This is a genomic window from Flavobacterium hydrocarbonoxydans (genome assembly GCF_009789235.1).
GTDB classification, from domain to species: domain Bacteria; phylum Bacteroidota; class Bacteroidia; order Flavobacteriales; family Flavobacteriaceae; genus Flavobacterium; species Flavobacterium hydrocarbonoxydans.
In genome coordinates, this window is the sequence record NZ_WSTB01000018.1 from 1 (window position 1) to 49,440 (window position 49,440).

Below are 49,440 nucleotides of genomic sequence, written 5' to 3' on the forward strand. Positions count from 1 at the left end.
AGCTCTTCATTTAATTTTTATTTTTTGGAGGCTCTTTTTCAAGATTAGACTATTATATGTCAGATAATACATCTGGAAGTACTATGGGAATAGTTATAGAATTTTTTTTTTTACAGTATTTTATTATTTTATTATTTTGATACTGATATTAATTGAGAGATATAAACATGGTTCTTTTAAAATCTTAATTCTAATTTTATTGTTTTTACATTGTTTATTTCTTTCTTATTGGATATCTTTTTTTGAATACAAATTGTTTAATGATTCAAAATCATTCACTACCTCGTCAATAACAACCATACTACTATATTTTGTATTTGAATTAGGTTTGACTTTTTATGTGGTCAATAGATTGTATAAATCAGAAGACGATTAAATTCTAATGAAAAAAATAATATACATCGGGTTTTTAATGTTCATTATACATTCTTTTATTTTGATGGGCTTCTTTACTAGAAATACTAATATTCCAGAATATTATCAAGGACTAGATCGTGGATTATATTCAGCAATTGCATTTTCTATATCGATTATAATATATATTGTTTCGATAATACTGATTATTCTGGAGTATCAAATGAAAACATCTTATAAAAAAGTAATGTTGTTCTTAGTTTTTGGAAATTGCCTTTTAGAATTTTATATTAATTTGGTTTATCAATATCGTTTTTTTACAAAACCAGAATGGTTTAATACTTCATCAAAAATAATTATCTTATTGTATTTTATATTTGAATTGATTTTGACTTTTTATGTGGTCAATAGATTGTATAAATCAGATGATGATTAGACTAAAGTATTAATGAAAAAATCAGTATACATAGGTTTATTAATGTTCATCATTCATTCATTGGTTTTGTTTATTGTTGTAGCAAAATCAAACGTTTTAGAAACAGAAAAGAGTAGTACACCTGGAAATGGAATTATCTTCTTTGTGGCTTATTTTATAACATTTATAATTTACCTTTTGATTCTTATTTTAGTGTCTATTGAAAAACGAATAAAACTTGATTTTAAGTACATCATAATGTTTCTCGTTTTTGGTAATTGTTTACAGCAATTTTATTTAAATTCAATTATACAATATAATATGTTTAATAGACCTGACCGATTTGATATTTCTTCAATAATAATCATCTTATCCTATTTTATACTTGAATTATGTTTCTCTTTTTATGTGGTGAATAGACTATACAGGGAGGAAATCGAAAAAAAGTAATAAAATTTTCAATATTGATATTCCCCTTATTATTTATTCTATAAGTCCATTAAAAACAGGCAACAAAGCTTTGAATATTCAAACTGCGACAACAATCCAATTTAAAAATAAACTTAACTTTTAAAACATTAAACAATCCGAAAAACAAAAGCCTTCTTTTAATTTTTTTAAGTATTTTACTACTTTTATATATGTTTTTTCTTATATTTATAAATAATTAAAAACATACCATAACCAATGCCATTACCAGAATTAAATCTTTCTTTAGGACTTACCGACAATGATGGTTCCGTATTTTATTCAGGACACGGAGAAGGAAAAGTCATTGTTCGTACCGACTCGGCTTTACGTCATCATACGATAACCATCACTATTTCTGAGCAGGAAGTAGGAACGGTAAACCTCAATACCCACAATAAAAGTGATGAAGCACCATCAGTTATAAGTATTCCAACTTATCAAATGCTGGTGACAGATGACAAAACAAACGAAACCGAAGTGTATAAAGTAACGCGTGATACCTTTGTTTTTAAAGAACAGAAAACCAAAAAAGGCCTTTGGAGCTTTTTGGGATTAACGTTTCTTTCGCCTAAAAACTTCCTTTTCGAGAATATTCCGTTCGAACCTTTACATCAGGAATTAGAAACTTTTGATATTTCGAAATACCGAAAACTAAATGTAGAAGAACTGACTTATACCTTTCAGAAAGACAGACAAACGATTCAGCTTTTTGCGGGTGACATTAATACACTCGAAATTCAGAAAGATGTGAGCTATTTTGTAATTGTAGATGAAAAAAAAGGACAACGCTTTATTGGTGATATTTTGTATCGCGAAAAAATGCTGAAACTAACTCCAAAAGTGAAACTCCAAGTTGTGAAACGTAAAAAAGTTTCGAAAGCCATAGAGACAAACAAAGACGGAAAAATAGACAAATTAATTTACTTGTAAATTCAGAAACATGAAAGGTGCTTTTTATAAACTTCCTATAAATTTTAATGAAATTCTTCAAAAGAAAGAACTCGAAAAAACTTCTTTGGAGCATTCTATTGCGCAACAAATTATTTTGCTGGCGACCACCACTTTTGGCGAATGTAAGTTTGATGAGAACTTTGGTTCGAAAATCTGGGAAATAGATTTTGATTTATTGATGAACGAAAATACACTCAAAGAAATCATTTCGAAAACCATGAAACAATCGCTTTTGTTGCACGAAAACCGAATTAAGGTCAACGAAATAAAAGTAGAATTGTCTGAAATAAAATTTAGCATTCAGAATGTAAAAAGAGCCAAAAAAAGAGTTGATATTAGGATTGAAGCAACCGTAAAAAGCACCAACAGACCTTTTGATTTTAGCGGTTACTTTTTTGTAGGACCATTGTCTTACCGATAATAAAAATTGATTTTTAGGATGACATAATCCTTTAATCTAAATAAAAAAATTAACAAGAGAGAACGATTTATGAGACAAGAAAGAATAAAAGACAGAGTGCTAAAAAGAGCCGCCAGAGCATGGGGTTTTACAGATGTTGAAATGGAAACCTCTTTTGACCCAATAGTCGGAATGTTACTGAATGCGGTATCGTATGAGTTAGAAAAAGTAGCCCACGAACTCGAAGATTCTAAAACCCGTGTGGTAGAACGAGTGCTCGAAATCATGTTTCCTGAGGTAAACTCTGGGGCAAAACCTACAAGAGCGATTGTACATGCTATTCCGATAGAGAATAACGCACATGTTTCGCTCAAAAATCAATTAAGCGTAAGCCGTAGAATACATAATATCTACAATCCTTTGCAGCCTATTTTCAAAAACGTAATTTTATCGCCAACACTTGAAGTTAAATTATCTTCAAGCTCTATAAAATATGTAGCTTTCGAACGAAATTTATTCGAAATAAACAATGTTTTTTATAAAGATACCGTTCGAAATTACAATCAGACATTGCCTTCCGGCGAAGTTATTCTTTGTGTCGAATTATTGAACCAAAATGTAACCGAAGTTGAAGATTTACAAATCTACATTGATATTAAAAATACGCATCAAAAAGAAATTTTTCATTATTATTTAAAACAAATGAAATGTTTTCATGATGATGTAGAAATTCAGGTACAGGAAGGCTACAATGTTCCCGTAAATTCCTTGGATATCGAGAATATTATCAATCGAAATTATACGCACCTAAGCGAAATTTCTCAAGAAGTAAACGAATTTTATTTTAATAACTTTTATACTTTAAAAGGAACAATTCAGCATAAAAAAATTACCGATTATAGTGCGAAATACAGCGCTTTTGAAGAAATAACAAAAGACAATCAGAACAAAATTATCTGGCTTAAATTTATTTTTCCAGAATCGCTAGTCCCTGAAATACTTGATAATGTAAGTTTTACCACAAACTGCTTTCCCGTAATCAATAAAGCACTTCATACACTTTCTCGCACTTTTGGAAACTTCTTATCCTACGTTCCGTTAGAAACAGGTAATGATGTTTTTCTGGATCTCGATGCTGTTGTTGACCCTATCAATCGTCATTACGAAATAAAAGAATTCCAGGATGGTAGTGTTATCGAAGAAGGAAATGCTGCTTTAAGATCAGGCGGTGTGTCAAGATTCGACTCCAGAACGGCCTCCGAGTTGTTGCAAAATGTACTCGATTTATTAAAAGACGAAAGTTCTTCATTCGCTGGTTTAGGAAAAGATTTTATGAATAGCGCTCTGGTCGAAATCAATCAGCTTTTAGCATCGGTAGAACAGCAGGCTAAAGAAAGTAATTTTACCAAAAGTAGCGCACCCTACATCATGATTCGTCCAAGATTAGACGAGGCTTTTGGTAAAAATTTCACTATTACTTATTGGTCAACTTGTGCCGAACAGGGAAATGATATCAAAGCCGGAACTTATTTAGATGCTGGGGCTGATTTGGCTTTTGTCTCTACAAATGCAGTTTTGGTTACCAATACCGTTGGTGGTGTAAACAAACAAAGCAACAAAGACCGAATTCTTGCTTATCGAAATGCCTTGCTTACAAGGGGCAGAATTGTAACTTTTGCCGACATTAAAGCTTTTGGTTTTAATCATTTTAAAAGTAGTATTGCTGAAATTAAAATCGAAAAAGGAACCCGTAAAGAAATCTCTACCAAAGCAGGATTTAGCAGAACGGTTGATATCTTTTTAAAAACAAATCCCGAAGAAAGAAAACATTTATCGGATAGCGAATGGGAATATTTATGCGATAGTTTTATGAAAAACTTACAACAACGCTCCTCAAATGTTTTTCCGTATCGTTTGATTATGGAGTGAAGATTCAACGCAAAGTTTTTGTGATTCTTTAAACGCAAAGTTTGTCATTCCGTAGGAATCTCAAGCCGCTACTGAAATTTGCTTTGTAGCATTACTTTACTAGGATTTCTATGAAATGACAAACTTTTTAAATAAAAATTAAACTTTCTCAGATTCAACCTCAGCGTGTACCCATTTTACTTCTCCGTCTTCAATAAAAACAGTCATGGTGTCACCGTCTTTTACTTCGCCAGAAATAATTTTTTTAGCCAAAGGTCTCCTCAGGTGACTTCTGATAATACTTTTTATTGGTCTTGCTCCGTATTTGGCATTGTATCCGTTTTCGGCTAAGTATAACTTGGCTTCCATCGGAATTTCGACTTTTATATTGATGTTTTTCAGCAAGTCCATGAATTCTTTTTTCAGGTGAACTTCAAAAATTTTCAGGGCATTCTGCTTGCTAATTGGCGCAAACGGAATAATTTCGGTTAACCTTCCTAAAAATTCTGGTCTGAAGAAACGCGCCATAATTTCCATCAAAGAAGTTGACGTTGGTATCAATCCGCTGTTGAAGGTTTCTACAATATGGTCGGCTCCAATATTCGAAGTAAATAAAATAATTGCGTTAGAAAAATCACCTTCCTTCCCTAGCCTGTCATGCAATTTTCCTTCGTCCATAATTTGCAAAAAGACATCATAAACAGAGGTATGCGCTTTTTCGATTTCGTCAAACAAAACAATCGAATAGGGTTTTTGACGAATTTTATTTACCAACAAACCACCTTCTTCATAACCCACATATCCAGGAGGCGCTCCGTAAAGTAAAGCTGCCGAATGCTCTTCTTTAAACTCTGACATATCAAAACGAATAATTGCATTTTCGTCCTGAAAAAGAAATTCTGCCAGACTTTTGGCCAATTCTGTTTTTCCTGTTCCTGTTGGCCCAAGAAAAAAGAACGATGCAATTGGCTGACCCGCTTTGCTCAATCCAGAACGCGATTCTAAAATAGAACCCGCAATAGTGGCAATACAATGATCCTGACCAATAACCCTTCGGCTCAAAACATCTTCAATAGTATTCAATTTTTGTTTTTCTTCTTCTTTTAATTTTCCTGCAGGAATTCCTCGAAGGAACTCAAAACTTGAATCCTGACAGAAAAGCGAGAAGAAAAATCTTTTTAGGCGAAGCAAACAAAGCCAAAGAAAGAGAAATATTGATGAAAACGCTGGAATTATGGGTTTCTGTTTTAAACAACAACGAAGCGATTACCGATATGGTGGCGCAATGCGAAGATAAAAGCAAAGAATCTGAAGCATTATTGAAGAAAAACTTAGCAAAAGCGGTTGAAGAAACAAGAGAAATAGAAGCGGCTTACAGAACTATTGCTTTGTTCTTTAAAAATACTGAAACGGATAAAGTAAAAAATCTTACGATTGTAAATGCTGATTTAGAGCAGTTAAAAGATCTTGACAATACTCGTTTTATCGATGCTATTCATGCCGAATTGGTTGACAACTACGATCGTTTAGACCTAAAAAACAACTACGGAATTTTGGTTATTCCAGGTTATTTAGGTTCTAATAAAGTTGTTGAGAAATGGGCGAAAATTGCACACGAAAACAAAGTAATGTTGGTGACAGATTTCGAACATTTAGATGAACCGGATGATGTAATGGAAATGTTTGATGCAGCTTACTTAACTGGTGGAGAAGTTTATCGTTCTAACGTATTGATGACTTGTAACTGGTTGGTAGGTCGTGGAAGATTTGAGCAAATCGAAGAAACGGACGATTTATACGTTGCGCCTTCTGCGGCTCTTGCTGGAAAAATCTACAAAACATTGATGTCGCAAGTTACTGCGGGTAAAAAATTTGGTGGAATCAACGAAGTTGACGGAGTGAAATTTGACCTTAAGAAAAGTGAAATCGCCAATCTTGAAAACATGGGGCTTGTGCCAATGGTAAACGAGTACGGAAAAGTGATGGCGTTCTCGGCTAAAACACTTTTTAGCGGTGATAACCTAGGTTTACAAACGTATTCTGTAGTTCGTGTATTTGATTATGTGACTAAAGTTTTGATGGATTTCTTGAACCGTCGTGCTTTCGAAAACTTTACTGCTAAAACACGTAAAGAAATCATGGGTCAGATTGTAAGTTTCCTTGACGGAATTACTGGTCCGGACAAATTAATCGAGAATTTCGAAATTCGTCGTTTTGAGCAAGATCCTATCCAAAAGGATAGAATTTATGTTGATATTCACATGAAACCTTATTTCCCTGCAAAAAACTTCCTTATCAAAATGGACGGTCAAAAAGGGGATGACGGCACAGAATGGGATACTGATTACGAACAAAAATAAACTGTTCAAAAAAACAAAAAAGGAAACATCAGCTCCAAATCTGTTTCCTTTTTTTATAAAAATAATATTGATCTGTTGAATGGTCAAACCAAATAATTCAAACTCATGAGGCTATTTAAAATTTTACTTTTAATCCTTTTTATCACTTTTTCCAGTACTCTAAATGCACAAAAGAAAACGCCTTTAGATACTATAAATTGTAATCTTTTTCAAAATGATTTTCTTTTAAAAGGAAAACATTTTGCCAGTACGCGCCCTATTTTATTGCGTGTTTTTAATGAAGATTATGAATATGCCGCACTACAGCTCGGAAAAAGAAAACGTAAAATTTTCCTCTATTTTAAAATTTTCACCGATAATGTTTGTGTCAAACAAAAGCAGCCATTGGAACTCTATTTCGAAAATGGCGATCTATATGTTTTAAAAAATAAATTTAAAGTGAATTGTGATGGAACTGCCGCTTTGCAACTTTCTAAAAAAGACATTAAAAAAATAAACGCTAATAAAATCAATAAAATAAAACTTTTTACCCTCGAAAAGGATTATGATTTTAGCCCAACTGATACCGATAATATTACTTTGAAAAACTATTTGGCTTGTTTGAAATATTACAAGATTAAATAAAAAAACCCGATTAATTCATTACGAACTAATCGGGTTTTGTTTTATAGAAAAGAAGATTATTTGTCTAAAGCAAATCTTCTTGCAACTTCTGTCCAGTTGATTACACTGAAGAAAGCTTCGATATAATCAGGTCTTCTGTTTTGGTAGTTTAAGTAGTAAGCATGCTCCCAAACATCCATTCCTAAGATTGGAGTTCCACCGCAACCAACTTCTGGCATTAATGGGTTGTCTTGATTTGGAGTTCCGCAAACATCTAATTTTCCACCTTTGTGAACACATAACCAAGCCCATCCTGAACCAAATTGTGTTGCTCCGGCTTTAGCAAATTTTGCTTTAAACTCTTCGAAAGTTCCAAAAGAAGCTTCGATTGCAGCCAATAAATCTCCTGTTGGTAATCCGCCTCCGTTTGGAGTCATTACTGTCCAGAACAGATTGTGGTTGTAAAAACCTCCACCATTGTTACGAACTGCAGCATTTCCTTTATCTAAGTTGATTAAGATGTTCTCGATAGTTTTTCCTTCTAAATCTGTTCCTGCAATAGCTGCATTAAGATTTGTAGTGTAAGCATTATGATGTTTTGAATGGTGAATTTCCATTGTACGTGCATCAATATGTGGTTCTAATGCATCATATGCATAAGGTAATTGTGGTAATTCAAAAGCCATGATATTTATGATTTTATGATTTATAATAATTTATCCAAATTTATACATTTAACTTTGGAATAGAAAATACTATTTAGTTATAATTGAATTTAATTAATTGATAATTTGCTAATTTACGACTTAATTATCTGTAAATCTTTATTTTCCGTTAAAAGTAGTCATTGTATTTTCTAATCCGGCTGTTCCAAATGATTTGATAATTTCTGAAGCAACTTCTAAACGCTCCGGTAATTTTGCATTTTCTTCGGCATCCCAATCGCCTAAAACATAATCTACTTGCTGGCCTTTTTTGAACTGATCACTGATTCCAAATCTGAAACGGGTATACTGTTGGGTATTCAAAACCAAATTAATATTTTTCAGTCCGTTATGGCCACCGTCGCTTCCTTTTGGTTTGATTCTAATAGTTCCGAAAGACAGATTTAAGTCATCCGTAATAACTAAAATATTCTCTAACGGAATATTTTCTTTGTCCATCCAATATTTTACGGCTTTACCACTCAAGTTCATATAAGTGTTTGGCTTTAGCAAGAAAAAAGTTCTTCCTTTGAATTTATATTCGGCCACAGCTCCTAATTTTGCTGTTTCGAAAGTTATACCTTCTTTTCTGGCTAAAAAATCCAGCACCTTAAATCCGATGTTATGTCTTGTATTTACGTATTCGGCTCCGATGTTACCTAGTCCTACGATTAAATATTTTTTACTCACGCTTATTATATGGTTTTTTTGGTGTTCGTGAACCTCCGGTTTCATATTGTCTGTGTTCTCTTCTTTTTTTGTTGATGAAAACAGCTTTTCTATCCATTTTATCATGTTACAAAAATAAGGTTAATTCGATAATTGACCTATTGCCTGAAAAAAAATGTCTTTTACAATTAAAATTTAAATTCCAAATATTTAAAAATTCCAAATTTCAGGATTATACTTCTATTGGAATTTGGATTTTTATATTTTGGATTTTAATTTATGATTTAGCAATTTCACAGGTGGCATGATGCAAAACGGGGAAATTGCAGGAGTTAGCTATGAAGCACAATTGATTTGCATTTTTATGTAGATCTAAAGCTTGCTGAATTTTATCCGGATTTGAAATTACCACTCTCGGATTCAGCTGTACTTCTGTAAAACGACCGCTCCCGTCTGCAAAAACTTCCAGAGTTGCCACTGCCTCGTCTGAATATTCCAGAACTTCTATATTGTGCTGAGCACAGACATATAAATAAGACATCATGTGACACGAAACCACACTGCTCAACAGTAAATCTTCGGGATTGTATAATTCAGGATTTCCCTTAAAAGCTTTTGCTGCCGAAACATCCAAAACAGGTTTCCCTTCTATTTGAATTTGATGGCTTTTGCTGTAGAATCTTTCTGTTGAAGCAATTGGATTTTGGTTTGAAGTCCATTTTGCTTTTGCTTTAAAGAAATGTTTGAATGCCATTCTTAGCTTTAGTTTAGCGATTAATCATTTTTCTTAAAATTACAGAAGTCTAATAATTCTTTAATTATTTTATTGAAAGAGAGATTAAAACTAATACATTGAATTGACTCTAACACTCGCTTTAATCAACGCCAAACCCTTAATATTCTTTAAATGAAAATCTTTTGGCTGGTGATGTCTGTTTTCTGATACCAATTTAATATAATTTTCTCCTTTTTCAGATTTCTGAACCCATTTTACCATTACAAACTCGTCTCCATCATCATTCACTAAAGAAACAAGATACATTTCTCCCCAGAAAATATTATCAATACTGCTGCTTAATTTTTTATACATAATAATATCTCCCGACTTCAAAAGCGGATACATACTATCACCGCTAACATAAATAGCGCCATCACATTTTGGCAAATTCGGAATAGAGATATGATCAACCGGTTTCTCAGAATTTGAATCCCGAAACAAAGAAACAATTGATGCTGATGCCTGAATATCATAAAGAGGCACTGCCTGCTTCATCATTATCTGATCTGTTTTTAATTTGAAAACATTCATCGCTGGGTCAGCTACCCTGTTTTCTGTCGAACTGGAAGGGTGATATAGTAAATTCTCTTTTAACATTGATCCTCTTCCAGTGACTAACCACTCTGCTGAAATATTCGGGTATTTGGATAAAATTATATCTATAGCATCTGAACTTAAAGCTGAATTTTTCTGAATTCCTTTGAAATTCGCATAGGAAAGCTTCAATTCCTCAAAGAATTTTTCTTTCTTAACTTTATAATAATCAGACACTTGAAGTACTCTTTCTTTAATTTTAGTCATTTTTCTATCTTGAAATTTGGATATTAGATATAATTTTATCTATATTTGTTCTCGAATCAAGAACTACATAAGCAATGAACAAACCTACAAAAAAGAAAAATAATTACAACACAGAAATCCTGAAACGATTATTACAAAAATATGGAGTCTCTAAAAGATACATCACAATGAGCCTCTCTGGTGATCGTGAGAGTGAGACTTCTGCCAAAATTAAGACCGATTATAAACTAATGGAAAAAGAAATTTCAAAAACACTTAACGGTCTTTAATAGCAATTCCCAAAAGTCCAAATAATAAAAACCTTAAAATTTAAAAATCTTAAAAACCTAAACTAATTATGACAACAGAAAACATTATTACCCGACTTGAAGATCTGTGCAGTGTTTTAGCCTATTGCTCACACCGCAAAAGCAAAGATCAATTACCTGCTTTTAGCCTTTCAGAACGCATTTTAATCAATCAGGAACGTGGCTCATTGCTTTCGCAACTCAATTACGAAACGCCGCCTGCCTTGGTTCGTAACTACACTTGTCCGCCTGAACTCAATGCAAAAATCAGATTTAATATTCAGAAAATAGCAGATACCAACTGGAAACCGGAATTAAAAAGCTTCGAAGCATAAATTAAAACCTGAAACCTGAAATATCTAAAAAAAAAATTATGATCCAAACAATAAACGCAACCGTAAACCAACTTTCAACAATTGAACTGGAAAATCTTTTAAAATCAAGAAAAGCTGCTGAAATGAAGCAACTCGAAATCGAAAAACAAGCTTATGAAAATAGCCGAAACAAAAAAATAGCAACCATAATCGCAAAAGCGACGAAACTATCTGTAGAACTCGAAAACTTCAAGCAATTGTGTCACAATCAAATGGATGAACAGGCACTGAAATTGTCAGAATATGGGCGAATCCGAAGCAATTCGAAAGGAGGTTTCTCCATTTGTGATTCTGATGACAGTATGAAAATCAAACGTCGTCGTGATACAGAACCTGTCTGGGACGAACGCAGTGCCAAAGCTATCGCCTTAATTAAGGACTTCCTGACAGATACCATCAAAAAAAGAGATGTAAAACTCCATGAAATTTTATTGAGCTTTTTAGAAAGAAATGCCAAAGGAGACCTCGAATACAGCCGCGTAATGGACCTTTACAAACATGAAGACAAGTTTGATGATACGCAATGGAAAGAAGGATTACGGCTGATAAAAGAATCGTTTTCGAACCACCTGAAAGGCTATGGATATGAGTTCAAACAAAAAGATGAAAATGGCCGCTGGCAAAGTATCAGCTTAAACTTTTCAAGTCTATGAATCCTTACGCCAGCACCATTTTTCTCTTAACAGCATTATTAATTGCTACAAACCGAAAGCCCATAATAACCTATTGGGCGTGGATACAATTTAAAGTAAAAATCAACTATAAACAACGACAGAATGAACGTAGAAATAAAACCTGTAATCGATCACCAACAATACGAAGTTAACGGTCATATAATTCAAAAAGATGCCGCAAACAACTGGACCTGCCAGCACCCTTTATCGCCCAAAGAGATAAGAGCTTTTCGGAATTATGAAAAGCTCATTATCAACAATTTCAAATTCAGAAAACACACTAAAGCCACTTATAAGGATTAATTTAATTTCGAAAACATGAAAAATAATTCCCTTCAATCTGCAACCACAGCCTTTATCATTTTTCAACCTTAGTTTTATCTCTTTTAAAAATCACGCAAACAATCCATATAAGCTGGATATTGGTTTTACTACCCGTAGAACTTCCTTTGGTTGTATTTGTAATTCTGGTGGTTCTTTTTTTTATAAAAACAATCTGCAAAGATCTCTTCAAACCCTAACCTAAGTTCTCCCGATTAGTTCAATGGCAGAATGCAGCCTTGTTTGTTGCAGATACAGGTTCGAACCCTGTATCGGGAGCAAAAAATCAGATTCAGGAAATTGAAATCTGTAAATAATTAAAAATGTAACTCCAAATTCTCAAATCCAAAAACGTCTAAATGAAAATCACACTCAAGCTATCTCCCCAACAACTCAGTACTCTTGTATATTCGTTTCAGGTGCTTGCAAGCCTTTTCAGCAATGATTCAAGAGCCTTAAAAGTAAGCCAAAGCATCTTAGACAAAGTCAGGTTAAAATGCAACAAAAAACATCTGGAATTCCAGGAAAATTATAAAGTTTTTCCGGGGAGGAAAAAAATATCTTTTACGCTGGAGTTTCACGAAGCGCATTATTTAGAAGAATTTATTTCTATAGTTATCCAACAGCCACAATCTGATTATGACCGTAACATCTTACGGTACATTCAGACCAGACTTGATCAAAAATTAACCTAAAAAGACTCTCATTAAAATGCCAAAAACGGCTTTAAAAAAATCATTAAATACCCACAATAAATCATAACCTATGACACGTAAAGAAAGAATGCAGGAAAGAAATGCCTTAGTTCGTAAACAATTTTATGAACTGCTGGCAAAAAACCCGAAATGGCGTATTGATGCTATTGTTGATGAAGTGGCTAAAAAATCATTTTTATCCAGCAGGACAATCGATGCCATCATTAATTACGAAGGGATTTACAAAGACAATCCAGCCGACTCAAAACGAAACGCTGGTCAAAACAAAATTGTCTAGTTCAAAATAACAGAAAAACCTCCTGATTAGGAGGTTTTTTTTATGTCTATAGTTAAATCCAAATGTCTTTTGGTATAAACTGGATTAGGACTCAGTAATCTGCAAATTGTGGTATCAAACGTTAATCTGTACCCTTTATAGCCTTCGATTGCATTGTCTCTTTTTTGTGTAATAGCTTTTTCATCTATTAATAATAAAGAAGTAAATAAATCGCCTTTTAAACGTTGTATTTTTTCAGAAATCTTCTGAACCAAATCGTACTCAGCCAATTCATCTTCACTTTCTACGGTTACATTTAATTGTTCTGCCCAACCCTTTTTGCAATACAATATAACCTCAACTTTGCAATCGCCTTCCTGATTTCCTTCGGATAAATTTTGCCAGGCAATACTTTTTACATCAATTAAGGCAGCGGTCCAAAAAACCGGATCTCCTACTTCCGGATTCAAAAATTGCCTGCGTTGTAAATCTATCAGTTCTAATGATGGAATGGTAATCAGGGCCTGTTTTATTTTTACAAATAATTCGTTGTGTGGTGTCATTTCTTTTGTTTTTAAGAGTTTTGTGAATCCTGTAAAGCATCAGCCAAAACTTATTACTTTACAGGATTCGGATAATTAATCAGTTTCATTTTGAAGCTTTACATGTATTTCCCATCGACAAATAATTCGCCGTCTTCATCGAGCTCAATATTATTAATCCTCATACCATCGTATTCCAGATTTTTTTTGGCTTCAATTAAAACGCTCATGTAATTGTCGTCGTTTAACATTTGAAGAATTCCGACCCCCAATTCGGGAAATTCGCGATACTCTCCTTTGTTCGCTATCAAAATGTGTTCTTGATGCAGGTTTTCTGAAAACCCTATCAATAGATCTCCGTTTGAGAAACCTAGGTCGCCGTTTGTGTCTAATAGTATATCATTCATAAGGCAAATTTCGCCTTTAGATAGTTAGCATGAAATTTAGCTTTCAAGTGTTGTATTCCGTTTAACCAATGTTTGTATTTACCTCATACAAAGGCTGGAGGACTATTTTTTTAAGCTTTGAAAAGCCCGCACCTTTGCCAAACAAAACAATCAAAAACGGCTTTTGTATCGGAAAATTAAAAAGTAAAAAACAAGTAGTAGCGTAATCGCAAAAACAACAAAAACACATGAGAACAATAAAGTATTTAGTCGTGCATTGCACAGCAACCTCTCAAAAAACAGCAATAAGTAGCATACAGACCTACTGGAAAAAACAATTGGGTTGGAAAATGCCAGGCTATCACTTTATTGTAAAGCCAGACGGGGAAGTCGTTTCGTTATTACCTATAGAACAGGTTTCAAATGGTGTCAAAGGATTCAATCACGAAAGCATCAATATCTCTTACATTGGTGGCGTCGATCCAAAAAACATTCCGCAAGACAATCGAACACTTCCTCAAAAGGCTTCTTTGTTGCAATTGCTTACCGCACTCAAGCAAAAATTTCCAAAAGCCATTATTCAGGGCCACCGGGATTTTCCGAACGTCAAAAAAGCATGCCCGAGTTTTGATGCTAAAAAAGAATATCAAAATGTATAAAAAAACACTTTTGTTATTAGTGTTTATGTTTAGTTGTTTGTTGATTTCCTGCCGTACAACACGGCAGGAAACTCACAAAACAGATAATCAGACACAAATAACCTCTGAAAAAGTAGTGGTCTTTAAGGATACCACCCTGTACGCTCCAAGAGCAGAAACAGAAATCAAAATCCCTTTAGAGTCGATTAAAAATCAACCCGAAACCAACTCTACGCCTATTGTCTATGAACAAAAAAACGGTCAGGCAAAAGTGAAATTTAAAATTGTACACGATACAATTTCTATTACAGCTTCGTGCGACAGTCTCGCCATCGTCGCTAAAATAAAAAGAGAGTTTCGAAAAGAGAGTTCTAAGCAAACTCAAAACAGCAGTACTCAAAGCAAAGAAAAAACAGGATATTCTTTATTTCATATCGTGCTTGCTTTTTTACTCGGATTTGCCACTTGTTATGTAATTAAATTTTTTAAAATAGTATGAGTTTACCAAATATAAAGTTTAACATCTCTAGTAAAGGACTAGGATTGTTACAATCAGACATTCAAAAAGTACCCGGAGTGGTATTAACTGGAGCTACTGTTACAGGAACAAGTAAAGTTACTGTAGGTCAGTCGTATCAAATTTTTTCGCTTGATGAAGCGGTTAATTTAGGTATCGAAGAGACCGGAACCAATGCTTTTGCTTATCAGCACATCAAAGCATTTTATGATGAAGCCAAAAAAGGAGCTGAACTATGGTTCATGCTTGTTTTATCGACCGTGAAAATGGAAGAAATGGCAGATATTACAAAACCATTTGCAAAAAAGCTTTTAGCTGATGCGTCTGGAAAAATCAGAATTTTAGGAATTCTTAAAAAATCAGGAACAACTGAAACCATTACTGACGGATTAGACGCTGATGTAGCGCTTGCTGTTGCTAACTCACAAGCTTTGAGCGAAGATTATGCAAGCAGATACTTTCCTGTACGTGTTATTGTTTCAGGAAATAAATTCTCAGGAACTGTTGCCGACTTAAAAGACTATTCTACAGCTGCTTTCAATAAAGTATCTATTTTATTAGCCAACACCGATGGTTCAAAAGAAGCTGCTATTGGTCTTGCTTTAGGAAGAATTGCAAGCATTCCTACACAACGTAAAATTTCTCGTGTAAAAGATGGTCCTGTCGAAAACTTCAACGCCTATTTTACAAACGGATTAAAAGCAGAATCATTAGATACTGCCTGGGATGCTATTCATAACAAAGGCTACATCTTCTTACGCAGTTTTGCTAATCGTTCCGGTTATTTCTTTACAAGCGATGTTACTTTAACATCAGCTACTGATGACTTCAACACTTTAGCAAGAGGTTTGGTAATGGATGAGGCAGTGCTGATTGCGTATGATGTTTTAGTTGATGAATTATCAGATGAAATTCCGGTATCTGTACAAGGAACCATTCATCCTGCAACCATTAAATCATGGCAAAATGCTGTCGAACAACAAATTAACGGCTTAATGGTTCAACAAGGAAAACTTTCCGGAGCCAAAGCTTTTATCGACGAAAATCAAAATGTTTTATCAACCAATAATCTTGACATTACCCTACAATTATTACCAGTAGGATACAGCGATTATATAACAGTAAATATCGGATTTACAACAAATTTAGAATAATATGAGCACATTTAGCAGCAAACAATACTCTTGGTCAGACGTATCAATCTCAATTGGAGGAAGAATTATTGAAGGAGTAACAGCAGTAGAATATTCCGTTAAACAAGAAAAAGAAGCCTTAAGAGGACGTGGCAATAAACCGCACCAAATTACACGCGGAAACAAAACTTTTGACGGAAAAATTTCGATCTGGCAAAGCGAACTTGAAGCTATGGCTACAAGCGCTGATCTTCTGGATGTAACTTTTGACGTCATCATTTCTTACGTTCCTTCTGAAGGTGGAAATACCGTAACGGATGTTTTAACAGGTTGCGAATTTACCGAAGTTAAAAAAACAATAAAACAAGGAGATAAGAATATGGTGGTCGAAATGCCGCTTGCTTTCTTAGACATTAAATTCCAACAATAATAACCCCGCCAACCCAACTAATCTTAGTTAGTTGGGTTGGTTAAAAAAATAACAAACAATGAAACAACAACAAATTAACGAGTGGAAAGAAAAATACGGACAAATTTATGAACTTCCCGTAGAAGATAAGGTAGCGTATTTGCGAGAACCTAAAATGACCGCTTTCAGACATGCTTTTAATGCCATGCAAAAAGATGGTGAAATGGCTTTTGGCGAGGTGATGTTAAACGATTTATTTATTGGTGGTGACGAAGAAATCAAAACCAATGATGAATATTTTTTTGCAGCCCGAAAAGAGTTGGCCAACTTTTTCATTTTTGATGATGCCGAAATTGTTTCGGAAGGAAAGAATTCTGTAATCATTATTGGCGAAGAAAAATGTACGGTAAGATTAATTTCGCGCCAGGACATTAAAATCGCAGAGAAGAAAAACCCTTCATCAAAACCTTTTGTAACGCAGGAAAAATTATTTGAAATGATTTGCCTTGAAAAAACAGCAGCCTTTGCAGACAAAGAAAATGCTGCCATAAGATTCCCGCTGTATCAGGCCATCGAAAAACTGCAGAACAAAAAAGTGGCAACGCTAAAAAAGCTTTAAAAGAGGCGGTCATCGATACCGATGACGCCTCTTCCTTTACTCTCGCCGAACAATTCGATATTCGATTGTTTGATGCCTACCTTAAATTCTACATGCACATTCCAAAACCGCATAAGTTAAGTGATGCTGATTGGGCAGAAGAAGTTCAGAATCTCCATTTTATTAGAACCAAAGAAAAAGAAAACTCTCAATCAACATCATGAATCCTATAAACTATATATTAAACATGCAGGATAATGCCAGTGCACCTATACAAATGGTCGCTAAATCAATTGGCATTACAAACAATCAGGTTCAAGTTCTGAATAACACTTTTGTTCATACCGGAAATATCATCAATCAGGTTGCCGAAAAAGCACATGCAAAAATTGGTTTTTTATCTTCTGGTTTTTCCAAAATAAAAGAAAAAATTACGGACGCATTTTCCATTGATTCCATTTTAGAATTTGGAAAAAAAGTTTTGGAAGCCCGAACAACATACGAAGAGTCACGTGGAATAGAAGGAGGCTTAAAAGATCAATTTAAAGACTTAAATGACAACTGGGAAAAATTTTTAATTTCACTCGGCGGTAGTGGAATTCTGAACTCCGTTCTAAATATTTTGAGCCAAGGACTTGCGATTTTAATGGCAGTTCTTCCTAAAGTTATTGCTATTTTCAAAAATTTGTGGTCAAGTATTGAACCTGCCCTAAAATCCATAAAAGATTTTATAAACCTTGCGTTTAGTTTTCTTGATGTAAAGGTTGTTATGGAAGGACTAGCCTTTGCGATAGCAGGTGTTTTACTTGTTGTAGATTGGTTTTCAATTGGATTACAAACGTTGCTAGATGTTCTTAGCCCTTTTGCTACTGAGGTTATGGTTTTAGCCGGAGCCTGGTTATTATGGGCAAATGCAACAGCTATTCATACAGGAATAATGGCTGCTTTTAATGCTGTTATGGCACTCTCGCCTATAACCTGGATTGTTATTGGTGTCGTAGCACTTATCACCGTAATTGGGGTTTTAATGAGCTGTACAAGTGGTTGGGGCGAAAGTTGGAAACACGTTGTTACTGGTGCAAAACTTTTGTGGGAAGGTTTTACGGAACTGGCAAAATCCAAATTTAATAATCTGGTCGATGGTTTTATGATAAATATGGACCGATTAAAAATAGCTTGGTATAAGGTTAAAGAAGCACTGGGATTAGGCGATAGCAGTGAAAACAAAAAAATGATTAATCAGCTTAACAATGATATTGTTGCCCGAACAAAAGCAATAGCCCATAGTGGTGATAAATCAAAAAAAGCTTTAGCACAAGCCGCAAAGGAATTTAGCCAGTTTGAAATAAAAGGAGATTTCTCCAAACTATCTAAAATCAAAGATAGCATAATGGGAGCTACACCTGAAGTTATAAAACCAAAAATTGAAAAATCAGAAAAACCAACTAACGGTAAATCAGACTCAATAGTCTCTGGAGGTGCAAAAGCTACCAATATCATGATCAACATTCAGAAACTGCAGGATGACACCAAAATCTACGTGGATTCAAGCGAGAAAGGAATCAGCAATCTGGGCGAAAAAGTACAGGAAATGCTGCTAAGAGCCGTGAATAGTGTTAACCAAATGCAAACAGAAGGATAATGGCAAAATTTAATATAAAAGAAATCACAGCAAACGCTTTTTATGACTATGTAGGGCCTCCTTATCCAGGACTTATCCTGAATTTGAGTTCACAATCTACAAAAATTAAAAAGCCAGATTTTTCATTTGGCAAAAAATTTAAAGGCAAAAAAAAAATTACCTTAAATACAATTGAAAAATCTAAATATTTAGGAGGCGTCTATTTTTTAAAAGTAAGTTTAAAACATAGCTCACTTGGCAGTGAACCTATAGAATTACCTAATGAACCTTTAATTTCATTGGGTCTTACCAAAACTATTGTTGAAACGGCTACTGTTGGAAAACATCGAAAGGGAACTGTAAAGGAATATATATGTACAGAGGATTATGCGATCACTATTCGAGGAATTTGTATTGACCCTGAAAACCCTAACGATTATCCTACTGAACAGGTAAAAACTATCAACAAATTATTTGAAGTAAATGATGCACTGACAATCGTAAATGATCCTTTTTTTGAATTATTTGGTATCAGAAAACTTGTTTTTAAAGATGTTAAATTCGAGGAAATGCAAGGTCAGGCGGGAATGCAAAAATACACCATTACCGCAGTGAGCGATCAGGATTTCTTTGCCGATCTGACAGAAAAAAATGAACAGTTAACAAATCTTAAAACTACATAAAATGTTTACACTTGAAAGCAAAGTTGAGTTTATCAGGCTCAAAGACAAAGTCGAACAGTTTAAGTATGTTTTTAATGCTGTTCATGAAATCGAAATCACGAAATCAGTAGATGAACTGAGCGATACTGCCATTATAAAATTGCCTAATCGGTTTAAAGTTGTCAAAAATGGTGATAAAGAAAACGCCGTAGAGTTTAACGAAAATGCCATAAAAAAAACAGACAGTAACAACAAAGAATACACCGAAAATGCTTTACAAGTTGGCGACAAAGTAATCATTACCCTAAGTTACGAAGGAAAATATTCCGGTGTTGAATTTGTTGGTTACATCAAAAAAATCAGTCCCAAAATACCATTGGAGATTCATTGCGAAGATGCCATGTGGCTGCTTCGTCGAAAAAGCATTTCTCAAAATTGGCAGAAAAAAGTAACTCTTGAAACTGTATTGCAGGAAATTGTAAAAGACACTGATATACAGCTCAGTTACCCTGTTACCGGTTTTAATTTCGAGAAATGGTCTATTAAGGAAAATGGTGCTCAGGCTTTAGAACGTCTAAAAAAAGAATTTGGCTTTACTTCCTTTATCACCGATGACGGAAAATTGCATTGCGGTTTAGAACAACTAACCAATATTGGGCAAATTGCAACGTATGATCTGGGCAAAAATATCGTCCAGAATAACTTAGAATACAAAACAACCGAAGAGCGAAAGATAAAAGTAAAATTTACCTATATCAATCCAAAAACCAACGAAAGAACAATTGTTGAAGAAGGTGATTCTGACGGTGAAGTTCGAGAATATCATACCTCAGTAGTTTCTGAAGAAGCCAAATTAAAAGAGCTTGCTAAAACCGAGATTGAAAAACTGAAATACAATGGTTTTAGCGGAGATCTGACCGGATTTCTAATTCCGCATGCTACCCGCGGCATGAAAGCCAATATACTCGATCAGGATCATCCAAACAGAAAAGGAAGTTATTTTATAAACAAAGTCGTGACCACTTTTGGTTCCGGAGGCGCCAGGAGAAAAGTAAGCATCCGAAACAGATTGGGAGAAATCAAAGAAGAAAAATAAGTATTAGAAAAAAAATTCCATGGAAAAAGACCTGCAAGATGCCTTTAGAAAATTAAAAAAAAGAGACGTTGACTCTTTTCCTGTTACGGTTCTTTCTGTAAATAAAGAAAACGGAACCTGTACGGTTTCTGATGGGATACTGGAATACACAGATGTGCAATTAGCAGCTGTTATTAACGAGGACAATCAGGGATTTTATTTGTTTCCGAAGAAAGACAGCTCCGTAATTGTAAGTCCGATTAATGAAGATTTACATCGGCTTTACATTGAAACTTATTCAGAAATAGAAAGTGCAAAAATCGCTATTGAAAAAGTCGAATTTCAAATTGATAAAGACGGTTTTTTATTAAAAAAAGAAAACGAAAACTTAAAAAAACTAATGGCCGATTTATTAAAAGCCATTAAAGCAATGAAGTTTACGACCAATAACGGCCCCACTATCAACCTGATAAATCTTAATGACTTTATTGATCTTGAAAATAGGTTTAATCAATTTTTAAAAGAAAATTAAATGTTAGACAAAGAGAGATTAAAAGGAAAAATTCGCTCCGCATTTGCAGATGAGCAAAACGAACAAAGCGATTACAACAAAAGCCTGGACAACATTTCTGAAAAAATAGCGCAAGCTGTTATCGATGAAGTCAAACAGGCTAAAATTCAATACGTTTCAGGATTAATATCGCCAACAAGCGGTGGACCTGTTACGGGAACTATAACCCACACCATTAGCTGACATGAACGAAATGATGATAGTAGTAACCGGATTACTAACCGCTGGCGGCACGAGTTATATTACCTATTCTTTTACCAAAAGTAAGTACAAGCAAGAAGTCGAAAAGTTAAAGGTTGAGGTAACGCATGCAAAAGAATATGTAGAAACCACTGCTATCGAAAATGACATTAAGTTATCCGGTCACTATAAAGAAATTTTAGACGACCTAAAGGCAAGGTACGAAACAAGATACAAGGAGTTTGAAGAAATGATGACCCGAAAAATTTTGCTGCTCGAAGAAGAACTCAAACTAAAAGACCGCAAAATCAAACTACAACAACAAGAGATTACCGAATTGAAAAAAGAAAACAGAACATTACGAAATCATGCAAGAAACAGTATTACATAACCAATCGTTAATTGATTTTACACTGCATCATTGTGGTACCATCGAAAGTCTTGTAGCAATGACTGTGGCCAACAATTTAAGCATTACTGATCCGCTGACAGTTAAAACAATCTTAGAAGTTCCGGAAGCCATTCGCAAAGACGAAGATATTGTTGGCTTTTACACCGATGGAAAATATGTTCCCGCATTTAATTATTCAGGACCAAGCTACGCCATCGACGAAGGTATTGGCGAAATGATCATAGAAGAAACATTTATAGTAAGATAAAAAACCATGGCAAGAAGTATAGCAAACATACAAACAGATATTATAGAAGCTTTGAGAGCCGATGATACTCTTAAAAACAGTTTAACAGAAATAACCTCAACCAGTAAAACCTCAATATCGCGATTAATCACTTTTGTGGTAGCTACAGCAATTGGAGTACTGGAAGCTTTGTTTGATCAACATAAAAAAGAAGTTGATGACAAACTCGCAAATCAAAAATCCGGTACTCTGCCCTGGTATCGTACCATGGCATTACGTTTTCAATACGGTTATGATTTAGTTGCTGACGAAGATTATTTTGACAATCAGGATCATACAACTGCCCAAATCGAAGCTTCAAAAATTGTTAAATATGCTGCAGTAAACGAGGCAGAAGAAAGCAGCCGTGTTATTATAAAAATAGCAGGCGAAAGTGCTGGCATATTGGCTCCAATTAATGATGACCAAAGAGAAGGTTTTGAAGCCTATATCGACGAAATAAAAGTAGCAGGCGTAAAAGTTACTGTTTTAAATTACAAACCGGATCGCCTATATCTGAACATCCTAATTAAAAGAAATGCCATGATACTCGATAGTAGCGGTATGGATAAGGACACTGCTAAATACCCTGTAAAAGAAGCCATTCAGGAATTTATGAAAGAACTTCCTTTTGATGGAGATCTTCGTCTATCAGCTTTAGTTGATAAATTACAAAAAGTAGAAGGTGTTTTAGACGCAACAATTGTAGGCGCACAAAGCGCTTGGGTAGATGCTGCCGGACCAGTTGATGCTGATGGCTACAGTACTCCTCCTCAAGACATATATATTTCAACAATACCTAAAAGCGGTTATTTTGAAATTGCAACCTTTGATAATATCAGTTATGTGGTATAAAATAAATCTCAATGTGCTGGCCATACAGTTATTGCCCACATTTTTGCGAAAACCCAACCTGATTGTTTTTATTCAGGCCCTTATAAGTCCGATAGTTGCATTATATGATAAAACCTGGTCTTCTTTTCGGGAGGAAAATATTTTTAAACTAAATCATAACGGGCAGGTTTGTTACCTGAGAAAGTCACTCAACTATAAGTTTGATCAATCTTTAAAACGTATTAAGGTAGTTGAGGGTCAACTTTATGACACCACCTACATTTATACTGAAAACGAAAGCCCTATCGACTACATACATCCTCAAAACAGTAATCCTGAACAGGATAAAACAGAAACCATCTGGCTCAGAAACGAGGCAGAAACCGGAGATACGGGTGTTGATTTTAGGGTGCTTATTCCTATTGAATTCAAAAAATATCAGGAAGAAAACATCATAACACACATTAATTTTTACAAAGCTGGCGGAAAACGCTATAAAATATCTTATTTCTAATGAATAGAACAAATTTTAATCAGACAGGCGGTTTTCCGCTAAAAACAGAAAGACTCGATGAACTTCAAAAAAGTTACGAAATCTTTAATAACTTAGGAAATATAGCAGGAAATTTAGTTATTCTTTCCGGCTGTAATGTAACAGGTTCTAATGTCTCGGATGGTGTAGTGGTGATTGACGGAGAAATATATCCTTTTAAAGGAGGTTACATTTCTTCAAATGTTGTAATTACAAGTACTACCAGCACTAAAGAATTTGAAGAAGGCGGTGCTAAACCTGTACATACCATAAAAGAAGCTGGTTTTGGTACAGCTTCAGAATCATGGCCCTGGGCAAGTTTTATAAGACCAATCCCTACAAGAGATTTCAAAGCTGCTTTAGATATAAAAGAAGACAAAACAAATGTTTTGGCTTTACAAACCAGAATACAAACGCTTGAAGCAGCATTATTAACATTACAAATACCTAAAATTAGAGTAGTATCAGGCTCAACATCAACTCTAGTAAGAGCTGTGGGTTATTATCATAATGATTATAGTAAAAACTACGCATATGTTTATCCTCCTGCGGGATATACAATGAGTCATTTGGCTGGTTTTCTCCCTTCGATAAGTCAAATTAATTTTAGTGGAGATGTTAATTCGGATGATATACTATGGTGTAAGTATACAACTGATGCAAGCAAAATAACAATCATCTGTAATAACTCTGAAAACAGAGATAATTCTTCTATAACCTACATGGGTGTCTGGATTAAATACTAAAAAAATATGGCTACAAATCTAAATACCATTCTAAGCTGGTTTAAAACAGGCTTAAAACCAACGCAAGCCCAATTTTGGGCATCATGGCAATCTTTTTGGCACAAGGATGAACTCATTCCGCAAAATAATATTGCTGATTTAGCCCTGACCTTAAACGCTAAAGCCGAAAAATCACAACTTGAAGGACACATGTCTGATGATCAGGCGCATGCTGCCTTATTTGATCAAAAAACCGATGAACTGGATTTTCATACACATGTTTCAAATTTTGAATCACACGTGACAGACCCTAATGCACATCCTGAACTACAACTTACAGCAAAAATGGTTTTTCCTGGACAATTCGTCATTTTTAAGCGAGGTGCAGAAAACCTGAATGTTTTAGAAGTTGAAGATTTGGTAATGGGAATTGTTGAAGGTCAGTGGATAACGGGTCGTTATTTAGGCGGCGACAGTGATATTCTTTACAACTTTGATATTATTAACAGACTAGATTTTTCTGAATAAACACTTATGAAAAAAATACTATTATTGCTTTTACTGGGCCTTTCCTGGGCCGGTGTGGCACAAAGCAAATACACAATCGAAAAGCAGCTACAGCTCAACACTGTGTTAAGAGGAGATATTGAAGACAGTATTCTGGTTAGAAGCGCTGATCGAATCGTAAAAATGATTTCACGAAAGGAATTAGGTTCCAATGAAAATATCAGACCTGTTTCAGATTCCCTTCCGGGAATTGTTGATACAATCGCACTTCAGGAATTGGGAGGTGTTGATAAATTAATTAACGGAGTAAGAATTGGAAGAGGAGAAGGAAATTCGCCTAACAATGTCGTATTGGGAGATCATATATTAACTACTAATACAACTGGAGATTATAACACTGGAATGGGATCATACGCCTTAGAATTTAATACAACAGGCTATGCCAACACAGCTATTGGTAATTCTTCAATGAACGCCAATGCCAGCGCAGGTTATACTGTCGCAATAGGTGCTGCAGCTTTATCAAAAATGGTTTCAGGACTAGGCCAATCAGTAGCAATTGGTGCATTTTCTATGTCTGACGCTACCTCTACTGATAAAAATGTTGCTGTCGGAACCTATTCGTTACGCAACAACACATCCGGTTTTTCAAATACTGCATTGGGACATAGTTCCCTTACTGCAAGTACCTCAGGTAATTCAAATAATGCTTTTGGTAATTATTCTTTATGGAATATTACGGAAGGTGCTGCCAATATTGGAATGGGGAAATTTGCCGGACGCTACATTACTACTGGAAACAGTAATATTTATATTGGTGCCGAAGGTGATCCTGCTGATATGGCAACAAGTAATATTATCAATATAGGAAATAAATTTATTAGCAAATCAAATAATTTGGTTCTATTCCCTCAGCAAACCATTGCTTTAATTAATTCTGACACAACGGGCAAAGCAATTATAAATAAAGAATATCTAGCCACTGTTACAGCTGTAGTTAATGCTACCACAACTGAATTAACTACTACAAATCTGAATACTCAATATCCCAATGCTCAAATTGGATTTCGAGTGCATTGTAGTTCAGTTTCAGGAGGAAGTTTAGTTTACGAAAAAACAAGCGATGCCTGGATTAAGTATGCCAGCATAGTTGTAAATCCATAAAAAATAAAGATGAAAAAAATACTATTATTATTGATATTGACCTTTTCGATTACCACAATCGCACAAAGCAAATATACAATCGAAAAACAGTTGCAACTTAATACGGTGTATAGAGGAGATCCTGAAGACAGTATCTTAGTCCGAAGCCCTGACAGAATTGTAAAAATGATTTCCAGAAATGAATTAGGATCAGGCTCAGGAGCTGCTGATTTAGATACTACATTAAAAACAGGTAGTAATGCCTCTATTACTACAGATCTTTTGATAACAGCTCCAAACTTCAATTTTTCTACAAATAATAGTAGAGGATCTATTTATAACAGTAATAGAGGAATAAATATAGAGGGCCAAAGTCTTGGCGTGTACATAGATGGTCATGCAGGAGGAATTCATCTTGGTAATACACCCATAATTGAATTTAATTCACCAACTGAATTTCTTCAGGAAACCAGAATAAAAAATAATTTTATCGTAGGAGATAGTTACTATTTAACATTCCCCGGAACTGGAAATACCGGTGTAATTACAAAATCCGGCTTAGGTCCACTAGGGATTTATTGCAGTGGCGGTATTAATATGCAGGGCCCAAGCATTAAAGTTAACAATCACAACTTAATTGTTGCTGTTAATGGCGCTGTTGCAGCTGAAAATGGCAACATCGTAACGTTAGCTACTAACACCACAACAACAGCTTTGAGCAATAGTGCCTTGAATAGTTCGTATCCTCAGGCCACTCCTGGATTCAAGGTCTATTGTTATGAAATTTTTCCAAACAAAACCATTTACGAAAAAACAACCGAAGGCTGGATTCAGTACTCTTTTTCAGTCGTAAATCCTTAAAATTATGAACAAACAAAAAATAGCCGCTATCATTAGTGCTTTAATAGCGCTAACCGGCTTTATAGACACTTCTTTTGATTTGTTACAAAGCGTTGGCCTGAGCCTTCAAACAATTAATCAAATTAAACTTTCAGGATTGATTTTGGCCGTTGTACTTCCTGGTTTAGCCCCGTTTTTTAGAACCAGAGGTAACACCTAAATATACGCAGTTTACCAGAATAGATTTTGATTTTATAACCTAAATTTTTTAAAAGAGTTGTTGTTTATAAACAACAACTCTTTTGTTAAAGAACACAAATGGATACATATATAAATACTCTTTTCTCTAGGTCAAAAACTAAATTTAAACCTGTAAAACGGATTCTAAAACGTAATTTTACGGATTTAGCACAAAACAACTTTTTAAGAAAATCGAAAAAAAACATTTTCGAATCCGTATGGAAAACCAATAATATCTCCTCAGGATCCAGTGCATCAACACAAATAAAACTACCGCTTATAGCAACTGGTACATACGATTTTGTAGTTGATTGGGGAGATGGGAGTTCCAACAAGATCACCTCATACAATCACCCCAATACTACACATACCTATGCCATATCAGGAACCTATACAATTAAAATCGAAGGAACTTGTACAGGCTGGCAATTTGATAATTCGGGTGACCGATTAAAAATCTTATCGATCAGAACCTGGGGAAGCGCTTTTAGATTGGGCACTAATCAAGGGAACTATTTTTTTGGATGTGACAATTTGAATTTAGCAACAGTAAAAGATGTTTTGAATTTATCCGGTACTACTCATTTAAATTTTGCATTTAGCAATTGTACAGCATTAACTGAAATTAGAAAAATAAATAACTGGAATACTTCCGGAGTTGGAGATATGTGTGGTATGTTCTCAGGTTGTACCTTTTTCAACCAAAATTTAGATTTATGGAATACTACTGCAGTTACTAACATGAGTTCAATGTTTCGCAGCTGTAGTTCTTTCAATCAAAATCTTGGAAATTGGAATGTTTCTGCTGTTTTCGATTTTTCAAATATGTTTTATGATTGCACTGTATTTAATAATGGTGGAAGTTGTAATATTAATAACTGGAAAATTAGATCTTCTGGAAACATTGATATGTCGGATATGTTTTCAGAGTGTAACGCTTTCAATCAAAATATTGGAAATTGGAATACAATTGCCGTAACAACTATGAATAAGATGTTTTCTGGTTGTACTGCTTTTAATCAAAATATTGAAAATTGGAATACTACTGCTGTTACCAATATGTTTGCCATGTTTAGAAACTGTAGTCGTTTTAATCAAAATATTGAAAAATGGAATACCGCTGCTGTTACAACTATGTACGGCATGTTTTTAAATTGCAGCAGCTTTAATCAAAATATTGGAAATTGGAATACCGCTGCTGTAACCAACATGGGTGGCATGTTTTGGGAATGCACAGATTTTAACCAGAATATCGAAAATTGGAATACCACTTTGGTCACCAATATGAATGGTATGTTTTACGGTGCTGTAAATTTCGATCAAAATCTAGGAAATTGGAACGTAGCAACTGTAACCGATTTTTCAACAATGTTTTCCGGCTGTAAACACTTTAATAACGGAGGAAGTCCTGATATTAATAATTGGAAATTAAAAACTACAGCTGTAGTTGCAATGTATAATATGTTTAAAAACTGCTCCAGCTTTAATCAAAACATTGAAAATTGGAATGTATCATCTTCAAACTTACCGAAAAAAAATCAGTAATTGATTAAATATTCCACGAGTACAGGAGCCCAAAACTTGATTTTCAATAAATCTCAACAAATATAATTAACTATAGTTAAGCCCTAAATTTTACCTACGCCAAAGAATAATTTTAAAAATAATACAATGGCAACAAATATAAACACAATCCTAAGTTGGTTTAAAACCGGACTTAAACCAACACAGGCACAATTTTGGGCCTCGTGGCAATCATTTTGGCACAAAGACGAACAGATTCCGCAAAGTAACATTACCGATTTAACATCAACTCTAAATGCCAAAGCTGAAAAATCACAACTCGAAGGACACAATCATGATCCAAATGCCCACGAAGAAGCTATTGGTGAAAAACTAGACAAAGGCGGTTATACAGGAACTGCAAAAGATATTGATGAAAGAATTGCCGCAATTGAAAATCCTGACCGGGTTTTGAAATTCGGTACAATCAACATCGCAGGTTTAGCTATAACTATTGAGGCAAATGCTTTTGCATGGGTTTTAAATAAAGTAACTTATTTGATTCCTGACGCTTTTACTGAGACCATTCCTGCTGCAACAGCAGGAATGTATCGCAACGATATTTTAGTCGGAAATCAGTTCGGACAATACTCCATTATAGAAGGTATTGAAGCTGCAAACGGCGAAGCTGCCGCTGAACCGGCTGTACCTACCGGAACTATTAAATTAGGTTTTATTTCTGTTTTTGGAACCGCTATTGCAAGCTTTGGAAGTACTCCCTCTATTGAGAAAACTACGATGGTAGATGCTGATAGAATTGTTATTGATGACAGTGCAGATTCTTTTTCGAAGAAATCTGTTAAATGGGTATCAATTAAAACGTCTTTGAAAACTTGGTTCGATACTATTTACTTGACTCAAAATTCAAATCAAGAAGTATCTGGAGTTAAGACTTTTTTAGCGGGAAAATTAGGTTTAAGAAATGCGGCCAACACTTTTACTTCCTTTTTTGCAAATTCGAATACGGCTGCAAGAACATATACACTTCAAAACAGAAACGGTATCATTGCTGATAATACTGATTTAGCGACTAAGCAATCTACGTTTACAGGAATAGCTAATTATATTGTAAAATCTTTGGATTCATCAACCCTTATATCTAGTCGCTTATTTGATAATGGAACCTTCTTTGGCATTGGAACTTATCGAACTCCAGTTAAAGATTTTACGTTAGGAAATCAAACCAATAGAGAAATTGGAGTGGAAAATTCCGAGAACACAACTAAAGGAAGGGATCTAATTATTTCAGCAGGTAAAACTATAAATTTCATAATCGACTCATCTTTTGTCAAAATTTCTCCATCTGTAGGTTTTCCATCTTATGACATGACAGCTTCATCAAATAATGTTTATGCATGTAATGCCTCTAAAATTTTTAAACAATCAGGAGGAACTGGACCTTTTTTAGATATAGGAATTGTAACGAGGAATTACAGAGCTATAACTTCAACAATAACAAATGATATTTATGTATCTGTTAAGGATGGTGATATATATAAACAAATAAATGAAAGTGGGTCATTTGTGGCTTTAGGACAAACTCCTAGGAATTATACGGGGATGTGCTCATCTCCAAATGGCGATGTTTACGCTTCTGTTTCAAATGGAGACATATATAAACAGACAGGAGGAAATGGTGATTTTCTTCCGTTAGATCAAACGATTAGAACTTGGGGAAGAATGGCTGCTGCACCAAACGGAGATATATTTGCTTTAGACAGCTCTAGCATTTATAAGCAATTAGGAGGAGTTGGTGATTTCATCTTTTATAAAACAGGCGCATATGGCGGAATAGTCATAGCTCCTAATAATAATCTTTACGCAGCTATCGGAATTAATATTTATATGCAGACTAATAGTGATGGTGCATTTAATCTAACTGATTCTGTTCTTGCGCCCATATGGGGTATGGCCTCATTCGTCAATGGAAATATTTACGCTGGAGATTATTCCAATAATATTTATGTACAACAAAACAGCGATACTGGAATTCCTAATTTAGACGGTGGCACATTAAAATTAAAATCTGGTACAGGAAAAGGAAATGCTCAAAGTAAAATAGAATTCATAACAGGTCAAAAACTTTCATCTGGAACAGATATGCAGATTGAGACACTTAGAGGTTTTATCGATGAAAACGGACATATGATATGGACTAATATGCCAACCTTTTCAGATAATTCAGCTGCACTTGCAGGTGGACTTCCTGTTGGATGCGAATATAAAACAGCTACTGGAGACCGAAAAATAGTGTATTGATTATTTTGATTAAAGAGTACTAAATCGTTGTATCTTTTATAAAAATCATTACCCTTTTTTCTTCACAAAATAATTAGTAAGGTTATAGAATTATAATCTTTTGAAACACAAAATTCCAAACAAAAAACATGGCAACAAACCTAAACACAATCCTAAGTTGGTTTAAAACCGGACTTAAACCTACACAAGCACAATTTTGGGCTTCGTGGCAATCATTTTGGCATAAGGATGAACTAATTCCGCAAAGTAATATTGCTGATTTAATATCAACTCTAAATGCTAAAGCTGAGAAATCACAGCTGGAAGGACACAATCATGATCCTGAGGCTCACTCAGAATCTATTGGTGAAAAACTAGACAAGGGCGGTTATGCAGGAACTGCGAAAGATATAGATGAAAGAATTGCTGCAATTGAAAATCCTGACCGGGTTTTGAAATTCGGTACAATCAATATCGCTGGTTTAGCTATAACTATTGAGGCCAATGCTTTTGCTTGGGTTTTAAATAAAGCTGCTTACTTAACTCCTGACGCTTTTACTGAGACCATTCCTGCTGCAACAGCAGGAATGTATCGTAATGATATTTTAATCGGAAATCAATTTGGACAATACTCTATTATAGAAGGTATTGAAGCTGCAAACGGCGAAGCTGCTGCTGAACCGGCTGTCCCCAGTGGAACCATTAAATTAGGTTTTATTTCTGTTTTTGGAACTGCTATTGCAGGTTCTGGAAGTACTCCCTCTATTGAGAAAACTACGATGGTAGATGCTGATAGAATTGTTATTGATGATAGTGCAGATTCTTTTTCGAAGAAATCGGTTAAATGGGTATCGATAAAAGCTAATTTAAAAGCTTGGTTTGATACCTTATATAAATCTTGGATTTTAGGTATTAATATACAATCAGGAATAACTTATACGCTTGGTCTTAATGACTATAATAAAAGAATTGTTTTTACAAACTCTAATCCTGTGGCTTTTACTATACCTACAAATGCGAGTCTTGCAATTCCTATTGGTTCTAAATTCGAATTTACACAAAAAGGTAATGGTGTTGTGACTTTGGGAGGTGCAGGAATTAATTTTACGACTAATCTACAATTAGTAATGGTAAAAGGCGAAACCCGAACCATTACTAAGATAGGTACAGATGAATGGACTGTCGAAGGATTTAATATTCCTAAAAGAACATTTTCTGTTGTTTTTTCGTGGACAGGAACTTATGTAGGCTCTATTACAGATTACGCTCCTAATAGAGAAGGTGGACATTTTAATAATCCTGTATTTGATACTAGCGTGAATTATGGTAATCTTTTATACATGCCTTTTAAATGTAAAATTAAAGCAGTTGTTCATGGCGGTAATGCTTTGGGTACGCCAGTAAGTTTGAAGATAAATAAAAGGTTAGGTTCTTCCGGTTTTGAAACAATAGCTTCTAAAACTGTTGGGCCATATTCAAACGGTTCTACACCTTATGTTTTTTCTTATGGCACAGATATAGACAGTACAAAAATTATAGATGCCGGAGGTTCGATAATGATTACGTTTAACAATAATAATGTATCGACAGGAGTATGGAGGACACCATCACTTCTGATATATTTTGAAGAAGAATTTTAAAACAGACTATAATTAAACTAAATACAACACACTATGTTTCTCCAATTTTAATACAAGGAAAATTTGATAATGTATTTATTAAAGAAACCTCATTTGAGTTAGAAAGAGCTGAAAATTACTTACTCATAAATTTTGAAAAGTACTATTTCAGTGGTGAAGAAAAAATCTCAATAACTCATAACACAAGATAATTAAGAATTAAAACAAATAAAGCCTTTTAACATCTTAATTTATCTACTCAGAAAATTCGATTGAATATAAAAAAATCGCGATAACTTTCTCTATCCTCATAAAAAAACCTCGAAAGCCAACACTTTCGAGGTTTCTTAGAGAATTACTAAACTAATAAATAAAGCCTAAAACTATTTTTTTACAGAAAATTTGAAAGTAGTTTTGGTTTTATAATTTTCACCAGGATTTAAAACGGTTGTTGGAAAATCTTTCTGGTTTGGAGAATCCGGATAATGTTGTGTTTCTAGGCAAAAACCGGTTCTGTGTGCGTATGTTCCGCCGTTGCGCATTGGTAAAGTTCCGTCAAGAAAATTTCCTGAGTAAAACTGAATTCCCGGCTCATCGGTTGTTATTTCTAAAAGTCGTCCGCTTGCTGGTTCGTAAGCCGAAGCCACAATCGTTTTTCCTTTTTCAGTATTGTTCAGTACCCAGCAGTGATCGTATCCTTTTCCTCTTTCTAACTGCTCGTTTTTAACTCCAATATCTTTTCCGACTAATTTTGGTTTTCTAAAATCAAAAGGTGTATTGGTGACATCTTCTAATTTTCCGGTCGGAATTAAAGTCGCATCCACAGGAACCAATTTATCAGCATTTAATGTGATTTCGTGATCTAAAATCGTTTTAGAAAAATCACCTGATAAATTGAAGTACGTATGCTGCGTTAAGTTTACAATGGTTTTCTTATCGGTCGTGGCCTCGTAAAGCACTTCTAACTGATTGTCATTTGTTAAGGTGTATGTTACAAAAACCTGCAGGTTTCCAGGATATCCTTCTTCACCATCTTTCGCTAAATAGGATAATTTTAAAGAAGCTTTTTCTCCTGATTTTGTTTCTGTTGCTGTCCAAACTACTCTATGAAAACCTTCCGGTCCACCGTGTAAAGCATTTGGCGCATTGTTTATTGCTAACTGATAATTTTTTCCGTCAAGCGAAAATTTTCCTTTTGCAATTCGGTTTCCAAATCTCCCAATCAAAGCACCGAAGAACGGATTCTCTTTTTGATATTGTTCCAAAGAAGTAAAACCTGTTACCACATTTTCTGAAACACCTTCTTTATTAGGTACTTTCAAATCAGTAATAATTCCACCAAAAGTGATGATATCGACTTCCATCCCATTTTGGTTTTTCAGCTTATAACTGTCTATTTTTTCTCCTTTTAGAGTTGTTCCGTAAGCCGATTTTACGATGGTTACAGAATCTTTTACTTCTTGAGTAGCATTTGTTTCCATTTTTTTATCGTTTTTACATTGAACCGAAATTGCAGCCAAACTCAGTAAGCTTATTCCGAAAACGCAACGTTTTAATACATTCATAAATGATTTTTTTTAGTTTTTTTGTGAAATGTTAAAAGTAAAATGTTAGATGTGAAATTTAGTCATTTTAAAAATGTAAAAAATCATCTATTTAGGTTTTTTACATTTTACATTTCACAAATTACATTTTACTGCCTTAAAGCCCGTGTTGAAACAAATGATAATATGCTTCATTAGCATTCAGTTTATCTTTGAAATCTCTCACGGTTGTTTTTTCATCAATTACCAATAATTCAATTCCAGCAATATCAGCGAAATCTTCCATAAACTCAGTTGTAACAGACTGGCTATAAACCGTGTGATGTGCTCCTCCTGCCAAAATCCAGGCTGTTGCTGCAATATCAAGGTTTGGTTTACAATCCCATAAAACTCTTGCAACTGGTAATTTTGGTAAATCTGCCATTGGTTTTACGGCTACTACTTCGTTTACAATCAAACGGAAACGATTGCCCATATCTACCAACGATACATTGATAGCATCTCCAGCTGGTGAATTAAATACCAAACGTGCTGGATCTTCTTTTCCTCCAATTCCTAATGGATGTACTTCGCAAGAAGGTTTTCCATCAGCAATAGACGGACAAATTTCTAACATGTGCGATCCCAAAACGTATGATTTTTGAGGTGTAAAGTGATAAGTGTAATCTTCCATGAAAGACGTTCCTCCTTCAAGACCAATGTTCATTACTTTTAAAGCACGAACCATTGCAGCCGTTTTCCAGTCGCCTTCGCCACCAAAACCATAACCATCAGCCATTAATCTTTGTGTTGCGATTCCTGGTAATTGTTTCCAGACACCCAGGTTTTCGAATGTATCTGTAAAAGCTCCAAAACCTCCTTCTTCAAGAAAAGCTCTTAAACCTAATTCTATTTTTGCGGCTTCTACCAAAGAACTTCTTTGCGCTCCGCCTTCTTTTAAAGAATCCGTCAAATTATATGACGATTCGTAAACTGCTAATAAATCATTTAATTGTGTATCGGTAACTTTCTCGATATGTTTGGTAACATCTGATGAATCGTATCCGTTTACTGAAACGCCAAAACGTATCTGAGCTTCAACTTTATCACCTTCGGTAACCGCAACTTCACGCATATTGTCTCCAATACGGGCTACTTTTAAGTTTTGAAGTTCATCCCAACCCAATACAACTCTTGTCCAGACTCCGAGTTTATTTTGAACTCTTTCGTCTTCCCAGTGACCCACAACCACTTTGCGTTTTTTACGCATTCTGGACATGATAAAACCAAACTCACGATCTCCGTGTGCCGATTGATTCAGGTTCATGAAATCCATATCAATAGTTCCCCACGGAATTTCAGCATTGTATTGTGTATGCAAATGACATAATGGTTTCTTCAAAATACTCAATCCTCCAATCCACATTTTAGCTGGCGAAAAAGTATGCATCCAGGCAATGATTCCGATACAGTTTTTGTTCGTGTTCGCTGCCAAGCATACATCCAGAATTTGAGAAGGCGATTTTACCACATCTTTATAAACCACTTTTACCGGAATGCTCGATGAAGCATCTAGTCCTTTTGCAATAATTTGCGAATGTTCTGCTACTTTTCTTAGTGTTTCTTCACCGTATAATTCCTGGCTGCCTACTACAAACCAAACTTCTTTTTGAGATATATCAATCATTTTTATCTTTTGTTTCAGGTTTTCTTTGTTTCAAGTTTGCTTCGCCTGTTCGAGCAGAGCTCTCGAGTCAAGTTCGAAAAAATAGAAAACCTTCGTTATTTATTGTTTTTATTTCAAGTTTCAGATTTAAAGTTTTTTTGAATCCTTCAATCTAAAATCTACATTCTAAAATCTAAAATTATTTATTGTCCGTAATACGAATCTTTTCCGTGTTTACGTTCGTAATGTTTTTTTATTAAGGAATCTTTCAGTCTTGGTGCGTTGGGGTTTATTTGTAAAGTCAGATACGCCATTTCGGCTACTACTTCCAGAACTTTACTGTTATAAACCGCCTTTGCTGCGTTTTTTCCCCAGGCAAACGGACCGTGATTACCGATCAGAATCATTTCTACTTCTTCATACGAAAGTTTTTTTTCTTTGAAACAATCCAAAATCTGAATTCCGGTATTGTGTTCGTAATTCCCTTCGATAAGCGCGTCTGCCATTGGCGGAGCACACGGAATGTCTGACGTTAAATGATCGGCATGTGTTGTCCCGAAAATCGGAATATCACGTTGCGATTGCGCCCAGGCTACTGAGTAAGTTGCATGTGTATGCGCTACACCACCAATGTTTGGCCAGTTTTTATATAAATAAGCATGTGTTTTGGTATCAGAAGAAGGACGCATTGTTCCTTCGATAATAGTATTATCAAAATCTACAATAACGATGTCTTCTGGTTTTAAATCTTCGTAAGGAACGCCGCTTGGTTTGATAGCAAAAACACCCTTTTCTCTGTCAACAGCACTTACGTTCCCAAATGTATATACGACCAAATTCAGTGCATTCAATTGCATGTTGGCTTCGTAACATTCCTGTTTTAAATCTTTATAAAGAGAACTCATTTTCTGTAATTTTAATGGATGGATCTTCAAAAGCACTTAATTGATCATAAGCAACCAGCAATTTGTTGTATGCCGCTACTTTGTCTAATTGAGGGAAATATTCTCCGTCAAAATCGCTTCCTATTTTTTGGCTTGCTTCGATTACGTTTGAATAAATTCCGGCGGCAACGGCTGCGTAAATCGCTGCTCCCAAAGCTGGAGTCTGGTCTGAAGCTGCAATTTTGATTGGTTTATTCAAAACATTCGCCAAAGTCTGCATGATAAAAGGTGATTTTCTGGCAACACCCCCAATTCCGATTACGCTGTCGATTTTTACGCCTTCTTCCTCAAAACGATCCACTATTTTTTTCGCTCCAAAGCAGATTGCGTTTACCAAAGCTTTGAAAATATGAGGTGCTTTTGTTCCTAAAGATAAGTTTGAAATGGCACTTTTTAATTCCTGATTCGCATCTGGAGTTCTTCTTCCGTTGATCCAGTCCAAAGCAATTGGAAGACTTTCTGAAACTGGAATTTTCTCTGCTTCTTTTGTTAATTCAACGATTAATTTATCGCTGAATTCTTCTCTTAATTGCTCTTTCTGCGTATCATTCAAAACAGAAGAGGATGTCAGTAAATGTTCCGTTGGCCACATCAATAATTCTTTGTACCAGGCCAGTAAATCTCCAAAAGCTGATTGTCCAGCTTCCAAACCAATAAAACCTGGAATTACAGATCCATCCACTTGTCCGCAGATACCGCGAACGGTTTTTGTTCCAACTTCGTCATAAGAACCCACCAAAATATCGCAGGTTGAAGTTCCCATAACGCGAACCAAAGTATTCTCGCCAATTTTTGCTCCAACAGCACCGGAATGCGCATCAAAAGTTCCAACAGCCACTACAGTTTCTGTAGAAAGTCCTAAACGATCGGCCCATTCTTGGCTTAAATTTCCGGCAACTAAATCAGATGTATAAGTCTCATCGTATAAATTGCCACGAAGTGTTGCTAAATACGGATGTAATTTTTCTAAAAATTCTACTGGAGGAAGTCCATTCCAGTCTTCGTGCCACATCGCTTTATGTCCTGCTGCGCAACGGCTTCTTTTGAATGATTTTAAATCTTTGTCCTCAATCAATAAATACGTCATTAAATCGCAGTGTTCCATCCAGGTATGCGCTGCATTTCGAACCGCTTCATCTTCTCTGGCAATGTGTAGGATTTTTGCCCAAAACCATTCTGATGAATAGATTCCGCCTACATATTTGGTCACGTTTTCTCCGCCCCAGCTTACGGCCAGTTCGTTGATTTCGTTGGCTTCATTTATCGAAGTATGATCTTTCCACAACACCATCATCGCATTAGGATTTTCCTCGAAACCTTTTGTAAGAGCTAGTGGAATTCCATCTTTGGTTACAGGAACTGGTGAAGATCCTGTGGTGTCTATACAAATTCCTTTTACTAATGAAGGATCAACTTTACTTTCTTTTATAACGGTCTGAATCGTAATTTCTAGCCCTTCGATATGATCTAAAGGATGCTGGCGAAACTGATTGATGGATGCGTCACAATATTGCTTGTTCTTCCATCTTTTATAATGAGAAACATTTGATGCTAACTCTTGCCCATTTTCAGTATCTATTAGCACCGCCCGAACAGAATCTGTTCCGTAGTCCAATCCTATAACGTAATTTTTCATTCGAAATTCATTTTTTAATAATGACAAATATAAATATAATTAATTTATAAGTGTGTAAAAAACACTTAATAAAAATAAGCACTGTAATTTTTACAAATAATTCATTAAAACAGGCATTTAGGGGCAAAACAAAAAATAAACGTTAGTTTTACATTTATTCTGTTGTGATTATTTCATCTTAATTTTCAAAACCGTTACCGAGTATGCTGGAAAATCGTATTGCACTTTGCTTCCTTTTACTTTAAATTCACTTTCTTTCGGACTGATTTTCTTTGGAGATTCAAATGAATTCTCATCGTTTAAACCTTCTCCTTTCAAAATTAAAGCTGTTCCTTTCGAGTCTAATTTTCCTCCTTTTAAGTCGATGGCAACATTTTGAGAAGCCGAAGAAGTGTTTACAATTTTCAGTATGACCTCTTTCGAATTGGTATCTTTTACAGCCGACGCAAACAAATCGTTCTGACCTGTAACTGCTTTTCCGTCTTTGGTAATATTGATTAAATCGGTTCCTCTGTTATTGGCAAATAATTTCTGAACATAATAATTGGGTGTTCCATAAGATTCTAAATTATTGAACCAGATCATATCCGGAGTCCACTGCCAGCCTTCCACATGAGCCAATAACGGCGCATACGATGTTAGGTGAACTACCTCAGCATTACGCTCCATTCCGGTCATAAAAGCAGCTTCAGAAAAAGCACATTCCCAATTATTTTTATTTAATGGACTAGCAATTTCTACACTTTGAGCGGCATATTCCCCAGCAAAAATCTTTGGTCCTTTACGATCGTAATTATCATATCGGGTGGCATTTTTACGAAACCATTCCGGGCTTTTGTAATAATGTTCATCCACAATTTCAGTATTTAGTTTTTTAAGTTCTTTCATACCATAATCAAAATAATCTCCTTCCGGGAAAGGTCCTGTTCCGGAAACTATGGTAATGTTCGGATATTTGGCTTTAATGGCTTTTTGAAATACTTTGAAACGTTCGATATAATCTGGTCCCCATTGCTCATTTCCAACTCCGATGAATTTTAAATTAAAGGATTTTGGATGTCCCATATCGGCTCTTAGTTTCCCCCAGGCAGTAGTAACATCACCATTGGCAAATTCAATTAAATCTAAAGCATCCTGAACATAAGGATCCAACTGATCCATCGGAACTAATTCTCCTGTATTAAACTGACACGCCATTCCGCAGCTTAAAATTGGTAATGGCGATGCTCCGATATCTTCAGAAAGCTGAAAATATTCGAAAAATCCCAATCCAAAACTCTGAAAATAATCCGGTGTTGGTTTGTGTGCAAATTCGATATTCCAACGGTTGATTAAAAACTCTCTGTCTTCAATGTTTCCAACTGATTTTTTCCATTGGTAACGTTCAGCCAGTGTTTTTCCTTCAACAATACACCCTCCCGGAAAACGTAAAAATCCTGGTTTTAAATCGTATAACAATTGCACTAAATCACTACGCAGACCGTTCTTTCTTCCTTTCCAGGTATCTTCCGGAAACAACGAAATCATGTCCAGAGCAATTACTCCTGTTCCTTCAAAAGTGATTTTGATTTGTGCTTTCGCTTCGGTCGCAGTGGCAACTAATTGTGCCGTATAATTCGTCCAGTTATTGGAAGTTGGCACAATAGAGGTCTCGCCTAAAACCTTTTTATTTTTATCAATAAACTGAATTTTTATTTTCGAAATATTTCCAGATTCCTTAGATGCTTTTAGTGAAAAATTATAATGCAAATCTTTCTTGATTCCCATTCCTCTAAAACCTTCGTTAAGCAATTCGTAACCATTGGCATCATTTACCGTTATGCGGCAATAATTATGATTGGTTCCTTTTTGAGAATATTGGATGATTTTTGCGATTCCGGATTTCTCATTCAATTTATGCCTGTCGCTGTTTGGTTCGTTCCAGCCCATAAAAGGGAGCTCAAATTCGAACGATCTGTTTTTGATCATTTCAGCATACAAACCTCCATCGGCAGCAAAATTGATGTCTTCAAAAAATACGCCGTACATCGTGGGCTGAATTTTGGTTACCGATTTTGAGAAATCAACTTCAAGATTGTTTTTTTGTGCCGAAGCAAAAAGGCCGCTAAGCATTAAACCACAAAGGGTCATTTTGGTAATTAAATTAGGCTTCATTTTTTTATAGTTAAATGTGTTTTTATCGACCGCGGATGATACTGATTCACTAAAGTGAAACCGCGGATAAAAACGGATTTTTATTTTTATAAACTTTGACTTTATTTTCTTTTTTAAACACATAGATACATAGAATTTGATAGCCAAAAAAAGGCATTTCATTTGCTTCAAGAAACATAGCTATGTGTTCAAATCTAGATTTGTTTTGTACTCTTTTTTATTAATTTAATTCTATGTTTTCTATGTGTTTATTTTTTTGCACACAGATCTTTTTTCTTTACTCTAAATTCTATTTTCTATTTATAATCCAGCCAGACTTTCATCTTCCCTACACCACGATTTGACCAGCTGTAATACGGAATGGCTTTGAATTTTGAGTTTTCGATTACGTTTACGCCCTGCAATAAATTAGGTTCTTTTTTTACTTTGAAAGTATCGCCGGCAGCGACATCTATTTTATCAAAATTGGTTTTATTGTCAATTTCTTCTACTGCGTAAACGATCGGACCATATTCTAGAGAAACTTTATTTTTATTGGTTTCTACTTTCGCATTCGTAACAACTTCCTGCACTTCCATCGGGAAATTAAGATTGATTTTATCGCCTTTTTTCCAGTTTCTGGTAATGGTAAAATAACCTTCTTCCGGCTGCATTGCGATTGATTCTCCATTAATGGAAATTGTTGCTTTTTGAGTCGAAGCTTTTTTATAACTGTACAAATCTCCCGGCAAAACTTCGTTTCTGGCCCAGCCCGGAACACGAAGTTTTATTGTGAACTTACTTTCTTTTTTCGGGTTAACTGCAATAGCAACTTTGCCATTCCACGGATATCCTGTCTGCTGCGAAATCTGCAAATCGGTTTTTCCTAAAGTGATGGAAGCCGTGTTTGAAGCAAATAAATTGACATACAAAGCGTCTTTTGATTTGGAGTAAATCAGTCCCGGAATCGAAGGTACAAAACGAATTAAATTGGTTGGACAACAAGAACAGTCAAACCAGGCCTGACGGGTGCAGGAACCTCTGTTTGATTTATAGACACCATCCGCTTCCAGAGCATTTGGATAGAAAAATTGTTTTCCATCTAATGAAATTCCAGAAATCAAACCGTTGTACATCGTGCGTTCGATTACATCAAAATACTGTGATTTACCAGATAAGTTATGCAATCTGTGATTCCAATAAACATCTCCAATTGCCGCACAGGTTTCGTTATAAGCGGTTAAATTGGGCAGTTCGTAATTGCTTCCAAAAGCTTCTCCCTCATGTCTCGAACCTATTCCGCCCGTGATATACATCTTTTTGTTGACCATATTTTCCCATAAATTATTAATGGCATCCGTATAGGCTTTGTCTTTGGTCATCGCGGCAATATCCGTCATTCCCGCATACATATAAACCGCTCTCACAGCGTGGCCAACTACTTCATTTTGCTGCACAACCGGCATATGATCCTGTGCATACTCGCCATATAATTTATGATTGTCCGGATTACCGCGATTGTCTAAATAGTATTTTGCCAGTTTTAGATACGCTTCTTTTCCGGTAATTTGGTATAATTTGATGAGACCCGTTTCTACAATCTGATGTCCCGGAACTCCTTTTACCTGACCTGGACCATCGCCAAAAGTTTTCACTAACAAATCAGCATTTTTGATGGCAATGTCTAAAAAGTTTCTTTTTCCAGTAGCTTCATAATGCACTACCGCAGCTTCAATTAAGTGCCCTGCGTTATAACATTCGTGACTAATCTGCAGCGATTCCCAACGTTTTCCTTCAATAACCGGAACCCAGGTACAAGGCGGTTTTGCAGGATTTATGGTTCGCCAAGTGGTTAAGTAACCGTCTTTTTCCTGACCTATTTTTACAATAGCAATCAGCGAATCCAGTACGCTTTCTAACTTTGGATTTGGCGCACTGATTAAGGTATTCGAAGCGCCTTCGATAATTTTGTAAACATCCGTATCATCAAAAGGCATTTCTCCTCTTACTGTCCCGGTTTTTTGTTTTCCGGCAATTAAAAAATTCTCAAAACGACCTTCTTCATTACATTTCTGAATGGCATATTCTATCGTAATTTCCTGTACTCTTTTGATAATGGGCAGCCAAAAAGAATCAGACAATTTTACATTTTGAATGTTTACCGGTTCTATTGGATAACCGGCTTTTGTTACTGACGTTTTATTGGATTGCAACACATCGTTTTGGGTTTCTTTACAGGAAAGAAAAACCATAAACGACATGAAAATCGTAATAACAGGGAAAGTATATTTATTCATTATGCTAAATTTCTATTTTAAAACAGGCCACAAATCAGCGTCCCATTGTATTTCTTTAACCACTAATCTTGGTGTTCCGTTGGTTTTCTTTTCGTAGGCGTGATAAAAAATATAATCTTTTCCATCAAACGTATAAGTACTGTTATGGCCTACGCCAAAGTAATTCTCATCGCCCTGAACCACTAAACTGCCACCACCTTCTGCCAATGATTTTCCGTCTTTATCGACATAAGGACCTGTTACACTTTTTGATCTTCCAACCACTACTTTATAGGTACTTTTTTCGCCTCTGCAGCATAAATCCCAGGAAAGAAACTGATAATAGTAACCATTTTTCTTAAAGATAAAAGGAGCTTCAAGCGCACCATCTCCAGGATCTGAGTCCGGTAATTCGAAAGTTCTTTTGCGTTTGGCAATCGTATGCCATTCCTGCGGTTGTGCAATTGATTTTAAATCGGGGTTTAATTTTACCAATTTCAGCCCTTCCCAAAAAGAACCAAATGACAGCCACGGTGTATTGTTTTCGTCAAAAACCAAATTCGGATCAATGGCATTCCACATATCGCGGTTGGGTTCAGACTGAATGACGATTCCCTGATCGACCCATTTGTAGTTTTTATCTTTTGGATCTAATGTTGTATTGGTCACCAAACCAATCGCCGAAGTATTTTTGGCGAAAGCCGAAACCGAATAATACAAATAATAGACCTTATTATGAAAGGTAATATCCGGAGCCCAGATATGGTTTTTAAAATCGGCTGCAACACCATCTGCCCAAACGGGTTTTTCTTTGAAAATTTGCGGTTCCTTTTGCCAGGTTTTCAAATCTTTTGAACTAAAAGCACTGATACCGTTACCAGTGCAATACAAATAATAGGTGTCTTTTTGTTTAATAACCACCGGATCGTGAACGACTATTTCCTGCGCAAATGAAACTGAAGCTATCAGCATCATTAAAACAAAAAGTATATATTTTATGTTCTTGTACAACTTCATAGTTTATGTTTTTTTCACCATATAAGTGATATAAGTTAATTTAAGTTTGGTTGTAAATTGGAACGCTTTTTTAAACCATATAAGTGATATAAGAAAATTTAAGTTTGGTTCTTGTTTGGAACGGTTTTTTAAACAATATAAGAACAGTTAAGTTTTTCAAGTCTAGCTTTAAATGAACTTATATTACTTATATGGTGAAAATTTTAGTCCTGCTTTTTTTCAAGTCTAGTTTTAAATGAACTTATATCACTTATATGGTGAAAATTTTATTCTTGCTGTTTTGAAAAACTACTGAATTCCTTCAGAAGTCATTACCACACGTTTCATGGTTCCGTCTTTGTTATAAAATAATTTATCGACACAAACAGATCGTCTGAAGCTTCCTCCATTGGGCTGTGTTGCCCCATTGTGATAAATAAAATACGATTGTCCTTTAAAATCAATTATCGATTGATGATTGGTATTGCTGTTTCCGGCCAGTTCATTCAGGATGCCTTTGTATTCCCACGGACCGTTTATTGACTTGCTCATAGCGTAGGCAATTTTTTCAGGAAACTGATACGCATACGATAAATAATACCAGTTTTTATGTTTATGAATCCAGGGAGCCTCAGTAAAATTAGGTAAGCTTATCGTCTGAATTGGGCCGTCTAATTCAAGCATATTTTCTTTTAGTTTGGCATAATGGCAAACGGTATTTCCCCAAAACAAATACGCCTGACCATCCTCATCAATATAAACTGTTGGGTCGATATCGTCCCAGCTTATATTGGTGTGTTTGGTCATGTCATTGGTAATTAAGGCTTTCCCTAAAGCATCTTTGAAAGGCCCTGTTGGACTATCTGAAACCGCAATACCAATTGACTTTCCTGGAATTGTTGCATGTGAAACCGTTACATACCAATAAAATTTTCCGTTACGTTCGATGACCTGCGAAGCCCATGCATCATTTGAAGCCCATTTAAAATCGGTTACTTTTAAGGGTACCGGATGCGATTGCCAATTCTTCATATCCGACGAAGAATAAACCAGCCATTCTTCCATCTTATAAAAATTAAAATCATTTGGCGCGACATCATGTCCTGCGTACAAATACACTTTGTCCTTATACACAAGGGCGGCTGGATCACCGGTATAATTATCGGTAATAATTGGGTTATTTAATTTTGCCGAATCTGTTTGTGCAACAGCTGTTGTGCAGGACACAAGCAAAACTAAAAACGACAAGTTTGTAATTAGGTTTTTCATTATATATTTTTTTCTCGCAGATCTTGCAGATTTAGCAGATTTTTTATCTTTTCTAATTATTTAAATCTGTAACTATACTTTATTTTTGGAATTTGGAATTTAAAAACCTGGTACTTCCTAATTCACTTTTTTACCCCAAACCGGCAGTCCTGCTGCAGTAAGTCCGGAATAACTTATCGTTACTTTTCTGGTAGCGGCTTCCCAATCCCAGGCATCACTTACTTTGCATTTTATACCATTTACGGTCAATGTTTTGGCAGTACTGTCATACGACCAGGTTCCGGTCACGGCACCGCTTACTTTTTTATCAGCCGTTAAGTAAATCGTAACCGATTTTTGAATAACTGCATATTGGTAGTTCATGGTAATTTGTTCCCAGGTTCCAATAAAAGAAGCTTCTGTAATAGTCGTGGCAGGTACCGCGGCATATCTTTCAGCATCTACAACCGGCCAGCCGTCTTCTGTCCATTTTATGGCGCGAACGTGTCCCATCATAACAGCATTTGAAGCATTGATTCCAGGTACATCTTTTGGCAAACGAGCCTGCGATGCATAATACCATTGCTTGGTATCCGGATTTTGAAAAACAGAACAGTGCGCAAATCCTACCCATCCCGTATGATTATTAAACCCATAAGGATGTGTAAGCATTGGCCAGCAATCTGCTCCATTGGTTACATTGGCTCCGTTGATTCCTAAGAAAGGCCCTGTAATACTTTTAGAACGGCAAACTCTTGTATTGTAAGGAACATCCAGACCGTCATAAGCCAGGAAAAGATAATAATATTGCGTTTCGGGATTGTATATCATTTCCGGTCCTTCCGAAGCCTGCCAACGACTGGTAGCACTTCTGGAAGCTATGCGGGTTCCGTAATCGGCTAGGGTTTTTAACTGATTTGGTTTTCCTGTTGCCGGATTTAATTTTAATGATGCAATACCAGAATGCCATGAGCCATAAATCAGGTATTGTTCTCCCTCAGGAGTTTCTACAAAAGTAGGATCGATGGCATTGAATTTAAAATAAGCGTTTTCCCAATTTCTGGCTCCTGAAAAAGAATAAGGTTTTACGCCATCAGGTTCAGAGCATACTACCATTCCTTTATCTTCCCAAACATTTGTCGCTAAATCATCCGATTCTGCTAATCCTATAAAAGCTCTTTCTGACCATGAAGTCGAAAAATCAGCTCCCACAATAGGTTCGTCAACTACTATGCTGTAATACAAACGGAATTTACTGCCTACTTTTTTTACATAAGGCGCCCAGTAACCATATCTCGGGTTTTCAATTGGTGGCAAGGCAGGAACCATTCGGGCTCTTTTATTGTTCAGAGAATCTTTTACCCAAGCCGGAATTGTAGCCATTGCCGATCCCATATACTCCCAGGTAACCAGATCTTTCGAACGTCTGTACGGAAAATGTCCGTGACCATCATGGGCATTTCCATAAGAAGCATCTGTTTGATACATATAATAGTATTCCCCTGATTTTTCTACAGATGGATCATGAACGTTGGCTAAATTCCATTGTGCCCTGCTTCCCCAAGAGGAAATAGAAGTATAATTATCCGCATACGTCGGTCCCGGAAAAGCCGTTGGGTTTGGCTTAGGATCGGGTGTAGGTGTAGGCGTTGGATTTGGATCAGATCCCGGATCGTCACTGGAACAACTCACTACCGCCAGAGTAAATAAAAACAGTCCGATATACGAGACTGCTTTTATTATATAATTTGACTTCTTCATATTTTATGTTTTTTATTTCCCCTCTAAAACAATTACTGAGAAAGGAGGAATGGTAATTTCAAGTTTTCCTTTTTTGTTTTCGAAACCTTTATACACTGTAGGTACAATTTTGTTTGGGGTATCGAATGAATTGTAATCCTGTAATTTTGATGCGGTAATAATTTGCGCCGTAACATTTTTCACTCCTAAATCATTGATATCAATTACAACTTTGTTTTTGTTTTTAGCATCTACATTTACTAATGAAATATGTACCAGTCCGTTTTTATCCTTTGATGCTGAAGCCGAAACCGCCGGAAGTTTTTCTCCGTTTACGGTATAATCCGGAGAGGTAAAACTAATTGGCAATAACTTCGCATCCTGATGCACACTGTATAATTTCATAACATGATAAGTAGGTGTCAGGATCATTTTGGCATTATCCGTAAGGATAACCGCCTGCAATACATTCACACACTGTGCTAAGTTTGCCATACGAACCCTGTCAGCATGGTTGTTGAAAATATTAAGTGTTGATCCGGCTAAAACTGCATCTCTCATGGTGTTTTGTTGGTATAAAAATCCAGGATTTGTTCCTTTTTGTACTTCATACCAGCCTCCCCATTCGTCAACAATCATGGCTACTTTCTTCTCCGGATCGTATTTATCCATAATGGCTGAATGTTTGGTAACCAATTCTTCCATTTTTAATGCTGATTGCATGGTTTTGAAATATTCAGTCTCGGTATAATTAACATCTTCTCCTTTTTTGCCCCAGTCGATAACTGCATAATGATGTACACCCACTCCGCCTAACATATTGAGCGGAATGTTTTTCATCAATACTTCTGTCCAGTTATAATCAGCGCTGTTTGATCCGGAAGCAATACGGGTAATACCGCCTGTGTTTTCCCAATCAGACATGAAGGTTGCAAATTTGCGGTATTCGCCAGCATAATATTCAGCTGTCATGTTTCCGCCACATCCCCAGGCTTCGTTTCCTATTCCCCAGAACTTCACTTTCCAAGGTTCAGTTCTTCCATTCTTTTTACGCAAGTCACTCATCGGGCTCTTTCCGCTAAAGTTGGCATATTGTACCCAGTCAGCTAATTCCTGTACAGTACCGCTACCCACATTTCCTGATAAATAAGGTTCCGTTCCAAGCAGCTCACACATGTTTAGGAAATCATGTGTTCCAAAGCTGTTATCTTCTGTAACACCTCCCCACCATTTGTTTACAATAGTTGGTCTCTGTTCCTGAGGTCCAATACCATCTTTCCAGTGGTATGTATCAGCAAAACAACCGCCGGGCCATCTAAGGTTAGGAATTTTTAAATCTTTTAAAGCCGCAACAATATCATTTCGCACTCCTTTTGTATTTGGTATTTTTGAAGTGTCACCAACAAAAAACCCTCCGTAAATTGATCTGCCCAAATGCTCTGCAAAATGGCCGTAGATGTTTTTATCAATAGTAGGAGCGTCTGCAGTATTCTTAATCGAAAGTACTGTTGTAGTCTCTTTTTGTGAGAAAACAAATTGATTACAAAATGTAAAGACAAATAGAATTAAAAATGATTTTTTCATGTTTTGAATGCTTTAAAGAGAGAGAAACTAAAGCTTCTCTCCGGATATTAATTATTTAATAAGATAATGTTGGCCAACCTCCTGACCATGTAAAATAAACTATTTCGAGTTTTGGATTTCCGTTGTCTGCTTTATCATAATAATGAACCGCTCCCTTTTGAGTTCCGGTAATTCTTGACAAATGACCCGGTCCTATATAATTTCCCTGTGCTGCTAAAACGGTTGTTCCTCCTCCGCTTTTTAAAGATACTCCATTTTTATCTGTAAAAGGTCCAAACGGACTAGTAGAGCGTCCTACCACAATATAATAAGTACTGTTTATACCATTACAACAAGTACCTCTATTGACAAACATATAATAATAACTGCCTTCTTTTACTAAACAAGGAGCTTCCCACGAAGCGCCATTTCCGCCAGCTACTACCGTTCTTGTTCCAGTTGGTTTTCCTGTCGAAGGATTGATCTGTACTACGCCAATTCCGGCATGCCAGGAACCATACGCCATATACACATTACTTCCGTCAACCAGTATCGAAGCATCGATTGCATTTACATCTGAAGCCGATGACGAGGCAACCACAACGCCTCTGTCTGTCCATTTGGTTCCCGCACTTTGCGAAATAGACGGGGCAGTTACCAACCCAATGGCCGATCTTGCTGAGCCAAAAGTAGAGCAGGAGTAATACATATTCCATCTATTATTAAACCACGCCACATCCGGAGCCCAATACGTTTTGGTAAAACCGGGTACATAACCTGTAATCCAGCCTGGTGTTGCTGTAAATACTGATGTTCCCCATGTCCAGCTTGTTAAATTGGTAGAATACGTCATAGGGATATTATCTCCTGTTGTAAAAACATAATAATTAACCCCGCTTTTTACTATCGTACTCGGATCGTGTGACGGGACATTGCCTGCAACCGTCTTTGCTGTTATATTTTTTACTGCGGAATTTTGAGCCGCCGCATTAACCTCATTATCTGAAGATGTTACGTCTTCAGTCTGACAACCCACTACTAAAATTGCAACCAAAATCAAGCTTATAATTGTTTTCATTGTTTTAATAATTTAAGTTAATGTTCCCTTTTTTGGTGTTATTCTTTCAAAGAATAGGGCACCTTGGTTAACCTGTAAAAAAAATCAGTCCGTACCATAATCTCTTTCATCCAATGCTGAAGTTTTAAACTGTGTTTTAGGTTAGGAGACGTATAATTTGACGTCTCCTAACCTAAAATTTGACGTCCGGAACGTCAACGTTGACGTTAAATCATCCATCGTTGACGTTCTGAACCCCGTCGTTGACGTTGTAAACCCCATCGTTGACGTTCCAGACGTCATCGTTGAGGTTCCGAACCCCGTCGTTGACGTTCCAGACGTCAAATTTTACCTTCAGAACGTCAA

The 49,440-nt window shown here is 35.6% G+C and carries 50 protein-coding genes, 1 tRNA gene and 2 pseudogenes; 35 read left to right on the top strand and 18 right to left on the bottom strand.

The window, feature by feature from the left end; genetic code table 11:
• Positions 1–382: 382 nt before the first annotated feature.
• The 4 genes from GON26_RS20390 to GON26_RS20405 all read left to right on the top strand — a co-directional run bounded on the left by GON26_RS20390 (position 383) and on the right by GON26_RS20405 (position 4,520).
• On the top strand, positions 383–790 hold the full coding sequence (locus GON26_RS20390) for a hypothetical protein (RefSeq protein WP_160376619.1): 408 nt from the start codon (positions 383–385) through the stop codon (positions 788–790).
• Positions 791–1,456: 666 nt separating this feature from the next.
• Entirely contained in the window at positions 1,457–2,170 is a 714-nt protein-coding gene (locus GON26_RS20395) for a hypothetical protein (protein ID WP_160376620.1), read from the top strand.
• Between the two features lie 10 nt (positions 2,171–2,180).
• Entirely contained in the window at positions 2,181–2,612 is a 432-nt protein-coding gene (locus GON26_RS20400) for a GPW/gp25 family protein (RefSeq protein ID WP_160376621.1), read from the top strand.
• Between the two features lie 69 nt (positions 2,613–2,681).
• Positions 2,682–4,520 (top strand): type VI secretion system baseplate subunit TssF, encoded by a 1,839-nt coding sequence (locus GON26_RS20405; protein WP_160376622.1) that lies wholly within the window; start codon positions 2,682–2,684, stop codon positions 4,518–4,520.
• A gap of 138 nt (positions 4,521–4,658) precedes the next feature.
• On the opposite strand, the pseudogene GON26_RS20410 reads toward GON26_RS20405, so the two are convergent.
• Positions 4,659–5,621 (bottom strand): annotated as a pseudogene (locus GON26_RS20410) (AAA family ATPase); the annotation flags it as partial.
• A 5-nt stretch (positions 5,622–5,626) separates the two neighbouring features.
• Here GON26_RS20410 and GON26_RS20415 point away from each other — a divergent pair.
• Positions 5,627–6,859, top strand: a pseudogene (locus tag GON26_RS20415) (DUF5458 family protein); the annotation flags it as partial.
• A 105-nt stretch (positions 6,860–6,964) separates the two neighbouring features.
• Positions 6,965–7,483, top strand: coding sequence for a hypothetical protein (locus GON26_RS20420; RefSeq protein ID WP_160376623.1), 519 nt, complete (start codon positions 6,965–6,967; stop codon positions 7,481–7,483).
• A gap of 56 nt (positions 7,484–7,539) precedes the next feature.
• Here GON26_RS20420 and GON26_RS20425 read toward each other — a convergent pair whose 3' ends face one another.
• The 4 genes from GON26_RS20425 to GON26_RS20440 form a co-directional block, all read right to left on the bottom strand.
• Positions 7,540–8,148 (bottom strand): superoxide dismutase, encoded by a 609-nt coding sequence (locus GON26_RS20425; protein WP_160376624.1) that lies wholly within the window; start codon positions 8,146–8,148, stop codon positions 7,540–7,542.
• Positions 8,149–8,286: 138 nt separating this feature from the next.
• Positions 8,287–8,961: an aminoacyl-tRNA hydrolase gene (pth, locus tag GON26_RS20430; protein ID WP_160376625.1), complete on the bottom strand. Its 675-nt coding sequence runs from the start codon at positions 8,959–8,961 to the stop codon at positions 8,287–8,289.
• Positions 8,962–9,112: 151 nt separating this feature from the next.
• Entirely contained in the window at positions 9,113–9,589 is a 477-nt protein-coding gene (locus GON26_RS20435; protein ID WP_160376626.1) for an OsmC family protein, read from the bottom strand.
• Positions 9,590–9,679: 90 nt separating this feature from the next.
• The gene (locus GON26_RS20440; protein ID WP_160376627.1) at positions 9,680–10,414 is read right to left on the bottom strand and encodes a S24 family peptidase; all 735 of its coding nucleotides are present in this window, start codon (positions 10,412–10,414) and stop codon (positions 9,680–9,682) included.
• Between the two features lie 74 nt (positions 10,415–10,488).
• On the opposite strand from GON26_RS20440, the gene GON26_RS20445 reads away from it, so the two are divergent.
• From GON26_RS20445 to GON26_RS20475, 7 genes are all read left to right on the top strand, one after another.
• Positions 10,489–10,683, top strand: a complete 195-nt coding sequence (locus GON26_RS20445) for a hypothetical protein (protein WP_160376628.1) — start codon at positions 10,489–10,491, stop codon at positions 10,681–10,683.
• A gap of 68 nt (positions 10,684–10,751) precedes the next feature.
• Positions 10,752–11,036 (top strand): hypothetical protein, encoded by a 285-nt coding sequence (locus GON26_RS20450; RefSeq protein ID WP_160376629.1) that lies wholly within the window; start codon positions 10,752–10,754, stop codon positions 11,034–11,036.
• A gap of 38 nt (positions 11,037–11,074) precedes the next feature.
• Positions 11,075–11,728 carry a DUF3164 family protein gene (locus tag GON26_RS20455; protein WP_160376630.1) on the top strand — a complete coding sequence of 218 codons (654 nt, stop codon included), beginning with the start codon at positions 11,075–11,077 and terminating at the stop codon, positions 11,726–11,728.
• Positions 11,729–11,851: 123 nt separating this feature from the next.
• Positions 11,852–12,052 (top strand): hypothetical protein, encoded by a 201-nt coding sequence (locus GON26_RS20460; RefSeq protein WP_160376631.1) that lies wholly within the window; start codon positions 11,852–11,854, stop codon positions 12,050–12,052.
• Positions 12,053–12,279: 227 nt separating this feature from the next.
• Positions 12,280–12,349: transfer RNA gene (locus GON26_RS20465), tRNA-Thr, on the top strand.
• Between the two features lie 80 nt (positions 12,350–12,429).
• Positions 12,430–12,765 (top strand): hypothetical protein, encoded by a 336-nt coding sequence (locus GON26_RS20470; RefSeq protein WP_160376632.1) that lies wholly within the window; start codon positions 12,430–12,432, stop codon positions 12,763–12,765.
• A 70-nt stretch (positions 12,766–12,835) separates the two neighbouring features.
• Positions 12,836–13,063, top strand: coding sequence for a hypothetical protein (locus GON26_RS20475; RefSeq protein ID WP_160376633.1), 228 nt, complete (start codon positions 12,836–12,838; stop codon positions 13,061–13,063).
• Between the two features lie 26 nt (positions 13,064–13,089).
• Here GON26_RS20475 and GON26_RS20480 read toward each other — a convergent pair whose 3' ends face one another.
• Together GON26_RS20480 and GON26_RS20485 are read right to left on the bottom strand one after the other, a co-directional pair.
• Complete coding sequence (locus tag GON26_RS20480; protein WP_160376634.1) at positions 13,090–13,605, bottom strand: hypothetical protein; 516 nt, start codon at positions 13,603–13,605, stop codon at positions 13,090–13,092.
• Between the two features lie 98 nt (positions 13,606–13,703).
• Positions 13,704–13,991: an oxidase gene (locus GON26_RS20485; RefSeq protein WP_160376635.1), complete on the bottom strand. Its 288-nt coding sequence runs from the start codon at positions 13,989–13,991 to the stop codon at positions 13,704–13,706.
• 227 nt (positions 13,992–14,218) lie between these two features.
• Between GON26_RS20485 and GON26_RS20490 the strand changes: the two genes are divergently transcribed.
• From GON26_RS20490 to GON26_RS20595, 22 genes are all read left to right on the top strand, one after another.
• Positions 14,219–14,629: an N-acetylmuramoyl-L-alanine amidase gene (locus GON26_RS20490; protein ID WP_160376636.1), complete on the top strand. Its 411-nt coding sequence runs from the start codon at positions 14,219–14,221 to the stop codon at positions 14,627–14,629.
• On the top strand, positions 14,622–15,107 hold the full coding sequence (locus tag GON26_RS20495) for a hypothetical protein (RefSeq protein WP_160376637.1): 486 nt from the start codon (positions 14,622–14,624) through the stop codon (positions 15,105–15,107). Before GON26_RS20490 ends, GON26_RS20495 begins: the two co-directional genes overlap by 8 nt.
• Entirely contained in the window at positions 15,104–16,279 is a 1,176-nt protein-coding gene (locus GON26_RS20500; RefSeq protein WP_160376638.1) for a DUF2586 family protein, read from the top strand. Before GON26_RS20495 ends, GON26_RS20500 begins: the two co-directional genes overlap by 4 nt.
• Position 16,280: 1 nt before the next feature.
• On the top strand, positions 16,281–16,688 hold the full coding sequence (locus GON26_RS20505) for a hypothetical protein (RefSeq protein ID WP_160376639.1): 408 nt from the start codon (positions 16,281–16,283) through the stop codon (positions 16,686–16,688).
• A gap of 58 nt (positions 16,689–16,746) precedes the next feature.
• Positions 16,747–17,286, top strand: coding sequence for a hypothetical protein (locus GON26_RS20510; RefSeq protein WP_160376640.1), 540 nt, complete (start codon positions 16,747–16,749; stop codon positions 17,284–17,286).
• A gap of 199 nt (positions 17,287–17,485) precedes the next feature.
• On the top strand, positions 17,486–18,907 hold the full coding sequence (locus GON26_RS20515; RefSeq protein WP_160376641.1) for a phage tail tape measure protein: 1,422 nt from the start codon (positions 17,486–17,488) through the stop codon (positions 18,905–18,907).
• Positions 18,907–19,569, top strand: a complete 663-nt coding sequence (locus GON26_RS20520) for a DUF6046 domain-containing protein (RefSeq protein WP_160376642.1) — start codon at positions 18,907–18,909, stop codon at positions 19,567–19,569. The genes GON26_RS20515 and GON26_RS20520 overlap by 1 nt, the downstream gene beginning before the upstream one ends.
• A gap of 1 nt (position 19,570) precedes the next feature.
• Positions 19,571–20,644: a late control protein gene (locus GON26_RS20525; RefSeq protein WP_160376643.1), complete on the top strand. Its 1,074-nt coding sequence runs from the start codon at positions 19,571–19,573 to the stop codon at positions 20,642–20,644.
• A 19-nt stretch (positions 20,645–20,663) separates the two neighbouring features.
• Complete coding sequence (locus GON26_RS20530; RefSeq protein WP_160376644.1) at positions 20,664–21,155, top strand: hypothetical protein; 492 nt, start codon at positions 20,664–20,666, stop codon at positions 21,153–21,155.
• The gene (locus tag GON26_RS20535; RefSeq protein WP_160376645.1) at positions 21,156–21,377 is read left to right on the top strand and encodes a hypothetical protein; all 222 of its coding nucleotides are present in this window, start codon (positions 21,156–21,158) and stop codon (positions 21,375–21,377) included.
• A gap of 10 nt (positions 21,378–21,387) precedes the next feature.
• Positions 21,388–21,765 (top strand): hypothetical protein, encoded by a 378-nt coding sequence (locus tag GON26_RS20540; protein WP_160376646.1) that lies wholly within the window; start codon positions 21,388–21,390, stop codon positions 21,763–21,765.
• Positions 21,743–22,033 (top strand): hypothetical protein, encoded by a 291-nt coding sequence (locus tag GON26_RS20545; protein ID WP_160376647.1) that lies wholly within the window; start codon positions 21,743–21,745, stop codon positions 22,031–22,033. The genes GON26_RS20540 and GON26_RS20545 overlap by 23 nt, the downstream gene beginning before the upstream one ends.
• A gap of 6 nt (positions 22,034–22,039) precedes the next feature.
• Positions 22,040–22,906 (top strand): nucleotidyltransferase, encoded by an 867-nt coding sequence (locus GON26_RS20550; protein WP_160376648.1) that lies wholly within the window; start codon positions 22,040–22,042, stop codon positions 22,904–22,906.
• On the top strand, positions 22,896–23,399 hold the full coding sequence (locus GON26_RS20555) for a hypothetical protein (protein WP_160376649.1): 504 nt from the start codon (positions 22,896–22,898) through the stop codon (positions 23,397–23,399). The genes GON26_RS20550 and GON26_RS20555 overlap by 11 nt, the downstream gene beginning before the upstream one ends.
• A complete protein-coding gene (locus tag GON26_RS20560; RefSeq protein ID WP_160376650.1) occupies positions 23,399–24,163 on the top strand; it encodes a hypothetical protein in 765 nt (254 codons plus the stop codon). Before GON26_RS20555 ends, GON26_RS20560 begins: the two co-directional genes overlap by 1 nt.
• Before the next feature lie 6 nt (positions 24,164–24,169).
• Positions 24,170–24,670 (top strand): hypothetical protein, encoded by a 501-nt coding sequence (locus tag GON26_RS20565; RefSeq protein ID WP_160376651.1) that lies wholly within the window; start codon positions 24,170–24,172, stop codon positions 24,668–24,670.
• 6 nt (positions 24,671–24,676) lie between these two features.
• Positions 24,677–25,813, top strand: a complete 1,137-nt coding sequence (locus GON26_RS20570) for a hypothetical protein (protein WP_160376652.1) — start codon at positions 24,677–24,679, stop codon at positions 25,811–25,813.
• A 9-nt stretch (positions 25,814–25,822) separates the two neighbouring features.
• Positions 25,823–26,653, top strand: a complete 831-nt coding sequence (locus tag GON26_RS20575) for a hypothetical protein (protein WP_160376653.1) — start codon at positions 25,823–25,825, stop codon at positions 26,651–26,653.
• A gap of 4 nt (positions 26,654–26,657) precedes the next feature.
• A complete protein-coding gene (locus tag GON26_RS20580) occupies positions 26,658–26,852 on the top strand; it encodes a hypothetical protein (RefSeq protein WP_160376654.1) in 195 nt (64 codons plus the stop codon).
• A 98-nt stretch (positions 26,853–26,950) separates the two neighbouring features.
• Positions 26,951–28,417, top strand: a complete 1,467-nt coding sequence (locus tag GON26_RS20585; RefSeq protein ID WP_160376655.1) for a BspA family leucine-rich repeat surface protein — start codon at positions 26,951–26,953, stop codon at positions 28,415–28,417.
• A gap of 126 nt (positions 28,418–28,543) precedes the next feature.
• A complete protein-coding gene (locus GON26_RS20590; RefSeq protein ID WP_160376656.1) occupies positions 28,544–30,694 on the top strand; it encodes an NHL repeat-containing protein in 2,151 nt (716 codons plus the stop codon).
• A gap of 128 nt (positions 30,695–30,822) precedes the next feature.
• A complete protein-coding gene (locus tag GON26_RS20595; protein WP_160376657.1) occupies positions 30,823–32,313 on the top strand; it encodes a hypothetical protein in 1,491 nt (496 codons plus the stop codon).
• 362 nt (positions 32,314–32,675) lie between these two features.
• On the opposite strand, the gene GON26_RS20600 is transcribed toward GON26_RS20595, so the two are convergent.
• The 11 genes from GON26_RS20600 to GON26_RS20650 all read right to left on the bottom strand — a co-directional run bounded on the left by GON26_RS20600 (position 32,676) and on the right by GON26_RS20650 (position 49,095).
• On the bottom strand, positions 32,676–33,857 hold the full coding sequence (locus GON26_RS20600) for an aldose epimerase family protein (protein WP_160376658.1): 1,182 nt from the start codon (positions 33,855–33,857) through the stop codon (positions 32,676–32,678).
• A 136-nt stretch (positions 33,858–33,993) separates the two neighbouring features.
• The gene (gene araA / locus GON26_RS20605; protein ID WP_160376659.1) at positions 33,994–35,502 is read right to left on the bottom strand and encodes an L-arabinose isomerase; all 1,509 of its coding nucleotides are present in this window, start codon (positions 35,500–35,502) and stop codon (positions 33,994–33,996) included.
• A gap of 182 nt (positions 35,503–35,684) precedes the next feature.
• Positions 35,685–36,386, bottom strand: a complete 702-nt coding sequence (locus tag GON26_RS20610; RefSeq protein ID WP_160376660.1) for an L-ribulose-5-phosphate 4-epimerase — start codon at positions 36,384–36,386, stop codon at positions 35,685–35,687.
• Complete coding sequence (locus GON26_RS20615) at positions 36,370–38,061, bottom strand: ribulokinase (protein ID WP_160376661.1); 1,692 nt, start codon at positions 38,059–38,061, stop codon at positions 36,370–36,372. Before GON26_RS20615 ends, GON26_RS20610 begins: the two co-directional genes overlap by 17 nt.
• A gap of 168 nt (positions 38,062–38,229) precedes the next feature.
• Positions 38,230–40,215 carry an alpha-L-arabinofuranosidase C-terminal domain-containing protein gene (locus tag GON26_RS20620; RefSeq protein WP_160376662.1) on the bottom strand — a complete coding sequence of 662 codons (1,986 nt, stop codon included), beginning with the start codon at positions 40,213–40,215 and terminating at the stop codon, positions 38,230–38,232.
• A 296-nt stretch (positions 40,216–40,511) separates the two neighbouring features.
• Entirely contained in the window at positions 40,512–42,491 is a 1,980-nt protein-coding gene (locus tag GON26_RS20625) for a glycoside hydrolase family 127 protein (RefSeq protein ID WP_230407976.1), read from the bottom strand.
• A 12-nt stretch (positions 42,492–42,503) separates the two neighbouring features.
• Complete coding sequence (locus tag GON26_RS20630) at positions 42,504–43,487, bottom strand: arabinan endo-1,5-alpha-L-arabinosidase (protein WP_160376663.1); 984 nt, start codon at positions 43,485–43,487, stop codon at positions 42,504–42,506.
• 288 nt (positions 43,488–43,775) lie between these two features.
• Positions 43,776–44,735 (bottom strand): glycoside hydrolase family 43 protein, encoded by a 960-nt coding sequence (locus GON26_RS20635; RefSeq protein WP_160376664.1) that lies wholly within the window; start codon positions 44,733–44,735, stop codon positions 43,776–43,778.
• Between the two features lie 117 nt (positions 44,736–44,852).
• Positions 44,853–46,475 (bottom strand): arabinan endo-1,5-alpha-L-arabinosidase, encoded by a 1,623-nt coding sequence (locus tag GON26_RS20640; protein ID WP_160376665.1) that lies wholly within the window; start codon positions 46,473–46,475, stop codon positions 44,853–44,855.
• Positions 46,476–46,487: 12 nt separating this feature from the next.
• A complete protein-coding gene (locus GON26_RS20645; RefSeq protein WP_160376666.1) occupies positions 46,488–48,038 on the bottom strand; it encodes an alpha-N-arabinofuranosidase in 1,551 nt (516 codons plus the stop codon).
• Positions 48,039–48,093: 55 nt separating this feature from the next.
• Positions 48,094–49,095 carry an arabinan endo-1,5-alpha-L-arabinosidase gene (locus GON26_RS20650; protein ID WP_160376667.1) on the bottom strand — a complete coding sequence of 334 codons (1,002 nt, stop codon included), beginning with the start codon at positions 49,093–49,095 and terminating at the stop codon, positions 48,094–48,096.
• Between the last annotated feature and the right edge of the window lie 345 nt (positions 49,096–49,440).

Coding starts and splice junctions, on each gene's coding strand:
- GON26_RS20390 (WP_160376619.1), top strand. CDS start 383: ATGAAAAAAATAATATACATCGGGTTTTTAATGTTCATTATACATTCT.
- GON26_RS20395 (WP_160376620.1), top strand. CDS start 1,457: ATGCCATTACCAGAATTAAATCTTTCTTTAGGACTTACCGACAATGAT.
- GON26_RS20400 (WP_160376621.1), top strand. CDS start 2,181: ATGAAAGGTGCTTTTTATAAACTTCCTATAAATTTTAATGAAATTCTT.
- GON26_RS20405 (WP_160376622.1), top strand. CDS start 2,682: ATGAGACAAGAAAGAATAAAAGACAGAGTGCTAAAAAGAGCCGCCAGA.
- GON26_RS20420 (WP_160376623.1), top strand. CDS start 6,965: ATGAGGCTATTTAAAATTTTACTTTTAATCCTTTTTATCACTTTTTCC.
- GON26_RS20425 (WP_160376624.1), bottom strand. CDS start 8,148: ATGGCTTTTGAATTACCACAATTACCTTATGCATATGATGCATTAGAA.
- pth (WP_160376625.1), bottom strand. CDS start 8,961: ATGATAAAATGGATAGAAAAGCTGTTTTCATCAACAAAAAAAGAAGAG.
- GON26_RS20435 (WP_160376626.1), bottom strand. CDS start 9,589: ATGGCATTCAAACATTTCTTTAAAGCAAAAGCAAAATGGACTTCAAAC.
- GON26_RS20440 (WP_160376627.1), bottom strand. CDS start 10,414: ATGACTAAAATTAAAGAAAGAGTACTTCAAGTGTCTGATTATTATAAA.
- GON26_RS20445 (WP_160376628.1), top strand. CDS start 10,489: ATGAACAAACCTACAAAAAAGAAAAATAATTACAACACAGAAATCCTG.
- GON26_RS20450 (WP_160376629.1), top strand. CDS start 10,752: ATGACAACAGAAAACATTATTACCCGACTTGAAGATCTGTGCAGTGTT.
- GON26_RS20455 (WP_160376630.1), top strand. CDS start 11,075: ATGATCCAAACAATAAACGCAACCGTAAACCAACTTTCAACAATTGAA.
- GON26_RS20460 (WP_160376631.1), top strand. CDS start 11,852: ATGAACGTAGAAATAAAACCTGTAATCGATCACCAACAATACGAAGTT.
- GON26_RS20470 (WP_160376632.1), top strand. CDS start 12,430: ATGAAAATCACACTCAAGCTATCTCCCCAACAACTCAGTACTCTTGTA.
- GON26_RS20475 (WP_160376633.1), top strand. CDS start 12,836: ATGACACGTAAAGAAAGAATGCAGGAAAGAAATGCCTTAGTTCGTAAA.
- GON26_RS20480 (WP_160376634.1), bottom strand. CDS start 13,605: ATGACACCACACAACGAATTATTTGTAAAAATAAAACAGGCCCTGATT.
- GON26_RS20485 (WP_160376635.1), bottom strand. CDS start 13,991: ATGAATGATATACTATTAGACACAAACGGCGACCTAGGTTTCTCAAAC.
- GON26_RS20490 (WP_160376636.1), top strand. CDS start 14,219: ATGAGAACAATAAAGTATTTAGTCGTGCATTGCACAGCAACCTCTCAA.
- GON26_RS20495 (WP_160376637.1), top strand. CDS start 14,622: ATGTATAAAAAAACACTTTTGTTATTAGTGTTTATGTTTAGTTGTTTG.
- GON26_RS20500 (WP_160376638.1), top strand. CDS start 15,104: ATGAGTTTACCAAATATAAAGTTTAACATCTCTAGTAAAGGACTAGGA.
- GON26_RS20505 (WP_160376639.1), top strand. CDS start 16,281: ATGAGCACATTTAGCAGCAAACAATACTCTTGGTCAGACGTATCAATC.
- GON26_RS20510 (WP_160376640.1), top strand. CDS start 16,747: ATGAAACAACAACAAATTAACGAGTGGAAAGAAAAATACGGACAAATT.
- GON26_RS20515 (WP_160376641.1), top strand. CDS start 17,486: ATGAATCCTATAAACTATATATTAAACATGCAGGATAATGCCAGTGCA.
- GON26_RS20520 (WP_160376642.1), top strand. CDS start 18,907: ATGGCAAAATTTAATATAAAAGAAATCACAGCAAACGCTTTTTATGAC.
- GON26_RS20525 (WP_160376643.1), top strand. CDS start 19,571: ATGTTTACACTTGAAAGCAAAGTTGAGTTTATCAGGCTCAAAGACAAA.
- GON26_RS20530 (WP_160376644.1), top strand. CDS start 20,664: ATGGAAAAAGACCTGCAAGATGCCTTTAGAAAATTAAAAAAAAGAGAC.
- GON26_RS20535 (WP_160376645.1), top strand. CDS start 21,156: ATGTTAGACAAAGAGAGATTAAAAGGAAAAATTCGCTCCGCATTTGCA.
- GON26_RS20540 (WP_160376646.1), top strand. CDS start 21,388: ATGATGATAGTAGTAACCGGATTACTAACCGCTGGCGGCACGAGTTAT.
- GON26_RS20545 (WP_160376647.1), top strand. CDS start 21,743: ATGCAAGAAACAGTATTACATAACCAATCGTTAATTGATTTTACACTG.
- GON26_RS20550 (WP_160376648.1), top strand. CDS start 22,040: ATGGCAAGAAGTATAGCAAACATACAAACAGATATTATAGAAGCTTTG.
- GON26_RS20555 (WP_160376649.1), top strand. CDS start 22,896: ATGTGGTATAAAATAAATCTCAATGTGCTGGCCATACAGTTATTGCCC.
- GON26_RS20560 (WP_160376650.1), top strand. CDS start 23,399: ATGAATAGAACAAATTTTAATCAGACAGGCGGTTTTCCGCTAAAAACA.
- GON26_RS20565 (WP_160376651.1), top strand. CDS start 24,170: ATGGCTACAAATCTAAATACCATTCTAAGCTGGTTTAAAACAGGCTTA.
- GON26_RS20570 (WP_160376652.1), top strand. CDS start 24,677: ATGAAAAAAATACTATTATTGCTTTTACTGGGCCTTTCCTGGGCCGGT.
- GON26_RS20575 (WP_160376653.1), top strand. CDS start 25,823: ATGAAAAAAATACTATTATTATTGATATTGACCTTTTCGATTACCACA.
- GON26_RS20580 (WP_160376654.1), top strand. CDS start 26,658: ATGAACAAACAAAAAATAGCCGCTATCATTAGTGCTTTAATAGCGCTA.
- GON26_RS20585 (WP_160376655.1), top strand. CDS start 26,951: ATGGATACATATATAAATACTCTTTTCTCTAGGTCAAAAACTAAATTT.
- GON26_RS20590 (WP_160376656.1), top strand. CDS start 28,544: ATGGCAACAAATATAAACACAATCCTAAGTTGGTTTAAAACCGGACTT.
- GON26_RS20595 (WP_160376657.1), top strand. CDS start 30,823: ATGGCAACAAACCTAAACACAATCCTAAGTTGGTTTAAAACCGGACTT.
- GON26_RS20600 (WP_160376658.1), bottom strand. CDS start 33,857: ATGAATGTATTAAAACGTTGCGTTTTCGGAATAAGCTTACTGAGTTTG.
- araA (WP_160376659.1), bottom strand. CDS start 35,502: ATGATTGATATATCTCAAAAAGAAGTTTGGTTTGTAGTAGGCAGCCAG.
- GON26_RS20610 (WP_160376660.1), bottom strand. CDS start 36,386: ATGAGTTCTCTTTATAAAGATTTAAAACAGGAATGTTACGAAGCCAAC.
- GON26_RS20615 (WP_160376661.1), bottom strand. CDS start 38,061: ATGAAAAATTACGTTATAGGATTGGACTACGGAACAGATTCTGTTCGG.
- GON26_RS20620 (WP_160376662.1), bottom strand. CDS start 40,215: ATGAAGCCTAATTTAATTACCAAAATGACCCTTTGTGGTTTAATGCTT.
- GON26_RS20625 (WP_230407976.1), bottom strand. CDS start 42,491: ATGAATAAATATACTTTCCCTGTTATTACGATTTTCATGTCGTTTATG.
- GON26_RS20630 (WP_160376663.1), bottom strand. CDS start 43,487: ATGAAGTTGTACAAGAACATAAAATATATACTTTTTGTTTTAATGATG.
- GON26_RS20635 (WP_160376664.1), bottom strand. CDS start 44,735: ATGAAAAACCTAATTACAAACTTGTCGTTTTTAGTTTTGCTTGTGTCC.
- GON26_RS20640 (WP_160376665.1), bottom strand. CDS start 46,475: ATGAAGAAGTCAAATTATATAATAAAAGCAGTCTCGTATATCGGACTG.
- GON26_RS20645 (WP_160376666.1), bottom strand. CDS start 48,038: ATGAAAAAATCATTTTTAATTCTATTTGTCTTTACATTTTGTAATCAA.
- GON26_RS20650 (WP_160376667.1), bottom strand. CDS start 49,095: ATGAAAACAATTATAAGCTTGATTTTGGTTGCAATTTTAGTAGTGGGT.